52 protein-coding genes (1 of these 52 cut by a window edge) are annotated in these 57,157 nt (G+C 62.9%); 23 read left to right on the top strand and 29 right to left on the bottom strand.

The window, feature by feature from the left end:
* The 6 genes from LB536_RS07540 to LB536_RS07515 all read right to left on the bottom strand — a co-directional run.
* Positions 1–1,386, bottom strand: partial view of an ABC transporter ATP-binding protein gene (locus LB536_RS07540; RefSeq protein ID WP_224590722.1) — the 5' portion only. 459 nt of this gene lie to the left of the window's left edge; the window shows 1,386 of its 1,845 coding nt (coding positions 1–1,386); it begins with the start codon at positions 1,384–1,386; its stop codon lies off the left edge, out of view.
* The gene (locus tag LB536_RS07535; RefSeq protein ID WP_224590719.1) at positions 1,379–2,356 is read right to left on the bottom strand and encodes a serine kinase; all 978 of its coding nucleotides are present in this window, start codon (positions 2,354–2,356) and stop codon (positions 1,379–1,381) included. Before LB536_RS07535 ends, LB536_RS07540 begins: the two co-directional genes overlap by 8 nt.
* Positions 2,353–4,275: a lasso peptide isopeptide bond-forming cyclase gene (locus tag LB536_RS07530; protein ID WP_224590717.1), complete on the bottom strand. Its 1,923-nt coding sequence runs from the start codon at positions 4,273–4,275 to the stop codon at positions 2,353–2,355. The genes LB536_RS07535 and LB536_RS07530 overlap by 4 nt, the downstream gene beginning before the upstream one ends.
* Entirely contained in the window at positions 4,272–4,664 is a 393-nt protein-coding gene (locus tag LB536_RS07525; protein WP_224590715.1) for a lasso peptide biosynthesis B2 protein, read from the bottom strand. The genes LB536_RS07530 and LB536_RS07525 overlap by 4 nt, the downstream gene beginning before the upstream one ends.
* Before the next feature lie 109 nt (positions 4,665–4,773).
* Positions 4,774–5,073, bottom strand: a complete 300-nt coding sequence (locus LB536_RS07520) for a PqqD family protein (RefSeq protein WP_140812070.1) — start codon at positions 5,071–5,073, stop codon at positions 4,774–4,776.
* A 135-nt stretch (positions 5,074–5,208) separates the two neighbouring features.
* Entirely contained in the window at positions 5,209–5,415 is a 207-nt protein-coding gene (locus tag LB536_RS07515) for a lasso peptide (protein WP_224590713.1), read from the bottom strand.
* Between the two features lie 449 nt (positions 5,416–5,864).
* Between LB536_RS07515 and LB536_RS07510 the strand changes: the two genes are divergently transcribed.
* From LB536_RS07510 to LB536_RS07475, 8 genes are all read left to right on the top strand, one after another.
* The gene (locus LB536_RS07510) at positions 5,865–6,995 is read left to right on the top strand and encodes a nucleotidyltransferase family protein (protein ID WP_224590711.1); all 1,131 of its coding nucleotides are present in this window, start codon (positions 5,865–5,867) and stop codon (positions 6,993–6,995) included.
* Positions 6,996–7,060: 65 nt separating this feature from the next.
* Positions 7,061–8,083 (top strand): glycosyltransferase family 2 protein, encoded by a 1,023-nt coding sequence (locus LB536_RS07505; RefSeq protein WP_224590700.1) that lies wholly within the window; start codon positions 7,061–7,063, stop codon positions 8,081–8,083.
* 273 nt (positions 8,084–8,356) lie between these two features.
* Positions 8,357–8,758 (top strand): hypothetical protein, encoded by a 402-nt coding sequence (locus tag LB536_RS07500; RefSeq protein ID WP_140812073.1) that lies wholly within the window; start codon positions 8,357–8,359, stop codon positions 8,756–8,758.
* A 122-nt stretch (positions 8,759–8,880) separates the two neighbouring features.
* Positions 8,881–9,741, top strand: a complete 861-nt coding sequence (locus LB536_RS07495) for a family 16 glycosylhydrolase (RefSeq protein WP_224590698.1) — start codon at positions 8,881–8,883, stop codon at positions 9,739–9,741.
* Between the two features lie 49 nt (positions 9,742–9,790).
* Positions 9,791–11,122, top strand: a complete 1,332-nt coding sequence (locus tag LB536_RS07490; RefSeq protein WP_140762687.1) for a UDP-glucose dehydrogenase family protein — start codon at positions 9,791–9,793, stop codon at positions 11,120–11,122.
* A 170-nt stretch (positions 11,123–11,292) separates the two neighbouring features.
* Complete coding sequence (locus LB536_RS07485; RefSeq protein WP_224590696.1) at positions 11,293–12,372, top strand: glycosyltransferase; 1,080 nt, start codon at positions 11,293–11,295, stop codon at positions 12,370–12,372.
* 96 nt (positions 12,373–12,468) lie between these two features.
* Positions 12,469–13,581, top strand: coding sequence for an acyltransferase family protein (locus LB536_RS07480; protein WP_224590694.1), 1,113 nt, complete (start codon positions 12,469–12,471; stop codon positions 13,579–13,581).
* A gap of 97 nt (positions 13,582–13,678) precedes the next feature.
* Positions 13,679–14,617 (top strand): glycosyltransferase family 2 protein, encoded by a 939-nt coding sequence (locus LB536_RS07475; protein ID WP_140762678.1) that lies wholly within the window; start codon positions 13,679–13,681, stop codon positions 14,615–14,617.
* A gap of 224 nt (positions 14,618–14,841) precedes the next feature.
* On the opposite strand, the gene LB536_RS07470 is transcribed toward LB536_RS07475, so the two are convergent.
* The 4 genes from LB536_RS07470 to LB536_RS07455 form a co-directional block, all read right to left on the bottom strand.
* Complete coding sequence (locus tag LB536_RS07470) at positions 14,842–16,335, bottom strand: lipopolysaccharide biosynthesis protein (protein ID WP_140760808.1); 1,494 nt, start codon at positions 16,333–16,335, stop codon at positions 14,842–14,844.
* A 164-nt stretch (positions 16,336–16,499) separates the two neighbouring features.
* A complete protein-coding gene (locus tag LB536_RS07465; protein WP_224590693.1) occupies positions 16,500–17,609 on the bottom strand; it encodes an acyltransferase family protein in 1,110 nt (369 codons plus the stop codon).
* A 193-nt stretch (positions 17,610–17,802) separates the two neighbouring features.
* Positions 17,803–18,597 (bottom strand): family 16 glycosylhydrolase, encoded by a 795-nt coding sequence (locus LB536_RS07460; RefSeq protein WP_224590691.1) that lies wholly within the window; start codon positions 18,595–18,597, stop codon positions 17,803–17,805.
* A 244-nt stretch (positions 18,598–18,841) separates the two neighbouring features.
* Positions 18,842–20,158, bottom strand: a complete 1,317-nt coding sequence (locus LB536_RS07455) for a glycosyltransferase family 4 protein (RefSeq protein WP_224590689.1) — start codon at positions 20,156–20,158, stop codon at positions 18,842–18,844.
* A gap of 441 nt (positions 20,159–20,599) precedes the next feature.
* Here LB536_RS07455 and LB536_RS07450 point away from each other — a divergent pair, with 441 nt between their 5' ends.
* The 6 genes from LB536_RS07450 to LB536_RS07425 all read left to right on the top strand — a co-directional run bounded on the left by LB536_RS07450 (position 20,600) and on the right by LB536_RS07425 (position 28,183).
* Positions 20,600–21,772, top strand: a complete 1,173-nt coding sequence (locus LB536_RS07450; protein WP_224590687.1) for a glycosyl transferase family 1 — start codon at positions 20,600–20,602, stop codon at positions 21,770–21,772.
* Positions 21,773–21,787: 15 nt separating this feature from the next.
* Positions 21,788–22,777: a glycosyltransferase family 2 protein gene (locus LB536_RS07445; protein ID WP_224590686.1), complete on the top strand. Its 990-nt coding sequence runs from the start codon at positions 21,788–21,790 to the stop codon at positions 22,775–22,777.
* Positions 22,777–23,724: a glycosyltransferase gene (locus LB536_RS07440; RefSeq protein ID WP_224591250.1), complete on the top strand. Its 948-nt coding sequence runs from the start codon at positions 22,777–22,779 to the stop codon at positions 23,722–23,724. Before LB536_RS07445 ends, LB536_RS07440 begins: the two co-directional genes overlap by 1 nt.
* The gene (locus LB536_RS07435) at positions 23,714–24,682 is read left to right on the top strand and encodes a glycosyltransferase family 2 protein (protein WP_140760666.1); all 969 of its coding nucleotides are present in this window, start codon (positions 23,714–23,716) and stop codon (positions 24,680–24,682) included. The genes LB536_RS07440 and LB536_RS07435 overlap by 11 nt, the downstream gene beginning before the upstream one ends.
* Positions 24,683–24,756: 74 nt before the next feature.
* Positions 24,757–25,653 (top strand): UTP--glucose-1-phosphate uridylyltransferase, encoded by an 897-nt coding sequence (locus tag LB536_RS07430; RefSeq protein WP_224590684.1) that lies wholly within the window; start codon positions 24,757–24,759, stop codon positions 25,651–25,653.
* 148 nt (positions 25,654–25,801) lie between these two features.
* A complete protein-coding gene (locus LB536_RS07425) occupies positions 25,802–28,183 on the top strand; it encodes a polysaccharide biosynthesis tyrosine autokinase (RefSeq protein ID WP_140812086.1) in 2,382 nt (793 codons plus the stop codon).
* A 359-nt stretch (positions 28,184–28,542) separates the two neighbouring features.
* Here LB536_RS07425 and LB536_RS07420 read toward each other — a convergent pair whose 3' ends face one another.
* Together LB536_RS07420 and LB536_RS07415 are read right to left on the bottom strand one after the other, a co-directional pair.
* Positions 28,543–29,625 carry an acyltransferase family protein gene (locus LB536_RS07420; protein ID WP_224590682.1) on the bottom strand — a complete coding sequence of 361 codons (1,083 nt, stop codon included), beginning with the start codon at positions 29,623–29,625 and terminating at the stop codon, positions 28,543–28,545.
* A 146-nt stretch (positions 29,626–29,771) separates the two neighbouring features.
* On the bottom strand, positions 29,772–31,679 hold the full coding sequence (locus LB536_RS07415; RefSeq protein WP_224590680.1) for a propionyl-CoA synthetase: 1,908 nt from the start codon (positions 31,677–31,679) through the stop codon (positions 29,772–29,774).
* Between the two features lie 731 nt (positions 31,680–32,410).
* Between LB536_RS07415 and LB536_RS07410 the strand changes: the two genes are divergently transcribed.
* Genes LB536_RS07410 through LB536_RS07400 form a run of 3 tightly spaced genes read left to right on the top strand, consistent with a single transcriptional unit; the run spans position 32,411 to position 34,128 of the window.
* Positions 32,411–32,701 (top strand): PqqD family protein, encoded by a 291-nt coding sequence (locus LB536_RS07410; protein ID WP_224590678.1) that lies wholly within the window; start codon positions 32,411–32,413, stop codon positions 32,699–32,701.
* A 12-nt stretch (positions 32,702–32,713) separates the two neighbouring features.
* Entirely contained in the window at positions 32,714–33,148 is a 435-nt protein-coding gene (locus tag LB536_RS07405; RefSeq protein WP_140760677.1) for a lasso peptide biosynthesis B2 protein, read from the top strand.
* Positions 33,145–34,128, top strand: a complete 984-nt coding sequence (locus tag LB536_RS07400) for a serine kinase (RefSeq protein ID WP_224590677.1) — start codon at positions 33,145–33,147, stop codon at positions 34,126–34,128. The genes LB536_RS07405 and LB536_RS07400 overlap by 4 nt, the downstream gene beginning before the upstream one ends.
* Before the next feature lie 8 nt (positions 34,129–34,136).
* On the opposite strand, the gene LB536_RS07395 is transcribed toward LB536_RS07400, so the two are convergent.
* From LB536_RS07395 to LB536_RS07325, 15 genes are all read right to left on the bottom strand, one after another.
* A complete protein-coding gene (locus LB536_RS07395) occupies positions 34,137–35,159 on the bottom strand; it encodes a nucleotidyltransferase family protein (RefSeq protein WP_224590675.1) in 1,023 nt (340 codons plus the stop codon).
* Between the two features lie 70 nt (positions 35,160–35,229).
* Positions 35,230–36,216 carry a dihydroxyacetone kinase subunit DhaK gene (gene dhaK, locus LB536_RS07390; RefSeq protein ID WP_224590673.1) on the bottom strand — a complete coding sequence of 329 codons (987 nt, stop codon included), beginning with the start codon at positions 36,214–36,216 and terminating at the stop codon, positions 35,230–35,232.
* Positions 36,217–36,255: 39 nt separating this feature from the next.
* On the bottom strand, positions 36,256–36,678 hold the full coding sequence (locus LB536_RS07385; protein WP_140760686.1) for a hypothetical protein: 423 nt from the start codon (positions 36,676–36,678) through the stop codon (positions 36,256–36,258).
* 9 nt (positions 36,679–36,687) lie between these two features.
* Positions 36,688–38,262, bottom strand: a complete 1,575-nt coding sequence (gene ptsP / locus LB536_RS07380) for a phosphoenolpyruvate--protein phosphotransferase (RefSeq protein ID WP_224590671.1) — start codon at positions 38,260–38,262, stop codon at positions 36,688–36,690.
* A gap of 41 nt (positions 38,263–38,303) precedes the next feature.
* Positions 38,304–38,606, bottom strand: coding sequence for an HPr family phosphocarrier protein (locus LB536_RS07375; RefSeq protein WP_224590669.1), 303 nt, complete (start codon positions 38,604–38,606; stop codon positions 38,304–38,306).
* 21 nt (positions 38,607–38,627) lie between these two features.
* Positions 38,628–39,017, bottom strand: coding sequence for a dihydroxyacetone kinase phosphoryl donor subunit DhaM (gene dhaM, locus LB536_RS07370; protein WP_224590667.1), 390 nt, complete (start codon positions 39,015–39,017; stop codon positions 38,628–38,630).
* Entirely contained in the window at positions 39,014–39,616 is a 603-nt protein-coding gene (dhaL, locus tag LB536_RS07365) for a dihydroxyacetone kinase subunit DhaL (protein WP_224590665.1), read from the bottom strand. The genes dhaM and dhaL overlap by 4 nt, the downstream gene beginning before the upstream one ends.
* Before the next feature lie 72 nt (positions 39,617–39,688).
* Entirely contained in the window at positions 39,689–41,332 is a 1,644-nt protein-coding gene (locus LB536_RS07360; RefSeq protein ID WP_224590663.1) for a dihydroxyacetone kinase subunit DhaK, read from the bottom strand.
* Between the two features lie 70 nt (positions 41,333–41,402).
* Positions 41,403–42,416, bottom strand: a complete 1,014-nt coding sequence (locus LB536_RS07355) for an ABC transporter ATP-binding protein (RefSeq protein WP_224590661.1) — start codon at positions 42,414–42,416, stop codon at positions 41,403–41,405.
* Positions 42,409–43,521, bottom strand: a complete 1,113-nt coding sequence (locus tag LB536_RS07350) for an ABC transporter ATP-binding protein (protein WP_140760704.1) — start codon at positions 43,519–43,521, stop codon at positions 42,409–42,411. The genes LB536_RS07355 and LB536_RS07350 overlap by 8 nt, the downstream gene beginning before the upstream one ends.
* Positions 43,522–43,523: 2 nt before the next feature.
* Complete coding sequence (locus LB536_RS07345) at positions 43,524–43,727, bottom strand: hypothetical protein (protein ID WP_224590659.1); 204 nt, start codon at positions 43,725–43,727, stop codon at positions 43,524–43,526.
* Between the two features lie 217 nt (positions 43,728–43,944).
* Positions 43,945–44,895: a carbohydrate ABC transporter permease gene (locus tag LB536_RS07340; protein WP_140812096.1), complete on the bottom strand. Its 951-nt coding sequence runs from the start codon at positions 44,893–44,895 to the stop codon at positions 43,945–43,947.
* Positions 44,892–45,839, bottom strand: coding sequence for a carbohydrate ABC transporter permease (locus tag LB536_RS07335; RefSeq protein WP_140760709.1), 948 nt, complete (start codon positions 45,837–45,839; stop codon positions 44,892–44,894). The genes LB536_RS07340 and LB536_RS07335 overlap by 4 nt, the downstream gene beginning before the upstream one ends.
* A gap of 126 nt (positions 45,840–45,965) precedes the next feature.
* Entirely contained in the window at positions 45,966–47,297 is a 1,332-nt protein-coding gene (locus tag LB536_RS07330; protein WP_140812097.1) for an ABC transporter substrate-binding protein, read from the bottom strand.
* Positions 47,298–47,551: 254 nt separating this feature from the next.
* A complete protein-coding gene (locus LB536_RS07325) occupies positions 47,552–48,241 on the bottom strand; it encodes a PIG-L deacetylase family protein (RefSeq protein WP_224590657.1) in 690 nt (229 codons plus the stop codon).
* Positions 48,242–48,265: 24 nt separating this feature from the next.
* On the opposite strand from LB536_RS07325, the gene LB536_RS07320 reads away from it, so the two are divergent.
* The 5 genes from LB536_RS07320 to nhaA all read left to right on the top strand — a co-directional run bounded on the left by LB536_RS07320 (position 48,266) and on the right by nhaA (position 55,311).
* Positions 48,266–49,156 (top strand): DMT family transporter, encoded by an 891-nt coding sequence (locus tag LB536_RS07320; protein WP_224590655.1) that lies wholly within the window; start codon positions 48,266–48,268, stop codon positions 49,154–49,156.
* A gap of 55 nt (positions 49,157–49,211) precedes the next feature.
* Entirely contained in the window at positions 49,212–51,674 is a 2,463-nt protein-coding gene (hrpB, locus tag LB536_RS07315; RefSeq protein WP_224590653.1) for an ATP-dependent helicase HrpB, read from the top strand.
* 168 nt (positions 51,675–51,842) lie between these two features.
* On the top strand, positions 51,843–53,174 hold the full coding sequence (locus LB536_RS07310; RefSeq protein ID WP_140812101.1) for an ActS/PrrB/RegB family redox-sensitive histidine kinase: 1,332 nt from the start codon (positions 51,843–51,845) through the stop codon (positions 53,172–53,174).
* A 63-nt stretch (positions 53,175–53,237) separates the two neighbouring features.
* Positions 53,238–53,801, top strand: a complete 564-nt coding sequence (locus LB536_RS07305) for an ActR/PrrA/RegA family redox response regulator transcription factor (protein ID WP_015314185.1) — start codon at positions 53,238–53,240, stop codon at positions 53,799–53,801.
* Positions 53,802–54,114: 313 nt separating this feature from the next.
* Positions 54,115–55,311: a Na+/H+ antiporter NhaA gene (gene nhaA / locus LB536_RS07300; protein ID WP_224590651.1), complete on the top strand. Its 1,197-nt coding sequence runs from the start codon at positions 54,115–54,117 to the stop codon at positions 55,309–55,311.
* Between the two features lie 278 nt (positions 55,312–55,589).
* On the opposite strand, the gene LB536_RS07295 is transcribed toward nhaA, so the two are convergent.
* Complete coding sequence (locus tag LB536_RS07295) at positions 55,590–56,090, bottom strand: MmcB family DNA repair protein (protein WP_189591065.1); 501 nt, start codon at positions 56,088–56,090, stop codon at positions 55,590–55,592.
* Between the two features lie 170 nt (positions 56,091–56,260).
* On the opposite strand from LB536_RS07295, the gene LB536_RS07290 reads away from it, so the two are divergent.
* Entirely contained in the window at positions 56,261–56,455 is a 195-nt protein-coding gene (locus LB536_RS07290) for a hypothetical protein (protein WP_224590649.1), read from the top strand.
* Positions 56,456–56,766: 311 nt separating this feature from the next.
* Here LB536_RS07290 and LB536_RS07285 read toward each other — a convergent pair whose 3' ends face one another.
* The gene (locus LB536_RS07285) at positions 56,767–57,048 is read right to left on the bottom strand and encodes a DUF6894 family protein (protein ID WP_224590647.1); all 282 of its coding nucleotides are present in this window, start codon (positions 57,046–57,048) and stop codon (positions 56,767–56,769) included.
* Positions 57,049–57,157: the final 109 nt, after the last annotated feature.

Genomic DNA, 57,157 nt, shown 5'->3' with positions numbered 1-57,157 from the left:
CAGGTTCGCCGCGATCGTGTCATGCAGCAGGAACACGTCCTGCGGCACATAGGCCACCTGATCGCGCCACAGGCGGCGATTGCCGGCATCGATCTCGATGCCATCGACGAGGATCTTGCCTGCGGTCGGCTCGAGCAGCCCGAGCAGCATGTCGGCGATCGTGCTCTTGCCTGATCCGGACGGGCCGATCAGGGCGGTGACCTTGCCGGCCGGAAGGCCGAAGGTGATGTCGCTCACCACCGCCTTGCCGGCGCCGTCGTCATAGCCAAAGGAGACGTCACGAATGTTCAGCCCCGTATCGAGGGTCAGCTTGCGGGCATCCCTGGGTTCGACATGGCCTGGCTCCCGCTCGGCGTCGAAACGTGCCTGGAGGCTACGCATTGCCGTATAGGCGGGCAGATTTATCAGCACCTGCTGGGCCTGCGTCTGCATGTCCATGAAGCGCGGCGCGATTCGCATGAAGACCAGGAGCAGCACGACGATCTCGGCCAGCGACAGGTGGAAGCGGACCAGCGCCACATAGATGAACAGGCTCAACCCCACGACGCTCGCCACCTGGAAGACGGCGGTGCCGATCGAGCTGTTGCGCACATAAGCGATGTTGTCGGCCTTCATCTTTTCGAGCGTGGCTTGCAGCTGCGCGAAATAGCTGGCCTCGACATTGAGGCTCTTGGCCACCTTGATGCCACCGAGAAATTCCGAGACCGTGCGGTACTGGTCCTGGCGATTGGTCGTCAGAATCCGGCCGAAGGCGGTGGCCCGCGAGCGAAACGGCTGCAGCGCTATGAACATCACGATGCCGATGATGACGGCAAACGCCGTCATGACCGGCGAGATGAACATGGAAATCACGAGATAGCCCACCAGCAGCACGGTGATCTGCACCAGCATCAGCAGGGAAAAAGCCGCCCCCTGGACGCGGTCGATGTCACCGGTCAAAGCATGGTCGAGATCGGAGCCGCGCATGCGCGTGAACACGCCCCACCGCGCCTTGCCGATGCTCTCGAACAGGTTCATGCGCAAGCGGTTGATGAAATCGAAGAGCAGCCTTGCCATATAGACCGACTTGAAGCGGTTGAAGGCTGCCTGCACGGCAACGAGCCCGACCAGCGCGCAAAGCACGGTGGTCAACTGCAGCGTTCCGCCGGGCACCAGCCAGCGCACGAAATCAATGTTCGGCAGCCTGACCGCGAAATCCTGGTCGGCACGCCCGACCAGATGCAGCAGCGGCACCAGCAGCAGAATCGAGATGCCTTCCGTCAGGCTGCCGAGGATCAGGAACAGCAGCGCCGTCCAGGTTCGCCGCCCGCCGATCTGGGCAATGACGGCGCCGAACGCTACGACATCGCGAAACAGCGACAGGCTGAAGATCGATGACCTAGGCATCTCCAGCCAGTTCCTTTTCGATCAGCGCCACAGCCTCGCCGATCCTGTCGATGCCCGTCGGAACGTCCAGCCGGCACACGCCGACATGGTTAGCGATTGCTGAACAGTGGCGAAGATGCATCGCCGCGAAATCGCCGGAGAGTGCGGCGCGGCCGAAACGCGTCACGTAGGAGAATTTGATGATGGCCGGCAAGGCGGCGATGCGAGGCAATGGGGTGATCCCGGCCCTTTCGCCGCGCTCGAGGATATAAATCCTGATCGCCGGCACCCTGTTGCTGGCGAAGGCGCCGTGCAGGCGATGCTGCATCTTCTCGATCGCGGGATGCACCTGCGGCCGCACTTGCGCCTGCCCAAGCGAGATCGCCGCCGCGGCATCGGCCGCAAGCTTGATCTGCGGAAACCCCGGAACGATCATCGGTTGGTCCGAGTCTGCCAGGTCAAGCGCCACGACGTCGTCGGTGAGCAGATCGTGCCCGGCCCGGATCAGCGCGCTTGCCGTCGTCGATTTGCCGGCGCCCTTGTCGCCCATGAAGATGGCGCCCCTGCCGGTCACGGCTATGGCGCTGGCGTGCAGGACGAGCAGGCCGCGCTGGTGCAGAAGCAGCGCCAGCACTGGTCCCAGCAATGGGAAGGCAAGCAAGGCGTCGCCGACGCCGGGTGCCGGCTGGACATCGATGCGGCGGGCGTCGCTGATCAGGAATGCGCCGACGGCCTCCCAGGCCAGATACTGCCGGCCAGGCTCGAAGCGGAAGACGGTCGTTGCCTCCGCTGAGGGCTTGGGCATATCGATCGGGCCGATGGCGATCTCGATGTCGGCCGCCGCCGGCTCCGCCGGCTCCAGTTCGGGCAGGGAAACGTCGGACGCGATGGTCAGGCCGTAGGCGCGGTAGTAACTCCGTTCTCCGGCGATCCTGCCGCGCCGGAAAGGATGGTCGAGATCGCCGGCGAACGGCTCATGGCGGGACATCATGCGGGGCTCCCCCCATGCTGGACCTGCCGCAGCCACAGCGACAGTGACGCCGAGCGCCAGACGTATTGGACATCGAGCGGGGCCGCCTGGTCCGGCTGGTGCAGCAGCCGCGCATAGGCGGCGTTTACTTCCGGCAGGTTGACATAGGGCGCGATGCGACCCGCATCGCCAACCAGCAACTGCTCCAGCAGGCCGCGATGGTTGCGCACCATGCCGTTGACGAGATTGGCGGTGAAATCGATCTTGTCACGCCGCCACTGGACCGCCGCCGGCAGGATACCCTCCATGGCTCGGCGCAGCACGTAGCGGCCAAAGCCGTGACTGAGCTTCTGCTCGCCCGGCAGCCCCAGGCAGAATTCGACCAGCGGCTTGTCCCAGAACGGATAACGTGGTTCGACGCCGAAATTGGCGGCGACCTTGTCCAGAACCTCGAAAGAGTGCGGCACATAGCCGTTGGACAGGATCCAGCGGTGGCTGAGCGCATCGCTGGCCCGGACGCCGGTCGGCATATAGCCGGCTCGGTGGAACCGGTCGATGATCTCGGTTCGCCTGGCAAGGTCCGGATTGATCAGGTCGCGCCAACTCCGGCCACGCTGCGATCGGGCAGGCCCGCGTATCCTGCTCAGGGCCCGGTTCCCCAAACGCCGCAGCTTGGCGATGCGCCAGGCCGGCCCGTAAATGGTGAGGAACTGGAAATAGAGACCGAGCGTGCTGTCGCCATAGGTGTTGGAGGCGCTGCGCACCTCGCGCCAGAGGTCCAGCCATCTGCCGCCATTGGCAAGCTCGTGCAGATGGCCATGTCCCTGCGAAACGACTTCGTCGCCGCCATGGCCGTCGAGCAGCACCTTGATGCCCTTGGCGCCCGCCGTCCGGTAGATGCCGCGGGTCAGCGTCAGGCCCGGCGCCAGGAAAGTGCCTTCCTGCTCTTCCAGCACCCGTTCGAATTCAGCGAAGGGCGCATAATTGCCGACATGGATCAGCGTCGGGTCGGCCTTCTGCTGATCCAGCACGGCATCGATGAAGGAGCGCTCGTCCATCGATGAACCCTTCTCGAAAACCAGTGAGAAGGTCGGCAGCTTCGGCTTGCGCCCGGCCGCATTCTGCAGCCCCGCCACGCAGGCGATCGAGGAGGAATCGAGGCCGCCGCTCAGCATAGCGCCGACCGACGGACTCCCCCGCATGCGATTGCGGACCGATTGCGAGAACAGATGGGCGAATTCCTCCGCGGCGTCCGACCGCGGCGCCCGCTGCGACGGCTCTATCTGCCAGTACCGGCGCAGCACCAGACGTTGCGCGGTGACGGTGAGGCTGTGACGCGCCGGCAGGGCGAAGATGTCGCTGTAGGGCGTGGACTGCGGGTCGTCGGGCAGGCCGGCCAGGAATCCGGAAATCCGGTGCTCGCTGAGACGCGCATCGACCCCCTCGAGGCCGAGCATTGGCCCGATCTCGGAGGCAAAGGCGAAGCGTCGTTCCGCCGCGTGGTAGTAGAATGGCTTCACTCCGAAATGGTCTCGCGCGCAGAACAAGAGCCGCCGCTCGGCATCCCAGACGGCAAAGGCGAAATCGCCTTGCAGATGCACTGGGCAGGCTTCACCCCAGCGCAGATAGGCCCGCATCAGCAATGCCGCATCGGCGACTGAACTGTCCCTGATGCCGAGCCTGGCGAGCAGTTCGTCGCGGTTGTCGAGCCGGCAGTCGGCGGTGATGGCCAGCTTGCCGCCAGCCATGGTCAGTGGGCCGGGGCCGGCTTCGTCGGTCGTGTTGAACAAGGCGTGGCCAAGCGCGATGCCGCTGTCCAGCCACCACGAGCTTCCGTCGGGACCACGATGGCGCATGCGCGCCAGCATCTGCTGGATGCCGCTCGCCGCTTCAGCCGGCGCGGGGTCCTGTCGCAGCAGGATTCCGGCCACGCCGCTCATCGGCTGCCGTGGTCGATCAGGTGGGCGAAGCCATCGACGGATCCGCCGAGCACGATGTGGTCGTCGCTGACCAGCCAGGCATGCGCCTTCAATTGCTCGCCCGTGCCGCGCTCGATGCCGATGCGGATATTCGACGCATTGCCCTTGCGCGCGAGGAGGTATTGGCCCGAAAGCGCCTGGGTCAGGCATGTGGCGCCCGGCACGAACCGTGCGGCTGCTGCAACCCCCCAGGCGACGAGCCGCAACTCGCCCATGCTGGCACATTGGCGCGCGTTGAGCCGGGTCACCATCGCGCGGACGCGGTTGTAGGAGAACACTGTCAACCCGAGCCGTACGGTCGCGACCACCAGCAGGCAGCGGCACAGGAAAAGCGCTTCGGAGCCGCTCAAGGACAAAATCCCGGCCAGGCTCCGCCTGCCAGGCCGCTGCTTCATCGGCGTGGGGGTTCTCTGCGTCACAGGTCTTTGCCGCGCAACCATGGCCTCTTGCGACACCTGCTTAGACGAGTGCCTCATGCTCAAGCCTCGCAAGCCCGTTTTCCGCCAGTCCTTTCAGCAATGCGTCGACGTCGGCCTTGCAGCGCTCTGCGTCGACAGTGTAGCGCGCGAGGACGGCGCTGCGGATATCGGCGATCGGCTTGGGTTCCTGGATCAGTTCCCAGATGAAAGCGCCGACACCGTTGAGGCTGTAATAAATATTGGATCTCAGGTTGAGAAGCGCGAGACCATCGCCGAATTCGCAAGCAACGGCGTCCTTGGTGGCCTTCACGCAATCGTGCTCGGTTGGGTTCCAGTTCATCCTAAAACCTCATTTGCAACACACCGTCCACGCGTCATCAGTTGACGGGGAAAGTCGGGGATTTTCGTCCCCGGCTCCATTTCATTGTCTTCGATCCTGGAGGCCCAACGTCATTCCTCCAGAAACAGGCTAGTCTCAGGAGAACGTCAGGTCGCCGATCGGGGTGTGTGCGGGAAACGACGCATCGGTCGCCGTGCTGCCGCCGCCGCCTTGGGTGATGGTCTCGATCGAACCATGTACCGTCAGGTTTGGCGTTTCATACTCATGCTTTTCAACATTCTGTTCCATTTTACTCTCCATAAGGACTTGAAACGGCCTGTCGATTGCCGTCAGCACTTTCATGCTGCATTGCAATAGCTGCACGGCAACATTTATGAGTCAAGTCTCATTTACCTGGCGTTAATCAATTGTGGGTTGCGACGTCACTTGGTGTAAAAGAACCGTCTCTTTTGAGGTAAAGCCGGATACAATCGGCCCCTGCTGTTGAAAATCCCATAAGCCGTTGATTTTGCTGTCCTAAAGCAGATTCACGCAGGCGATTGATTTTAGATGGCGCTAAACTATATCTATCTTACAGCTGACCATCGCCGATAGCTCGGCCGACGCGCCGCGACAGGGTTGGAATTCAGTCCATGCGTCTCGCCACTTCGGGAAGTCGGCAAACGCTATGGTTGCAAAATCTTGCACTGCGAAAGGAAAAAGCTTTACGGCGCCGCGGTTTTTAAGGATGCTTTGCTTCGCACTTGCAGCATACGCGACGCGCAAACCGTTTTTTGGAGACTGTGCGCTCAATGGCCTTGCCGGAAAGCTCTTATGAACGACTGCGCGCAACCGACTGCGCCGACGAGATCGCCTATGTGCAGGCCTGCTTACGGTTGTATTTTGCTGCGCCGGTCGCCTCGGTCGGCGAGATGTCGCCGCCGGGCCTTTCAGTCGCTGCCGTCACCGACATCGCCAGGCTGAACAAGGTCGGAACCTTCGTTCTGAAGGCGCTGTCGCGTGCGCCGGCGCATGAGAGGCCGGCCGAGCTCTTCCAGTGGCTCGAAACCTATCGCAGAAGGACGGTTTCGATGAACGCCGCCTGCCTGATGGATTCGATGGCCATCAACGAGGCGCTGCTCGACAGGCGGATCGATTTCGTCTTCCTGAAAGGGCCGTTCCAGCAGCATCTGCTTTACGACGATCACTTCATGAAGCCTGCCGGCGATGTCGACATCCTGGTCTCGCCGGCCGGGTTCTTGAAGGCACGCGAAGCGTTGCGCGCGATCGGCTACGAGGTGTCGGGCAAGTCGCGTTCGGTCTGGTGGGTCCGCTTCCTCGGCGAACAGCACATGGTTCGCGGCCATGGGCCGAAATCATCCACGGTCGATCTTCATTACCGGCTCCAGCAGCCCGGCTCGCCCAGCCCGCGCGATGCCGACGGGTTCCTGCGGCGAAAACGGCTGGTCGAGATCACCGGCGCCGAAGTCCCCTTCACTTCGGCGGCCGACACTTTGATGCTGTCCTGCATCAGCGTCGCCAAGGCCCTGTTCAACCGCGAACCCTGCGCCGGCTATGTCTGCGATATTAGGGCCAGCTCCAGCCGCCTCGACGAGGCCGATCAGCAGCGTGTGCTCGATGCCGCGGTGAGCCAGGGACTGGACGACACCTTGCTGCTCGGCCTGCGCGCCGCCGATGTGCTGCTGGGCGGCACCGGCACGCTTCTATCGGAGCGGGCCAAGCCGATCCTGTCGCGCATCGGCAATGAGGACCTGCTCAACATGGTCATCGCGCCATGGCTGTCGTCGCTGCGCTGGCCGCAGCGGCGGACAGTGTTGTGGGAATTGTGCGGCCGGGCTCCCGTCCGCTACCTGGCCGAGGCTGGCTGGGCCGCCTCGGCGGACATCAGCCGCCGCATCTTCGAACGGCCGGCCAGTCCGTGAGGGCGATGGATATCGAAAGTGTACAGGGCGAGGGCAGAACGAAACCTGTGCAAGAGGCAAATTCCATGTCGATGACGAAATCCGAGGTTTGCGTGATCATCGCGGCCAAAAACGCGGCGCGCACGATCGCGGTTGCCATCGCATCCGCGCTGCGCGAACCGGAAGTGACGGAGGTCGTCGTCGTCGATGATGGCTCTACAGACACTACCGCTGAGGCCGCCCGCTCCGCAAACGATGGCAGCGGCCGGCTTACAGTCATGCGCCTCGACGTCAATCGCGGCCCATCCTTTGCCCGCAATGCCGCGATCGCCGGCTCACGAGCGCCGTTCGTCAGCATTCTGGACGCCGACGATTTCTTCCTCAAGGGCCGGTTTCGCAACCTGTTTGCCGGCGCCGATTGGGATTTCGCCGCCGACAACATCATGCTCATCAGGGATGACGCGACCGGCGACGCGACAAAAATCGTCGCCCCGGATTTTGCCGCCGATCCGGAATTCCTCGATCTCGAACGGTTCGTGGAAGGCAACATCTCCAGGCGCCGCGTGCAAAGAGGCGAACTCGGCTTCCTGAAGCCCGTGATCAGCCGCGCCTTCCTCGACCGCCACGGATTGCGCTACGACGAAAGCCTGCGACTGGGTGAGGACTATGAACTTTACGCGCGGGCGGTTGCCCACGGGGCACGGTTCAAGGTCATCCGTTCCTGCGGTTACGGCGCCATCGTGCGTGCCGATTCGCTCAGCGGCCGCCACAAGACGCAGGACCTGAAGCGGCTGGCCGATGCAGATCTGGCGCTGCTGGCCATCGACAGCCTGCCGGAAGGGTCCAAGGCGGTGCTGCGGCGGCACGAGAGGCATGTGCGCGACAAATACCGGCTGCGCAATTTCCTCGATGTGAAGGCCGAGCGGGGCCTCGCTTCCGCAGCGGCCTACGCCTTCGCAAGCCAATCCAACCTCGTTCCCATCGTCCAGGGCGTGGCATCCGACAAGCTCGAGGCGTTGTTTCGCAATATTGGCCTCGTGTCCAGGAACAAGCGCGTGCCACCGCTGCGTTTCCTGATGGCCGGAACCAGCGCGGGCAAGGCACGGTAAGGCACGGGAACGTTCCGTCTTGCCTGCCGGCCGCGGGCCTAGCACGCAACCATTTCGATCGGATTTATGAGTTTACGAATTGGGTGGTTGCCTCGCGGCTCCGGGGATGGCAATCTATGTTGCGGTGCAGCAAATTGAACGACCAGCCGAACTAGCCCCCGATCGGACTGGTCCGAAGTCTCACTTCGTCAGAGGAGTGGACGACGCGGTATGAGTTTCAGGCCCGGCCAGAAAGCCGACCCAGAAAGCCGACGATGACGGGAGTTTAAGTTCATGGCTTCGATATTCGGCTTCAGATCAAGGGATCCGGCCCGCGACATGCAGACAGACGTTGCGCGTCTGGACCGGCTGGCGAAGCTGTTCGAGCAGATCGCGGCCGAAATCGATGCCGAGAAAACCGGCCTGGAAAGCCGCTACCGCAAGGAGGCGACCAACGCGGCCTTCCTCGTCGAAGCCATGGAAAACGGTTCGGCCTCCGACCGTCGCTCGTCCGAGGTCAGCGCATTGACGCAGTCCATCTTGAACAGCGAGCGTCGCATCGCGGCACTGTCGCGCCAGGACGGCATGATGCGCGAGCTTCGACATTCGCTGGATGTGGTCTTCCACGAGAATGGGGCCGCCGATTCACCGGCCACGGTCGAATCGGCCAGGCAGACAGGAGCCGGCCGAGGGTGAAGGTGGCGGCGCGGGACCGTTACGACGGAGGTGATGCAAGGGGTGGTCAAGATTGGCCCGTTTGGAAGCGGTTCAAACGTCGACTTTGGGTTGGGAACGCACAGCGCAAAGGTGAGTTTGTCATGAATTCGGATCCCAAAATCATGTCCACGACAGCAATCGACGCCGCCCTGCATTTCGGCTGGCGGTCCGGCCTGGCGGTCGCCTTGCTGCTTGCCGTTTTTGGCAGCCTGCCGGCAACCCCGTCTCATGCGCAGGATATCCAGTCCCCGCCCTCCTTCGTCGACGATTTCAAGAGTTTCGACCGCGAGCGCTGGTACGTTTCGGACGGCTGGACAAACGGCAGCCATCAGAATTGCACCTGGTCGAAAGGCCTGGTCGAGCTTTCCGATGGCGTTCTTTCGCTCGGTTTCGCGAAGCAGAAGACCAAGGATCGTGAGTTCGCCTGCGGCGAGATCCAGACCAAGCAGCGCTTCGGCTATGGGACCTATGAGGCGCGGATGAAAACCGATACGGGCCCCGGCCTCAACGCGGCTTTCTTTTCCTATATCGGCCCGTCCGACAAGCAGCCCTGGGACGAGATCGATTTCGAGATCCTCACCAAGGACACGTCCAAGGTCCAGGTCAACGCCTACATCGCCGGCAAGGGCAAGAACGAGAAGCTGGTCGACGTGCCCGGAGGCACCGACAGTGCCTTCAACGACTACGCCTTCGTCTGGGAGAAGGATAGTCTGCGCTGGTACCTCAACGGTCAGCTGGTGAACACCATCACCGATCCTGCGAAGCTGCCCAGCCATGCTCAGAAGATTTTCTTCAGCCTTTGGGGCAGCGACACGATGAAGAGCTGGATGGGAGCGTTCGCCGATCCGGGCCGCAAGCTTTCGCTGCAGGTCGAGCGTGTCGCCTTCACCGCGCTCGGTCAGCCCTGCCAGTTTCCGGAATCGCTGGTATGCAGCGTAAAAGAGTTGGGAAAGACGAATTGAACCGGCCGGACCGAAAGCGGCTCCAGGCCCTGGATGGGAATGAAACCGAATGAACTTGACGGTGTTTGGAATTGGCTATGTCGGCCTCGTGCAGGCGGCGGTGCTTGCCGAAGTTGGCCACCAGGTTGTCTGCGTCGATATCGACGCAAGCAAGGTGGAGCGGCTCAACCAGGGCTTTGTCCCGATCTTCGAGCCAGGCCTTGAAAGCATCGTCAGGGAGAATCACGCCGCTGGCCGCATCAAGTTCACCACCGATGCGGCGGCTGCCGTCAGGCATGGCGAAATCCAGATGATCGCGGTCGGCACGCCGCCCGGCGAGGACGGTTCGGCGGACCTCAAATATGTGCTGGCGGTCGCCGAGACCATCGGCCGCGAGATGGATACCGCCAAGATCGTCGTCGGCAAATCGACAGTGCCGGTCGGCACCTGCGAAAAGGTGAAGGCCAGGATCGCCGAGACGCTGAAGAAGCGCGGGCGCGAGGATTTGAGCTTCGACGTCGCCTCCAATCCAGAATTCCTCAAGGAGGGCTCTGCCGTCGCCGACTGCATGAAGCCGGATCGCATCATCGTCGGCACCGACAGCGAGGACACCGAGGCGGTGATGCGCGAACTCTACGCGCCCTTCAACCGCAACCACGAGAAGATGATCGTGATGGACGTGCGCAGCGCCGAATTCACGAAATACGCCGCCAATTGCATGCTGGCGACCAAGATCAGCTTCATGAACGAGATGGCGAACCTTGCCGAGCAGCTCGGCGCGGACATCGAGGAGGTGCGCAAAGGCATCGGTAGCGATCCGCGCATCGGCTACCATTTCATCTATCCGGGTCTCGGCTATGGCGGCTCGTGCTTTCCCAAGGATGTCCGTGCCCTGATCAAGACCGCCGAGGGCGTCAAATTCGATGCCAAGCTGCTGCGCGCCGTCGAGGAACGCAACAATGACCAGAAATCCGTCCTGTTCGACAAGGTGCATCGCTATTTCAAGGGCAACCTCGAGGGCAAGACCTTCGCGCTGTGGGGCCTGGCCTTCAAGCCCAACACCGACGACATGCGCGAGGCGCCCGCGCGTGTGCTGATGGAAGCGCTCTGGAACGCCGGCGCGACCGTGCAGGCCTATGACCCCGAGGCCATGCAGGAATGCCAGGCCGTCTACGGGCTGCGCGACGACCTGATGCTGTGCGGCACCAAGGAAGCGGCATTGCGCGGCGCCGACGCGCTGCTGATCGCCACCGAATGGAAGAGTTTCCGCGCACCGTCCTTCGATGCGCTGAAGGATGCACTGACCACGCCGGTCATCTTCGATGGCCGCAACCTCTACGATCCCAAGGTCGTGGCGCGCCACGGCATCGAATATCACTCGATCGGCAGAATGGCGGCATGAGATCGGGTGCGGAGACAAGCTCGAAATAGGGCGGATGGGGCAACCAAGACAAGCGCGCCAGGCGCGGAAAGAATTGCGGCTGATGATGCTGTGAAGTCCGGGAAAATCACCAGGGACGATTTCGAAAGCGAGGCGGCGGCTTTGGCCTGTTGCGTCGGAAAGGAGACCCCATGAAAGTTCTTTTTGCAGGCGGCAATGGCTACACGCCTGAATTCAGCGGCGGCGTTCAGTCGAGCACCCATCATCTGGCCGAACAACTGATCGAGCACGGGCATGAGGCCGCCGTGCTTGCCGCCCTCTTCGGAGATGGTGTCTTCGGTTTCAAGGCGCGCGCCAAAATGAAGCTCTTGCGCCAGCCCGCGGTCGTCGACAGTTTTCCCGGCTATCCGGTGGTGCGGGCATGGTTTCCCTGGGAAGTCGCCAGTTTTGCGGTTAACCGGATGAGGCCGGACGTAGCGGTTGTCCAGTGTCATAAATCGGTTCCGCTCGGCAAGGCGCTGCAGACCGAGGGCGTGCCGCTCGTCGTCTATCTCAGGAATGTCGAATTTCATGAGTTGGGCGGTGACCTGCGCGACCTGGACTCGGCGCTCTACATCGCCAATTCGGAGTTTACCGCGCGCACCTACGCCAAGGAGTTCGGTATTGAGGCGGCGGTAATTCCGCCGACCATCAACCCGATGCACTACAGCACGCCGACCACGGGCCAGTTCGTCACGCTAATCAATCCCTACGAGGAAAAGGGCTTTGAGCTCGCGGTACGCATAGCGGGCGCTTGCCCCGAAATCCCGTTCCTGTTCGTCGAGAGTTGGAAGCTGGAAGAGGATCATCGGGCGCGCATCGAGGAAACGATCGCACCGCTTGGCAATGTCACGCTGGAGAGCCGGACCACCAACATGAAGACTGTCTATGGCCGCACCAGAATCCTGCTGGCACCCAGCAAATGGGAAGAAGCCTGGGGGCGAGTGGCATCGGAGGCCCATTGCTGCGGCATTCCTGTCGTTGGCTCGCGGCGTGGCGGCCTGCCCGAAGCGATCGGGCCTGGCGGCGCGGTGCTGGACTATGACGCCCCGCTCGCCGACTGGGTCGCGGCTGTCAGGCTTCTGTGGAACGACAACCAGGAATATGATCGGATCTCAGGCCTCGCGCGCAGCTTCGCAGCGCGTCCGGAACTCGATCCGGACCGTCAGTTCGTTACTTTCTTCTCGATATTGGACAGGGCAGTGCGGCAGGGCGCACGGCAAGCTGCTTAGACTTGAGCGCCAGCTGGTCGCTCACTTACTGGGCATTTGCCCCGACTGCGGCTTTGGCGCTCGACCGGATCTCGACGTAGCGCCCGAAGGGTAAGAATGGCAGAAAAACACAAGTTTGTAATGTTGGATGGCCTCAGAGGCATCGCGGCGATCGCTGTCGTTCTGTTCCATCGGCGCTGGTGGTTCGCGGACGATGGTGGCTTTCTGCAACACGCACCTTTGGCGGTGGATTTCTTTTTTCTCCTGAGCGGGTTTGTGATCGCCTACGCCTATGAGCCCAAACTGATCGCTGGAATGAGCCTCCGCCGGTTTTTGATAAAACGCCTGATAAGGCTGTATCCTCTGATAATCCTCGGGGCGTTCCTCGGTGGTGCGTTCATTTTGTTGAAGGAAATAAGAAATGAAGGCAGAATAGCGGACGCGATAGAGATCACATTGTTCGGCATAGCAGCAATTCCGATGCCGTTTCCAAACTCCATAGCCAACCAGCCATTTTATGCCGATCAGCCTCTGTGGTCGATATTCTTTGAGCTTCTGGTGAATATAGGGTTCGCTGCTTTTCTATATAGGCTCACAAACAGTTCATTGAAACTAATTGTAGTTTTTACTGCAGTGGTCTACCTGATCGCGGTTGCTGTAAAAGGGGATTTCGGTCTCATCGGAAACCAATATGGTCCGTACGGATGGATGCTTCTGGCCGGTTTACCCCGCACCGCATGTTCGTTTTTTCTCGGCGTCATCATCTTTCGGCGCTTGGGGGACAGCTGGATAAGTCGCGTAAGGGCGCCAGCATGGACCCTTCCAGTGATCTTGATAGCGATTTTTGCCGTGCCGGATTTGGGAAATATTGGAAATACAATCATGGCTGCTTTGTCTGTCCTGATTGTTTTCCCGCTAATTGTGATTACAGGAGCCAACGCGCAGTTGGATGGGGTTGGGGCGAAAATCGCCGCGATTTCAGGCGCGGTATCTTTCCCTATATACGTACTGCATGAGCCAATGTATGCTTGGTCGGAGCCGCTTATGTACAGGCTTGGCCTGTTTGATCAAGTAGTTCCCTCCGTGTTGGCTTGCGCGCTTGTATTTGGAATTGCGTTTTTTTCTCTGATAGTGTACAAGATTTACGATATCCCGATACGCCGTTTCCTTACGAGTACTTTCGATACCTCCAAACAAGCTACTCCCGCCCTGCGATGGGAGTCTGCATGATCGTGCGTGATGATGCATGGTGCGGCGCACAAATCGATGTTGCGCCTGCGAACAATTCCCTTTACGTTTTGGAATGGTCGATGGTCTAGGATCGGACTTGGATATGATGGCCGGGCGCCAAGCGGAACGCGGCACAGAAGGCCGTCTTGAACGAGCAACAAGGCGTCTGCGCCATGCTGCCGGCTGGCGACTTGCGATGCTTCGCCGGACCACGTCGAGTCTTTCCTCGCAGGCGACGGCACGCTCCGCGCTTTTCCTCAGGTGGAAACTGTCGCGGCCAGGCCGAACGCATCAACTCCCGGGAGAATTGATCGTCTCCCTGACGTCCTATCCAGCACGATTTTCGACACTCCCGTTGACGCTGAAGTGCCTCTTGTCTCAATCGGTCCAGGCGGACAGGACGATCCTATGGATCGCCGAGGAGGATATCGTGTCACTGCCAAAATCAGTCACGGAACTCCAAGCTCACGGACTGGAAATACGCTCCTGCAAAAACAGTAGATCGTATAAGAAAATTGTTCCGGCGCTGGCTGCCTTTCCGAATGCCTTCATCGTGACTGCCGACGACGACGTCTACTATTCCGGTCGTTGGCTGGAGCGGATGGTTATGCTAGCGGCTGAAAGGACGATCGTCTGCCATCGGGCCCATACGGTCAGGTTCGACGAAGCCGGCAATCTCGCACCTTACCACAAATGGTATTTTGACCCCAGGGCCGCCTCTCCGATCCTGTTTCCGACCGGTGTGGGTGGCGTGCTCTACCCGCCCGGTTCACTAGCGCCGGAAGTTCTGGATGAAGCAGAATTTATGCGGCTCTGTCCAAGCGCCGACGATGTCTGGCTGTTCTGGATGGGACGCAGGGCAGGAAGTTCGTACGTGATGGCTGGAAACGGATGGTTCCCCATCCCATGGCAGGGGACGCAGACCTCGGCTCTCCATCTCACGAATGTGGGGCAGAGCGCCAATGACGAGCAGATCAGGAGCATGATCAAGCGGTACGGCAGTCCATTCGAGCATTCTAGAGCAATTGGTGCGTAGCGCTTTTTCGTCGGGAATTGCGTAAAGTCGGCGAATCTAGCAATCGCTGAGTCGCCGACGGGTGTGCGCTAATGCATGTCGCCCGGAAGCGTCCTCGGTTCTGGGATAACGACATGCATGAAATCAGAAGCTTACAGCAGGTCGGGCGAATCCTATTCGCCGCGACATGCTATAGCCGTGCGGGTGCAATGGCCCAGAACCCGGTCCGGAGGAATGCGCAGATGTCACGCCTCGCGCGGTGCAGCCACAGCCGTCCTTGTGTGGAGGATTTGCATGGCCTCGCGTAAGGCTTCGCGGCCCGCCGTGAATGCCAGCGCGACCACAATAGTAATCAGGTAGGCAAGGACGGCGCCGCTTGCCAAGGCGAAGATATGCTGCTGTGGCAGCAGCGGCTTGATGAACCAGACTGCGGCCAGCGCCGTATGGGCGCCAAGAACGAACGGAGTAGCCGTCCGGAACATGTGACGGGCTTGCAGCGGCCCGCTCCTGCCGACATAAAGCCACAGGAACGGTGTTCTCAGATACTCGCTGATTGCATAGGCGCTCGCCACACCCAAGGCGCCATAGGGCAAGCCAAGCAGGAAGGCGATGATCGACGTCACCGCTGTGACGACGCCCCAGCGCATGAGGTCGCCAGAGCGACCTTGGCTGACGAACAGCCATCCTGACGGGTTGTTGAGAGGCTGCAGGAGCCCGGCAAATCCAAGAGCGAAGAAGATGCTGGCGCTTGCGCGCCACTGCTCACCGAGCACGAACGGAATGAGAGTGTCCGACATCGCCGCGGCAAACGCGACGCCTGGAAGCGCCACAATCAGGATCAGCGGGATCACGCGAAGAAATGCGCTGCGGTAACGGTCCGGTTCGTCTTTCAGCCTTGAGAGCGCCGGCACCATCACCTTCGACAACGGATTGGTGATCTGGCTGAGCGGAAACAGGAGCAGCTTGTAGGCACGGTCATAAAGGCCGAGCTGAGCCTCTCCCCAGTATTTTCCGATCAGTACATTGTCCAGGTTGCGGGCAAAAAAATTGGCGAAGTTGAAGCCGGTGACGCCAGCGCCGAAGTTCATCAACTCGCTGATCCCTGCGACATTGCGCGGCCGGCCGGGCCGCCAGCGCGAGCTGGCCCAATAACAGAGGGTCGGTAGCACGGCGCCCGTCAATGTGCCGGCAAACAGCGCCCAGTATGAGCGGTCGATGTACGTCCAGGCAATGGATACTGCCAGCCCCGCGATAGCGCTGGCAACGTCGATCAGGGCGAGCCGGTCGAACTGCATCCGGCGTGTCAGCAACGCCAGATGCTGCGCACCCAGTCCGTAGGCCATGATCTGCAGGCCGAACGCGGCCACCAGGCCCGTGACGCGGGGTTCCCCGTAGAAACCGGCAACCAGCGGTGCTGCTCCGGCGAGAACGCAGGCCAGGACAGCGCTGACGGCAACATTGATCCAGAATAGATAATTGACCTCCTCATGCCGGATTGCCGACTTCTGGATCGTCGCTTGGGTTAGGCCGAAATCCTGAAACAGCGCGATGAAGGCCAGCACCGGCGCGCACATCGCAACGACGCCGAAATCTTGGGGCGACAAGAGCCGCGACAAGACAATGACAGAGATGATTTGCGTCGCGACTCGCACGGATTGCGACAGGGCGGTCACAACTGCGCCACGTCCAACTGATTTGCGCAACGAGCCTTCCGGCGGATCGAATGGACTGGTTTCCAAAGCGGAATCCTTGATTTGCACGGATCCCTGGATCCACGAACACCGCCCGGAACAACCCTAAGGCAATAATTTTGCAGTGCAACAAAAAACGCCGTTCTTTTTCGCTCTGTACAAGAAATGCTGCAGTGCCGTTCGTGGTGCGGCAAGCCGCGCTCCCTGGTGGCTCAGGCGGCGTTTGCCAATTTATTCCCGGGGATCGGTTTCCGTGCCTTGCCCAAAAACATCCAGCGCGAAAACCAGAACCGGTCCATCACCAGACACAGGGCAAACGGAACGATCACAGCCGCCAGGATCAGTTCCAAATCCCGCGATACACCCAGGTCCCGCAACGTGAAATGCACGAACTGATGCACGAACATGATCACCAGAGACGCTCTGCCCACAGGGATAAGCCACTCTGCTGGAGGCCAATTGCTCAGCTTCATTGTGGTCAGCATAACCGCAACCGAAAGCGCCGTCGCGAGCAGAATGCCAAGCAAAGGCGGGCCGAAATTTGTATCCTTCATGCTAAAGCTAAAATGCACGCCGGCGATTGCCGCCACGGTACAAATGACGAAAGCGCCGGACAGGAAAGTGATCGAAAACTGGCCAAGTGAAGGCCTCTGAGCCAGCATGTGGCCAAACCAAAAGGCAACCATCGCGATTGGAATGCAAGATATTGCCCATGGTGTTCTTGCCGCCGGGAACTCGTGCATCACCAGGTAGCCTAAGGCGCATGAGCAAGCGACCAGAGTCAGCACCGCAGGCGACAGGGCTGATTGCGACCTCGCGCCGACGAAGTTGTATGCCAGTTGCGTGAGGAACAGACACGTCACGAACCAGAAAGTGCCGAACTTCCCGTCGAGAAACTGGCCGCCCAGTACGCTATGGATCGCGATTTCGCGGAACTGCCATGGTGCGAGTGTCTGGCCTCGCGCATAGGTCCATATGACGTCGAGAACAACGAGTGTCGCCAGAAACCCGACATAGGGAAGAAGGAGGGACTGGCTCCGTTTCCTGGCAAGCTCTGAGGTGGAGGAAGGCGAGTAGAAATAGCCGGAGAGGATGAAAAAAAGCGGCATATGAAAAAGGAATATGCCCCAGGCCATGTACTGCTTAACTGGATCGTGGCTCACGATGAAAATGTGCGCAACGACCACGAGTATGATGCCAAATCCCCGACAGATATCCACCCATACTATGCGTTGATCTGGTGCAGGCGTGCGCCCGACATGTCCGGGTACGACCGGCTCTCGCAGCGCTCTCTCTGTTTGATCGAATGGATTGGCTTCCAAATTCAGGATTCCTGATCTTTGCGCGGATTCCGCATCCCGAAATCCACAACCGCCGCCGACCACAAACTACGGCAATAATTTTGCAGTGCAACAGAAAACGTGGAGCGCCGCGCCAATATTGTTGCGATGCAGCATACCCGGCGCCCATGCCTTGATGCTCGACAAAGCAGCCTTGGCGCCGTGAAGGTTCAGCTCATTGGCCGACGTCACTGCGCCTATATCCGTGGAGTGTCATGACCAGTCTCTCCGAGGCGGCCATTGGCTCCCATTTGCCGGCCCAGCGCGGATCCATGGTCGCGCCTGCCGCCACCCACAGGTCGAAATACGGCTGCATGGGCTTGTTCGGAAACGCTCCGCCGGGGGTGTCGGCCGGCGTTACGACGGCCACTTCCTTGCCGTCGATGAAGAAGGCAACTCTTTTCCCCGCCTCATATTGCATGCCGAGGCGATATCGTTTGCCCGAGAGGTCGCCAGGCTGGATCAATTTAACCCAAACGGTCTTGTGCTTGTTGTCGACGTTCGCCCAGACAGTAATCTGCATCCCCTTGGTGCCGACGATCTCAAAGTCGACTTCCTCATGGGCCTTGTCGTTGAAAATCCAAAGCGGCGCCGCGATTAGCCCTGGCTTCATCGTGGGAAGCGTTACGTCCACTTCCCATTTTGCCGACGAGGAAGCGGAGTTGGCGCCGGACATTACCTCTGCGGATGCCTTCTCGCTGACGGTAAGCTGTAGCGCGCCGTCGACGATTTTGACGTTAGCGGCTTTCCAGTCGTAGCCTCCAAGCTTGGGTTCGCTCCACTGCGACGGCACGAACGGATTGTTGTATTTCCAAAGTTGCAGCTTGACACCCGACCAGTCGGGAAGCGTGTCGAGGGCAACGTTCCCGCTTCGCTCCGTGGCGCTCTCGGCCAATGCATGGCCGGCGACCCATTGCACGGCGGTGGAGGCCGCCAGAAGCGTGAGGAATTGTCTGCGTGTGGAATTCATCGCTAGCCTCCATTGGGTCGCCTTGACCTTGTCAGCGGCGACGATGCCAAAGCCGGCCGTTCGACGCGGCCGTGGCGTTCCAGTGGCATGGGCGCCACTTCGGTGATTGAGCCATACACCAATGATAAGGCGATTTTTTGCTGCATTGCATCAAAAATATTGCAATGCAGAAAAAGGCCTTTCGTGTCAGGAGATTGCCGGCGGGCGCAGGCCAAGAGCAGCGCTGCAACTCCTGGAGAGGCGCTCAAGCCGCGGAGGCAATCGGGGGGTGGGTCCGTCCCACTGTATTTTGCCCGCCAGGTTCAAACTGCGATGGACCGAGTCGAACGCTTTCAAGCTGCAAGCACTGGGGAGACGCAACATCGAGGGCAGGATCGAGTTGCACGGGCTCGCGCACTCTTTCCAATGCGACACGATCGTAAAGCGCATCGAGAAACGCGCCTGCGGGTTCGGCCCCGAACATGGTCTCCGCGGTCCTGCGGGCGTCGCGCCGGAGCGGTGCCATCAAGGCGGGTTGCCCTATGTATAGCTTCAATCGGTCGACGGCCAAACTGGCGAGCCGTTCGACCTCATCACGGAAATATTCGGCATATTTCGCCTCCCCCCGCGAGTCGTATCCCGGACTCCACCAATCGCCGATGTCGTCGAGCCTGACAGGCAAGGCAATCCCGTTGATGCCGTCCTCGAGGAATTCCGGCAAGGCGCAGACCTTTGTTCCAAGAACAGGGGTGTGCTCTGACATCGATTCCAGCGCTGAATAGCCGAAAGTGTCGCCAAACGTGGCGAGGATGCCGAAATGCGAGTTGCGCAGCAATTGTCGGACCGATTGGTTAGGCAACACCCCGTAATGCTGGACGTTTCTCAGTTCGAGCAGCTTGATATAGGGGTTGAAGAATCCCGGACCTGTCGGATCCGTCCATATATGGCCGCCAACCTGGAGACTTGAGACAACGTTCACCCGAATTGGCAATTTCTGCTGGATGGCTTTTTCGGCGATCTTGACCGCAACGCATCCGCCCTTGCGGCCAAAGTGAGCGCCGACAAATGTCAGCACCAGTTCCTCGGCGCTGTTTTCGGACATCGCGTCTTCCGTCGCCGGCACCACGACGTTCGGGTGGCGGACCAACAGCTTCTCCATCAGGAGGCCGACTTCCGGATTGTCGCTGTGCTGGGCCAGAAAACTTCTGCGGGCAAAATGCGACAGTGCGATGATGCGACGGCAGCTTGTGCTGGCAATTCGCGACCTGAGATAGCGGGCCATCAACCCGCGTTTGCGAAGGGCGAACTGTCGCGGCAAATGGGATTCAAACGACATGATGTACTTGGAGGAATTGATCGGTATCCGGTTAAATGCATGCACCATGTCGACAGACAAGGCAGGCTCGATCAGCGTCACGCCTTCCAGCTTGGACGAGACCAGATTCAATGGCAGAAATCGCTGTCGCAGGATCGTATGCCTGGACGCTCGCGGCGTAACGAAGCTGGTCGGATACTTGTCGTCATAGACGGCGATGCGAAGAGATTTGCCCATACGGAACCACTCGTCTTCAAGCAGCGGCATCGGGGATATTCGCAAGCTATTCCAAAGATGCAGAAAAGCATGCTGCCGCGCTGCAACAGAATGCAGCCAGCGGATCCCTGGCCAAACTCGAGGCCCAACTTCCCTGACAAGAATTCAACACCATTTTTTGTTGCGGTGCAATATGATTTTAGCAATTGATTAACTGTTAGCTCTTTTGCCGGGTGGGGAGCGATTTGGCCTGACGTGGCCGTCATGTTGCGGGCTTTGCAAGCGAAACGCCCCGATTTCCTGGCGCGGCAGGCCATGTCGCCTCCGATGGTTCGATTGTACGGTCGCCCCAGCGCTGTCAAAAAATTGGATCATGTGTTTTGTGCGGTGCGGTAGAGATGGCTATTTTGCTACGGCGCACCAAAAATGTTGCGATGCAGCAAGAGCTGTACTAGGCTTCCCTTCGGGTGGGCCAACAGCGATCGAGTTTTCATGCTGCATGTCTTGTACCTGGTGCACGATGTTTCCGACCCGGCGGTTCGCCGGCGGACCACGATGCTCAGGGCAGGTGGCGCCAGGGTCACCCTGGCGGGCTTCCGCCGCACCGTGAATCCGATTGCCGACGTTGAAGGATCGCGGCCGATCGACCTTGGCGCGACGCGCGACGGCCGATTCCCCCACCGCCTGGCGGCGGTGGCGAAGGCGGCGGTTTCGCTTCGCACGAAGCTGAGGGGCACGCCGAGGCCCGATCTCATCATCGCGCGCAATCTGGAAATGCTGGCGCTGGCCCGCCGTGCAAGGTCGGCTTTCGGCGCCGCTGTCCCGATCGTCTATGAATGCCTGGACATTCACCGCCTGGTGCTCCGCGACGATGCCCTGGGCAAGACGCTGCGCGCCACCGAGCGCCATCTGGCGCGGGATGTGAAGCTGCTGGTGACCAGTTCGCCGGCCTTCATCGCCAATTATTTCAAACCGTTCCGCCAGGTCGCGGCACCGGTGGAACTGGTCGAGAACAAGTATTTCGAGGCAGCGGCTGTTCTGCCTGGTGAACGCGAGGCGGTGGAAGGACCTGTCGCCCCGCCATGGCGGATCGGGTGGTTCGGGGCGCTTCGGTGCCGCCGCTCGCTCGAACTGCTGGCCGGTTTCACGCGCCGCATGGAGGGTCGATTCGAGATCGTGCTGCGCGGCCGTCCGGCACTTTCCGAATTTCCGGATTTCCATGCTTTCGTCGATGCCGAACCTTACCTGTCGTTTTGCGGGCCGTATCGCAACCCGGAGGACATGGCGGCGATCTATCAGGACGTCCATTTCTCCTGGGCGATCGATTTCTTCGAGGAGGGACAGAACTCCGAATGGCTGCTGCCCAACCGCCTTTATGAAGGCTGCCGCTTCGGCGCGGTGCCGATCTCGATGGACAACACCGAGACCGGACGGTTCCTGCGGCAGCGGGATATCGGCGTTTTGTTGCCGCAGGCCACGCCCGAGGCGCTCGAAACCGCGCTTGGCAGGATGGAACAGCACCGCTTCGGCAGGCTGAAGGCGCGCGTGCTGGCGCACAATCCGCGGATGTGGAGCTACGATCGCAGCGACTGCAGCGCCCTGGTCGAAAAACTGCGCCGGCTGACCACCGTGCGCGAACCCGTCGCGACTGAGGCCCTGGCATAGGATGGACATCGCCCGATGACGCAAGCGCTTGCCCCCAGCCTGATCGTGATCCCATGTCTCAACGAGGCAACCCATATCGGTGCGCTGCTCGACCGGCTCTGCCCGGCGGCGGAACGGCTTGGCGCGCGGATCGTCGTTGCCGACGGCGGCAGCACCGACGGTACGCTGGCCATCGTCGGCGAGCGCCAGAGGAACGATCCGCGCATCATCCTGCTTCACAATGAAAAGCGCATCCAGAGTGCCGCGATCAACCTGGCGGTGGCTGAATTCGGCGAAGGCGCGCAATATCTGATCCGCATCGATGCCCATGGCGGTTATCCCGATGACTATTGCGACCGGCTGGTCGAGGAGGCGTCGGCCACCGGCGCCGATTCGGTCGTGGTTTCGATGCTGACCAGCGGCAGCGGCACCGTGCAGAAAGCGGTGGCGGCGGCGCAGAACTCCAAGCTCGGCACCGGCGGCTCCAAGCATCGCCACCTCTCCGCCGGGGGATGGGTCGACCACGGCCATCACGCGCTGATGCGGATATCGGCCTTCCAGGCTGTCGGCGGCTATGACGAGACGTTCAGCCACAACGAGGATGCCGAACTCGACTATCGGCTGAGGCAGGCCGGCTACAGGATCTGGATGAGCGGCAGGACGCAGATGATCTACTATCCGCGTACCTCGCTGCGCGGCCTCTATTTCCAGTATCTCGGCTATGGCCGTGGCCGGGCCAAGAATGTGCTGAAACACCGCGTGATCCCGAAGGTTAGGCAGATGGTGCCGCTGGCGGTCTTCCCGGTGGTTCTGCTGGCCGCCTTCTCCTTCGTGCACTGGATCGCGGCGCTGCCGCTGTTGCTGTGGGCGGCGGTGTGCCTGGGCTATGGCCTGGTGACGGCCATCGGCCAGCGCAATGCCGACATCGCGCTTGCCGGCGTCTCGGCAATGGTGATGCATTTCGGCTGGTCCGTCGGTTTCTGGCTGCAGCTTCTCGGCCTCGGCGCGCGGCGGAGGGCGGCGTGATGGCGGTCGAGGCCAGGAGCCGAAGCATCGACATCGGCGTGTGCACGTTCCGGCGACCGGAACTGGCCGATACGCTCCGCTCGCTCGCCGCTCTTGCCGTGCCTGACGGCTTCGAGGTCGGCGTCATCGTCGCCGACAATGACGACATGCCAAGCGCCAGGGAGTTGGTGACGGTGCTGTCGCAGGAATTGAACCTGCCGGTCCGCTACCGGCATTGCCCGGCGCGTAACATCTCGATTGCCCGCAACGCTTGCCTCGACGCCAGCGAGGCGGATTTCCTGGCCTTTATCGACGACGACGAGACCGCCACCGCCCACTGGCTCGCCGAACTGGTGGCGACGGCCGAGACGAGCGGCGCCGCCGCGGTTCTCGGCCCGGTGCGCGCGCTCTATCGCCCGGATGCGCCGGACTGGATGCGCCGCGGCGATTTCCATTCCACCTTGCCGGTCCGCGTGCGCGGCGAAATCCGCACCGGTTACACCTGCAACGTCCTGCTGCGCATGGGATCGGACAGCCTGCGCGGCCGTCGCTTCAGCCTGGCGCGCGGCCAGACTGGCGGCGAGGACACCGAATTCTTCGACCAGATGCACAAGGCAGGCGGCCGGATCGCCTTTGCCCCGGAGGCATGGGTGGACGAGGCGGTGCCGCGGGCCAGGGCCGCGTTCGACTGGCTCAGCCGTCGCCGTTTCCGGGTCGGCCAGACGCACGGCCACCTCCTGGGCCGCAACGCCAGCGGCATCGCGCGGGCGAAGCAGGCCGGCCTTGCGGCGGCAAAGGCCGCTTATTGCTTCGCCGCCGCACTTCCGGTTGCCGCCAGCCCGATACGCAGGAACCGCAGCGTACTGCGCGGCATCATGCATGTCGGCGTCGTCAGCGGCCTTGTCGGTGTCCGCGAACTGCGCCTCTACGGCCAGCCAGCAGGGGAAGGAGGCAAGCGTGCAGCCTGATATTGCCTTCGTCCCCGATGTTTCTTTTGTGATTGCCGCCTTCAACGCCGAGGCAACCCTCGATCGGGCGATCACCAGCGCCATCGCCCAGAAGGGTGTCAGCCTCGAGATCATCGTCGTCGACGACAAGTCGCGTGACGGCACACTCGATGTGGCGCGGGCCTATCCCGAGCACATCGTGCGCGTCGTGGCGCTGGAAAAGAACAGGGGTCCCGGAGGGGCCAGGAATGCCGGGCTCGACGCCGCCCGCGGCAGGTGGATCGCGGTTCTCGATTCCGACGACGCCGTCTTTCCCGGCCGCATCGCCGCCATGATCGGCCGCGCCGAAAAGGCGAAGGCCCAGATCGCTGTCGACAATCTCCAGGTCGTCCGCGAGGACGGCGTGGTCGAGGACGCGATGTTCCCGCGCCAGTATCTGGAAGACCTGCGCGAGATTTCGCTGGCCACCTACATCGCCGGCAATGTCGTCTTCGAATCGAAATTCAATCTCGGCTACCTCAAGCCGATCTTCCTGCGCAGTTTCCTCGACGAAAACCGGCTGCGCTATGACGAGAAACTGAGGATCGGCGAGGACTACATCCTGTTTGCCGAAGCCCTGGCCGTTGGTGGCAGATGCGTGGTCGAGCCCGATATCGGCTATGCCTATCATATCCGCGGCGGTTCCATCTCGCGCGTGCTCGAGCCTCATCATGTCGAGGCGATGCGCAAGGCGGATGCCGAATTCGCTCAAACCCATCGGATGGACGAGGCGGCCCAGGCAGCCTTCGCCCGGCGCGGCCGCAGCCTGCGCAAGGCGGCCTCGTTCCTGGCGATGGTCCAGCACATCAAGGCGCGGTCCCCGTTCAAGGCGATCCGGACGGCGCTCAGCGACCCGGCGGCGGTCAGGCATATGGGCATGCCGATCGCCGTGCGGTTGCGAAGAGTAGCGGCACAGTTTGCCGTGGGGGTGGGGAGGTGAAGATGCAGGCACATGGAGGGATTTTTCGTGGCCTGTGAATGGACTGAAGTCGATCTCCTCAGAAGGAATTTGCGATGAAGAAAATCAGGAAGGCCGTGATACCGGTGGCGGGGCTTGGAACACGGTTCCTGCCGGCGACCAAGTCGATGCCGAAGGAAATGCTTCCCGTCGTCGACAGGCCCGTCGTGCAATATGCGGTGGACGAGGCCTTCGAGGCCGGCATCGAGCACATCGTCTTCGTCACCGGCCGCAACAAGGCGGTCATCGAGGACTATTTCGACCTCCATCCCGAACTGATCGGAACCCTGGAGCAGACTGGCAAGAAGGCGCAATTGCAGTCGCTGGAAAGCCTGCTTCCGGTGGCCGGCGCCACCTCCTTCATCCGCCAGCAATCGCCGCAAGGCCTCGGCCATGCCGTCTGGTGCGCGCGCGAGGTCATCGGCAACGAGCCCTTCGCCCTGCTTTTGCCCGACATGGTCTCCTTCGGCGGGCGCGGATGCCTGGCCGAGATCACCGACCTGTATGCCGAGACCGGCGGCAACGTCATCGCCGTCGAGCGCTGCGACGCAAGCGAGACCAACAAATACGGCATCGTCGGCCGTGGCGCCGACATTGGCGGCGGCTTCGAGGTGACGGCCATGGTCGAAAAGCCTGCGCCGGCCAACGCGCCGTCGAACTTCTACATCAACGGCCGCTACATCCTGCAGCCCGAGATTTTCCAGCTTCTGGGCAACCAGCAACGCGGCGCCGGCAATGAGATCCAGCTGACCGACGCCATGGTCCGCCTGTCGCAGGAGCAGCCATTCTTTGCCCAGCCTTTCAAGGGCCGCATGTTCGACTGCGGTTCCAAGGAAGGGTTCATCCAGGCCAATGTCGCCTTCGCGCTGGCGCGCGACGACATGAAGGGCCCGGTCTTCGAGATGCTCCGGGAGTGCGTCCGGACGCATGAACGCCAGGAAGAAGCCGCATAATGCCCATCTTTCGGGAGCATTGTCGGGCGGCTGACGGCGGAGGGGCCGGCCGGCTCCGCGCCATCCGGCACCAAGTGTGTGTCGCGCCCGCCAATGCTCCCGATCTTCCCGGGGCCTGCGAGCGAGACAAGCCAGAATTGGACCGAAGATGAATTATGCCAACTTTCCTCTCGACAAGAGGATGCCATTGCCGAATCCGGACGCAGGAAACGGCGAAGACTTCATCGACGTGGAGCGGCTGCTTGGCATGGCCGCGCGGCAGGCCAAGGTGGTTGGCGTGTGCGCCATCATCGGTCTTTTCCTGGGCTTGCTCTATCTGCAGACGACGCCGCCCAAATACCAGTCGGTCGCCAGCGTGCTGATCGACGAGGGGCTGAACAAGATCGTCGACGACATCTCGGCGGCGTCGACAACCATGCAGACCGATTCCGCCATCCTCAGCCAGATCGAAATTCTGACCTCGACTCGGCTTGCCGCCGTGGTCGTCGACAAGCTGAAACTCGACCAGAACGACGCGTTCATGAACCCGCCGCAGTCGGCCCTTGCCCAGGGCGTCGGCTTGGTCCGCGGTCTGATCCAGTATGTCCGTCCGAGCCCGGTCATGCCAGGCGTCGGCGATATCTCCAAGCTCGACCCCGCCACGCGCGATGCGCTGATCGCCACGTCGCGACGCGACTATGCCATCCTCAAGCTGCAGAACGAGATCCGGGCCGATCGCGTCGGGCGAAGCTACGTCATCGCGCTTGGCTACCAGGCGACGGATCCGGGTTTGGCGAAAGCCATCACCAAGGCCTATGCCGACGCCTATCTCGCCGACCAGCTCGATGCCAGCTTTGATGCCACCGAGCGCGCGGCGGTCTGGCTGCAGGGCCGGCTGACCGAACTGCGCGAAAGCTCGCGGCAGGCATCGCTCGCGGTCGAGAAGTTCAGGGCCGAGCATGGTCTTTCCGCCAACAGCGATGGCCAGCTGATGAGCGACAAGCAGCTTGCCGACCTGAACGCGCAGCTCATCGTGGCGCAGGCCGACACGGCACGTGCCAGCGCCCGCTACCAGCAGTACAAGTCGATCGTCGACAGCGGCTCGGACAACGCTTTCAAGGACGCCGCAATATCGAGCGACCAGCCAAGCAGCTCGGTCATCGCGGCGCTGAAGACGCGCTATCTCGCGGTCGCCAAACGGCAGCAGGATGTCGAGGCGAATTTCGGCGCCCAGCATCCGCAAGCCGTGGCGCTCGCCAAGGAAAAGGCAGACATTTCGGCCCAGATATTCGGCGAGCTGAAGCAACTCACCGAAAGCTACCGCAACGAGTATGAGGTGGCTCTGGCGCGCGAGACAGCGCTCAGGGCCAATGTCGCTGCCGCACAAGGCAAGAGCTCCATCGACAACCAGTCGCAAGTCAAGCTGCGTGAACTCGACCAGAAGGCGACGGCGCTGACGACGCTCTACCAGACTTTCCTCGGCCGTTATGAGGAAGCCGCGCAGCAGCAATCCTTCCCTGTCGGCAAGATCCGCATCATCTCGGATGCGTCGACGCCGCTTGCCGCCTCGAGCCCCCGCACCATGGTCGTGCTCGGTCTTTCGCTGGTGCTCGGCGTTCTGATGGGCGCCGGCTTCGGCGGCCTCAACGAGTTCAACGAACGGTTCTTCAGGACCGGCGAGGAGGTGCGCGACCGCGTCGGCCTCAAATTCCTCGGTTACCTGCCCACCATCGGCGGCAAACCGACGAAGGAAGACAAGCCGGGCGAGCCAGATCTCAAGGTTGCCAGAACGCCGGCTGCCATCGAAAGGCGCGCGCGAATGCGGGTGAGCGTCGACGCTCCGGCATCGATGTTCTCCGAAACGCTGCGCAGCGCCAAGATCGCCTTCGACGTGGTATTGGAAGGGCAAGCCAGTCGCGTCATCGGCGTGATCTCGGTCCTGCCCGGCGAAGGCAAGTCGACGGTCGCGGCCAATCTCGCCGGGCTGCTGGCCGCCAACGGCGCCAGGACGCTGCTCATCGACGGCGACCTGCGCAATCCGGGCCTTAGCCGCAGCCTCGGCATGGAAGCCGAGCAAGGGTTGATGGAAGCGGTGGTGAGCGGCCAGACCTGGCAGTCCGTCGGCAAGATCGACAGGCAGACCAAGCTGGCGATCATCCCGGCCGTGTCGCGCGGGCACTTCTCGCACACCAGCGAGCTTCTCTCTTCGGCCGGCATGCGCCGCTTCATCGAGAACGCCAAGGAGACGTTCGAATACATCGTCGTCGATCTGCCGCCGCTCGGGCCGGTGGTCGACGCCAAGGCCTTCGCGCCGCTCGTCGACGGCTTCGTGCTGGTCACCGAATGGGGCCGCACGCCGCGCGCCATGGTGCGCTCGATGCTGGAATCCGAACCCTATGTCGCCAACAAGATCGTCGGCGCGGTGCTGAACAAGGTCGACCTGAAGAAGCTCGCCAAATACGGATCGATCGGGGCCTCGGAGAAATTCTTCGACAAGTACTCGACCTACTATCTCGACAAGTCGGAAGTGCGTAGCAAGGCAACGGTCTGAGGCAGGTCGTCGCCCACTATTCTCTTACAGCATGTCGCATGTCGCGGCGAATAGGATTCGCCCGACCTGCTGTAAGCTTTCTCATTTTATGCATGTCGTTGTCCCGGAACCGAGGACACTTCCGGGCGACATGCATTAGAGCAATTCCAGGAAAAGTGCGCAGCGGTTTTCCCGGGAAAAGCGCGTAGCGCTTTCCCTAGGGAATTGCGTGAAAACAAAGAGTTAGAGCGGTTCGGCGATTCCAACAAACACTGAACCGCTCTAGGAGTGGGCTGCGGTTTTCATTTCGAAATTGCGCAAAGCGTCGGCCGTCCCGCCACCGTTCATGCGGCCGGACATGAAGCGGAGCGTCGCATCGCCTACGCCGTCTTGAGCCGGTAGCGGAAGAGCGTGTAGTCGAGCAGCAGCCGGATGCGCGGTTCGGCCTCGGTTGCCACCAGCCAGCTTGCCGCGATCATGGTCGCGCCGACGATTGCCATCGACGGGAGATATGGCAGCCCGGCGCGCACCATGGCGCCGAGCATCGACGCGCCGATGACGTCGTGGATCAGATAGAGCGGATAGGTCATCAGCCCGATCCGGCGCCAGCCGCTCCAACTGAGATCGAGCCGCAGCGACCATGCCATCAGGGCGATGGCTGCGAGGAACATCAGGATCGGCGGCGCGTAGGGCATGGCGGCTGCGACCTTGATGCTGTGGACGTCGACGGAACTCGCGATCTGCAGCACGCCGCCGCCGAGGAACAGCAGGCAGAAAGCAAGGCGGGGAGGCGTCATCGCCTTGAACCGCATCAGCCAGATGAGCACGCCGACGGCGAAGAAGCTGCCATGATGCACCAGGATGAGTTGCAGCCAGCGCGTCTCGGCGAAGTCCGACCAGCCGAGCGGATAATAGAGGCACCAGAACGACGTGCTGACCAGACCGATGACGATGGCAACCCTCTCCATCAGATGGAAGCGGCCGAGCCGCAGCAGGATCCAGACGATGGCATAGAAGGCGATTTCGATGCCGAGCGTCCAGTAGACGCTGTCCACCCAGGGACCATAGGGTGCGAACAAGGCCGTTCGGGCGAGCCTGACCACCGCGTCGGTCGGCCAGTTCGAGCCAATGAGCAGCAGCAGTGCCGCGGTGATCGGCGCGCAGATCCAGACCGCCGGCGCCAGTCTTTTGACCCTTGCCTCGAAGAACCGCAGCGGTGTCGAATTCTCGGCGCTGAAGGCAATGACGAAACCGCTGATGACGAAGAAGATCTCAACGCCGACCCAGCCGGACTCGACCCAGGCGCCTATACCGGGCTGCGCCGGAACGCCGCCCGTGGCTTGCGCCGAGATGCCGTCGGGATAGGCCCACACCCAGAAACCGTAGTGGTAGACCATGACCAGCACGGCGGCGAGAAACCGCAGGATATCAATACCGCCAAACGTTGTCTTTTGCTGAGCCATGCGATCCCGTCGAATGGCCCCCCGCGGGAACTTTAAGGTGGAATATTGCATTGCACAATCAACGATTGCTCCCTGCGGTCATCACAAAGTTCGCCGTGCCGCAACATCGCGGAACGTTGGCTCCACTCAGGTGCCGGCAGTGCTGCCTACACTCCAATCCCACGCGCCTTCAGCGCCGCCGTGATTTCCTCTAGGATGGCGGGGTCGTCGATGGTCGCCGGCATCGTCCACGCTTCGTTGTCGGCGATCTTCTGCATGGTGCCGCGCAGGATCTTGCCGGACCGCGTCTTGGGCAGGCGCTTGATCGTCACCACGGTCTTGAAGGCGGCGACCGGGCCGATGCGCTCGCGCACCAGCGCGACCACCTCCTTCTCGATGGCGCCACCGTCCCGTGCGACACCGGCGTTCAGCACCACGAAGCCCAGCGGAATTTGGCCCTTCATCGCATCGGCGATGCCGACGACGGCGCACTCGGCGACGTCGGGATGGGCGGCCAGCACCTCTTCCATGGCGCCGGTCGACAGCCGATGCCCGGCGACGTTGATGATGTCGTCGGTGCGTGCCATCACATAGAGATAGCCGTCCTCGTCGATCATGCCGGCATCGGCCGTCTTGTAGAAGCCGGGGAACTCATCGAGATAGGCTTGGCGGAAGCGGGCGTCGGCGTTCCATAGCGTTGGCAGGCAGCCCGCCGGCAGCGGCAGCTTGACCACGACATTGCCCAGCGTGCCGCGCGGGACCTCGTGGCCGGCATCGTCGAGCACGCGGATGTCGTAGCCCGGCATCGGCACCCCGGGCGAGCCGTATTTCACCGGCAGCAGGCCGAGCCCGGCGGGGTTGATCGTCATCGGCGAGCCGGTCTCGGTCTGCCACCAATGGTCGACCACCGGCACGTTGAGCTTCTGCTCCGCCCATTTGATGGTTTCGGGGTCGGCGCGCTCGCCGGCGAGGAACAGCGTGCGGAATTTCGACAGATCGTATTTCGGCACGAACTCGCCCTTGGGGTCTTGCCCCTTGATGGCGCGGAAGGCGGTCGGCGCGGTGAACAGGGCGACCACGCCGTGCTCCGCGATCACCCGCCAGTAGGTGCCCGCATCGGGCGTGCCGATCGGCTTGCCTTCGAACAGCACGCTGGTGCAGCCATGCAGCAGCGGTCCGTAGACGATATAGGAATGGCCGACCACCCAGCCGACGTCGGACGCCGCCCAGAACACTTCGCCCGGCGCGACGCCGAACTCGTTGTCCATTGTCCATTTCAGCGCGACCATGTGGCCGCCATTGTCGCGCACGATGCCCTTGGGCTGGCCGGTCGTGCCCGAGGTGTAGATGATGTAGAGCGGGTCTGTGGCCAGCACCGGCACGCAGTCGACATTGGCGCCGGCCGCCCGCTCGCGGGCGACCGCGTCGGCATAGTCGATGTCGAAATGATCCTTCAGATCGCAGCGCAACTGGTCGCGCTGCAGGATCAGGCAGGCGTCCGGCTTGTGCCGGGACATCTCGATGGCCTTGTCGAGCAGCGGCTTGTAGGCGACGACCCGGCCCGGCTCCAGGCCGCAGGAGGCCGAGATGATCAGTTTCGGCCTCGCATCGTCGATGCGGGTGGCAAGCTCATGCGAGGCAAAGCCGCCGAACACGACCGAATGCACGGCGCCGATGCGGGCGCAGGCGAGCATGGCGATGGCCGCTTCCGCCACCATCGGCATGTAGATGATGACGCGGTCGCCCTTGCCGATGCCGCGATTCTTCAGGACCGAGGTCAGCGCCACCACTTCGCGTTTGAGTTCGGCATAGGTGAACTTCTTCACCGTTCCGGTGATGGCGCTGTCATGGATCAGTGCGATCTGGTCGGCCCGCCCGCCAGCAACATGCCGGTCAAGGGCATTGTAGCAGGTGTTGCAGGTCGCTCCGGTGAACCAGCGGCCATAGACGCCGGCGGCGGCATCGAACACCTTGTCCCACGGCGAATACCAGTCGATGCCGCCGGCCGCGTCGGCCCAGAATTTCTCCGGGTCGCGCTTCCAGCCGTCATAGACCTCATGATAGCGTGAAGCCATCCACATCCTCCCCAGGATCGATTTGCCGTCTTGCCAACAGCCTATGCTGTTTTTTCCGGCGCTGTCTTCCCTGATTTTCGTCTGAGATGCCCTATCGTGACCTACGTATCGAGGGGGAGGACGTGAGCGCATGCGCCATAGATGATCGATCGAGTCGAGGAACTGCCCGAACTCCTACAGCCTGCCGGAAGCCCACCAATTCAAGCCGGCGGTGATCGTCGTGCTGGTACAGCGCTTCAGCCGGGGCTTTGAAGGGCGCGGTCGTCGCGTCACCGCGGTGACAGGAAACCTCGCTGAGCAACCCGTCGATAGCCGTCTAACGAATCGGATTCGCTGGACAGATGTTGATTGCGCTAGATCGGCAAGGCCACCAGCATGAGGCCGATGCCGCCAAAGATCAAAATGGCTGTCGCAAGAGCTTTTCGATGACGCTCGAAAGGCGTCGGAGCCCTCTCCCAGTTGTAACGCATACGCTTATCTCCCCAAGACCCGGGGGAGTTCTTACCTTACCTTAGGGAAGAAAAGCAACGGTCCTACCGGTCAACGCACCTGCCTGGCGCGTCGTGCTGACGACTATTTCTGGGACGATTTCTGCCGTGGATGGATGTTGCGGCCTGGCGACAGCCTGCCGCAAACACGGGCTGCGGTGCTGTCCCCCAGCCGGCCGGATAGACAGCGCCCCACCACCGCGCTATCTCATTTCGGGGTTTTGCTTGGCTTTGGGGTTCGTGATGGAAATAGCCGCTGGAACGGTTCTGCGATTAACGGACGATGCCTCGGTTCAGCATGTCGGCGACGGCGCGGTCGTGCTGTTGGCGCGCAGCGGCCAGCTTTATACCTGCAACGGCACGACCGAAGCTTTTCTCGACAAGGTGGATGGCGCGCGCAGCCTCGGCCAGATCGTCGGCCTGCTTTGCGAGGAGTTCGAGGTCGACAAGGGCACGCTTGACGAGGACATGGCGGCGCTGGCCGCCGATCTGGTCTCGGAAGGCATCCTCGCCGCTCCAGGGCATGATGGCTGAAGGGACTGCTCGATGGCGGACAGTCCTCTCCTGCGCGCCTTGTTCCGCTGCCATCTCTGGGCAAGCGCGCGGCTGATGCCGGTCCTCATCGCCAACCGCAGTTTCGAGGAGGTGCTGAAATGGGCGCCGCTCGCCTCGCCGACGCCCTATCGCGGTCTGCCAGCCCCCTACATTGTCGCCTGCGTCAACCGTGCCGTGCGCCGTCCCTGGCTGATGCGCGATCGCAGATGCCTGCGGGAAGGACTGCTCGGCCATCGTTTCCTGCGCCTCGCCGGCTTCGATCCGGAGTTGCGCTTCGGCGTCGATCCGAAGTCGCTGCAAGCGTCGCGGCTGTCGGCGCATTGCTGGGTCTGCCTCGACGGCATGCCGGTGGTCAGCGACAGCCTTCCCGGCATGGTCGAGATCTATCGCCATCATGACCGTGCCTCGAAAGTGCGCCCCGCTTGACCAGACCTTGCGCCTTCTATGATCTCAACGGCCAGGTCCTCGGCATTTCGGCCGACCGCGCCGAGCTATGGCGGGACTTCGACAGGATGCTCGCCAGCCTGCGCGTCGAAGGTTCGACCGAAGCGGATTTCCATCTCGACATCGTCGAGGCGGAAGCGCTGGACGAGATCCCCGCCGGATCCCTTGTCTTCGACGGCGAGATACCGGACGACGGCTATTGCCGGATGATCACGGACGGCGCCAGCGTCCATCTGGTCTTGCCGGGACGTCAGACCGTCGAGATCAACGAGAAGGGCTGGGCTCGACTCCGCATCGTGCCCGACAGCAAGGCCGCCTGGACGCCGTCAATGCTGATGCTGGACGCGGCACTCGACGCCGGCGGCCAACATATGCTGCACACCGCTGGCCTGACGCTGCCGGGCAGCGACGCCGTCGTGCTGGTCCATGCCCCGAGCGGCACCGGCAAGACCACCATATCGCTGGCCTTGGCAACGCAAGGATTCGGCCTGTGCTCCGACGATGCCATGATCCTGAATGTCGCGTCCGCCACGCCCGTTGCCTGGGGTTTGCCCCGCCACGTCAAGATCCATGAGAAGACCGCGCGGATGATCCCGCTTGTGGCGCCATGCCTCGGGCCATCCTGGGATCGCAACGGCGAACAGGCTGTTTCGCTGGAAAAGCTGGGCGGGATCGTGAAAATCGAAAGCCCGACCGCCCGTCCGGTAGCCGCGCTCCTGCACCTTGCGCGATCGGCCGATGAACAAACCCGGCTCGCGCCCATGGCCCGGACCGACGCGATGGTGGCGCTGGCGATGGACAATGTCCGAACCGGCATGACCGGCCTGCTGCCGCTGCAGAAGCGCCGGCTGGCGACGATCGGCAGACTGGTCGCCTCGGTGCCGACCTTCACCTTGGAAGTGGGGGCGCGTCCGGCCGATGCGGCGACGCTGATAAGCGCCACATTGACATCACGAGGCTGACGGCCACTTCAAGCGGGGTATGGCCTGGCCTTGGCCAACCGCTGGATCCAGCGGAACGCATCGCGACGTAGACGCGAGCCGATCTTCTCCCGGGAATTGACCCTGAGCAGGGTGTTCACCGTGATCAGCTTTTTGGCCAGCCGTATCGACAGATCGGGCTTGATCCGCCCGGCGAGTTCGAGCGCATGCGGTTCGTCGAACAACTGGCCGGTCACGTTGAGCACGATCGCGAGCTCGAGCTCGATGCCGGCCATGCGGGCGGCGTCGAGCAGGCATTCCTCGGCTTTCGGCGACTGCAGCGCCCGTACGCCTTGCAGCACGTCGACGCAAAGCTGCAGCCGGTGGAATTTATGCCCTCCGGCCGCATGCACGATGGCGATCGTCAAAAGGGCTGCCGGCGTGTCCGCCGCCTCGCCGTCGATGATGCCCAGCTCGCGAAAACCCAGCGACAGGCGCCGCCGCATGCCGGTGTCGTGCACGAGGTCGCCATGCAGCTCGACCAGCAGGCTGGAGTTCTCCTTTTCCAGCCATTTGAACTCCTGCAGCTGGTAGGATTCGGCTTCGTTGCTGCCAAGCTCGAAGCCTGATGCCGCGATCACCTGGTTTGCCCGCACGAGGTTGGCGGGCTCGACGAGGATGTCGATGTCGGTGAACGGCCGGTCGGAAACGTTGCGGTAGAGTTTTCGCGCGAAGACCGGTCCCTTGACGATCCGCGCCGGAATGCCTTCGGCCGCCATCCCCTTCATGATGCGGTCGCCATGATACTGCAGCAGCATCGATTGGCCGGTGGCGATCGTCGCCTTCTGGCGCAGGTCGTCGAGTTTGTCCAGCAAGCCAGCGTCCGACGGCAGGTGCGCGTCGCCGCGCTGCCTGAGCTTGCGCAGCATGATCGGCAGGATGCCGTGGAATTCGGCATTGTCGAGCAGCGCCGACAGGGCCTTCGCCGACAAATCGTCCTCGACCGCCGCGGCCTCGGGATCGGCGAAGCGCAGCAGCAGTCTTTCTTCGGCGCAGGTGAGGGATGGCAGCATCAATCCGGGCAAACCCATCGCTAAGTGGATAGTCCAGAATGGTTGCAGAAAAGCGCGGACGAAGCGAGCCTTATAGGCCCCAGCGCAGCGCGGCCGTGTGGACAGGTGCGTCCCACCAGCCCGTCAATTCGTCGTCGAGCAGGGTCAGCGTGATCGAGCAGCCGGCCATGTCGAGAGAGGTGACATAGGTGCCGACCAGCGAGCGGGTTATCGTCACGCCATGTTGCTCGAATATCCGGCGGGCGCTGTTGTACATCAGATAGAGCTCCATCAGCGGGGTGCCGCCGAAGCCGTTGACGAACAGCAGCGCGGGTCCCTTCGCCCTGTCACCGAGATCCCCAAGGATCGCGGCGCAGATCTCCTGCGCGATCGCATCGGCGCTCTTCAAGGTGTCGCGGCGGCGGCCGGGCTCGCCATGGATGCCGACGCCGAATTCCATCTCGCCGTCGCCGATGTCGAAGGTCGGCTTGCCGGCCGCCGGCACGGTGCCACTGGTCAGCGCTACACCCATCGAGCGGGTCGCGTCGTTGACGCGGTCGCCCAGCGCCTTCAACGCCCGCAATGCCAGGCCGTGCTCGGCGGCGGCACCGACGATCTTTTCAACCACCAGCGTGCCGGCGACGCCGCGCCGGCCGGTCGTGTAGGAAGAATTCTCGACGGCGACGTCGTCATTCGTCACCACCTGAAGCACGCCTTCCGACATCTCAGCCGCCATGTCGAAGTTCATCACGTCACCTTCATAGTTCTTGACGATGAACAGGCAGCCGGCGCCGGTGTCGACAGCTTGCGCGGCCGCCAGCATCTGGTCCGGCGTCGGCGAGGTGAACACCTGGCCGGGGCAGGCGGCGTCCAGCATGCCATGGCCGACAAAGCCGCCATGCAGCGGCTCGTGGCCGGAGCCGCCGCCGGAGATCAGCGCCACTTTGCCCGGCTTGAGCACCTTGCGGCGGATGAATTTGTGCTCCTCGCCAAGCACCAGGATGCCGGCATGGGCGGCCACGAAACCGTCGAGGCTCTCGGTCAGCACCGTATCCACCGAGTTCATGAATTTCTTCACGGCCGTCTCCTCCCGAAATAGCCTGACATCAAGGGTCAATCAGCCACTCTTGCCGGTGATGATGGTGACCTTCTGGATGAATTCGTTGATCGCGCGGTCGAGCGCCGCATTCTGCTTGTCGTCGCCGAAATCCGGCACGATGAGCGAAACGTGCCTTGTCTTGCGCGCGCCCGCGGCGACCGAGATCTTGCCTGGATGTGCCTGATGATAGGCGGCGAGAAACTGGTCGCGCTCGGCCTGGCTGAAATGGCAGACGGAAAAGATGGCGGGCAGATGCTTTGACGGTATCGGGATCGAATAGGCGGGGCTCGAAATCTGCGTGACGAAACTGCGGTGCTTGCCGAGCGCGTCGGCAAGGCGCTGGCGCATACCGGACGGGCGCTGGTCGATGACCTGTGACAGGATCGTCTTGTAGGCGCGGATCGCCTCTTCGGAGCCGGGCTCGGGTTTGATGTCGATCATGCCAGCCACCTAGACCGGGACGCTCGCGATGGCCGCCTTGGCCATGGCGAGTTGCGCCGGCGCGACGGAGAGATCGCGCAGGCCAGCCTCCAGCAGCGAGGGGATCGCGGCGGGGTCGCCGCCGGCATCCCCGCACAGGCTGACGGGAATCCCGTTTTCCCGTCCGAAGGCCGCGACCGAGCCGATCAGCCTCAGCACTGCGGGATGACGAACAGAATTCAGCTTGGCCACAGCGGCATTGTCGCGCGCGGCCGCCATCACATATTGCGTCAAATCGTTGGAACCGATCGACAGGAAGGCGACGCCGGCGAACGCCTCCGGCGCGATGGCCACCGAAGGCACTTCGACCATGATGCCGAGCGGCGGCATTTCGTGCGCGATGCCGCGCGTGGCAAGGGCTACCCGTTCCTCGGCGAACAGGGCGGCGGCGCGTTCATACTCTTCCGGTGTGGCGATCATCGGAAACATGACTTTGAGATTGCCGTGTGGTGCGGCGCGCAGCAATGCCCTTATTTGAACACGGAATATGTCGAGCCTGGCCAGCGACAGCCTGATGCCGCGCAGGCCGAGGAACGGATTGCCTTCCTCGACGGTGAAGCCCGGCACCGGCTTGTCGCCGCCGGCATCGACGGTACGGATCGTCACCGGTTTTGTGCTGGCCCATTCCAGCACCTTGCGATAGGCGCGATACTGCGTCTCTTCATCCGGCAGCGTCTTGCCGAACAGGAATTCCGTGCGCATCAGGCCGACACCGTCGCAAGTGGCGATGTCGATGGCATCGACATCCCTGGGGTCGGCGATATTGACCTGCACGCGCACCGCGGTGCCGCGCTTCGTCGCCGCCGGCCGCGCCAGAAAGGTCTGTGCATCGCCTTGGCGGGCCACGAAGGCTGAGGACGACTGCCGGAACGAGCCGATCTCCGTGGGCGAGGGCGCCAGAACGATATTGCCGTGCTCAGCGTCGAGCAGCGCGATGCCGGCAACAGCGGTGAGCGGCTCGCGCAGACCCACGACCATCGGCACGCCACGCGAGCGCGCCAGCATGGCGACGTGACTTGCGGTGCTGCCCGCCTTCAGCGCGATGCCGCCGCCATGGCTCCAGTCGGTTTCGAGAAAGCGCGTCGGCGCGATATCCTCGCCGTAGAGGATGGCGCCGGCCGGTGCCGCGCTGTCACCGTCCTCGGTCAGGACGCGCAGCACCTGGTCCCTGATATCGCGCAGGTCCGTGGCGCGGGCGCGGAAATAATCCTGGTCCGAGGCCTCGTAGCCGGCGATCTCGGCATCGAGTGCCTGCCGCCAGGCCGCGTCGGCGGTTTTTCCGGAAGCAATCGATGCGAAAGCCGGCCCGCTCAGCGCGTCGTCTTCGAGCATCGCGATGTGGAATTCGAGTATGTCGGCGGCATCGCTGTCGGCGGTCCCGACCATGGCCGCGAGCCGGTTCACCGCCTTGCCGATCGCGGCCTCCAGTGACGTCTTCTCCTCGGCGGGGCTTGCCTTGCTCGCGTAGATGCCCGCTGGCCGGCCGAGGTCGAACAAAGGCCCCTCGGCGTAGCCGGCCGAGGCCGGAACACCCTCAATGCGCATGGCCCGCATTCCCCGCGGGCCGGCCAAGGCATGCGTCAGCCTCAAGCCGAGCGGACATGGCCGGCATCCTCGTCGAAATCGCGCTGCACCAGTTCGATCAGCGCGCGGATAGCATCATCGGCACCATCGCCGTTGGCCCTGATGTGCAGCACCGTGCCCTTCGGCGCCTTGGCTGCCATCACCTTGACGATGCTCTTGGCATCGAACCATGGGCCCTTGGCGGCAAGCGCGATTTCCACGTCTGCGGGAAAGCGCTTGGCCAGCTTGGTGAACTTCACCGAAGGACGCGCATGCAGGCCCACATCGTGGGTGATCAGGACAGTCGCTTCGGCGGTTGCGGACATATGCTCAACGTTCCTGTTCACTCACGACGGCGACAATTCATGCGCCGTCGCCACCACTTCTTTCAGCGAGGCGCCGCCGGACGCCTCGGTCGCCGCCATCACCGCGCCCTCGACGATCGGTGCGTTACAGACGATGATTTTGTGCGCCCGTGGCTCGCCGATCATTTCCACCGCCATCTCACTGTTGGTCTCGGCGCCGCCGAGATCGACAAGGACGGCAACGCCAGCTTCCGACCAAGCCTTGTCGATGGCGCCCATGATCGCCTCGACATTGGTGCCGAGCCCGCCATGGCCGTTTCCACCGCACCACGCAAGCGGCACTTCGTCGCCCACCATCTGGCGCACCATGTCGGCCGTGCCTTCCGCGACCAGCGGCGAATGCGACACGATCACGATCCCGACATTGCTCATGCTTTGTCCCCGATGATCTGCGCCAGAGTGCGCACCAGCAGCGCGGTCGAGCGCGCGCCGGCATCCATATGGCCGATGGAGCGGTCGCCGAGGAACGAGGCACGGCCGCGCAGCGCCTTCATCGGCACGGTCGCTTTGGCGGCGGCGTCGGCGATGTCGGCTATTTCAGCCGCCGTCTTTTCCCCGGCCAACGCGTCACGCACCGGCTGCAGCACATCGAGAATGGTTTTCTGCCCGACTTGTGACTTGCCGCGCGCGGCCACGGCTTCGATCGCCTTGCCGAAGGCAGCCGTCAAATTGGCATTGTCGGGGTCCGCCGATATCTCCTTGCCGAGCGCGATGAACAATGTGCCGAACAGCGGACCGGAAGCGCCGCCCACGGTCATCACCAGCTTTGTGCCGATCGCCTTCAGGGCGTCGGGCAGCGGCTTTGCGGCGAACACATTGGCGTCGGACCGCAGGGCTTCGAAGCCGCGTTTCATGTTTAGCCCGTGGTCGCCATCGCCGATCGCCTGATCGAGCGCCGTCAATTCCTCGGCGTGGTCGGCAATCGTGTCAGCGGCAGCCGTGATCAGTCTCGAAAGGTCCAGCGCTCTCATGTCGCCCGAATTCCCGATTTCCACCTTGCCCGCAGTAGCGAAAGAACGGTCGTTCGACAACTGGAGCATGCGTCAGGCCATGACAAGAAGCGTGGCGGCGGCCGCGAATACCTCGGCCACGGCATGGGCGCCGGGGTCGACCACACCCTGCAATTTGGCGCCGACATACGCGGACCGTCCGGCCTTCGCCTTCTCCATCGCGGCCGTTGCCTCGGCGCCGCGCCGGGCCGCTATCGCGGCTTCCTCCAAGCCTTTGCCGTCGAGCGCCTTCAAGGCCGGCTCCAGCGCGTCGACCATGGTGCGATCGCCTGGATTGGCGCCACCGTAGAAGGTCATTCGTTCAAGCCCGGCTAGCAGCGCCTTGGATAGCTTCGCGCCGCTGCCCATAGCCTGCGCCGCTGCTGTGAAGAAGATCGACAGCAGCACCCCGCTAGAACCGCCCATGGATGAACTCAAAATATCGCCCACCGCGCCAAGCGTCGCTGGGGGCTCGGCAAGCGGCAGCGTCTCGAGCCGTTCGAGGATGCTGCGCGCGCCGGTCGCCACGGTCGAGCCGGTGTCGCCGTCGCCCGCCTTGGCGTCGAGCCCGTTCAATGTCGCTTCGAGCGAAATCAACCTTTCGCAGACAGTGGCGATCAAGCGCCTGTTGCCTGCATCCTGGCTGGCCTTGCGCGCCGCGCCTTGTCCGGCTGCCTTGGTCATCGATACGACAGCAGGCGCAACGACCGGCTTTGCCGGCATCCAGGCGTGTGGGCCGACCGGTTCCAGCAAGGCAGCTTCGCGCGCCGCGTCGAGCTTGATCAGCGACAGCGAAAAGCCATTCATGTTGAGCGCCGTCATCAGCGGCCCGGGGCCTATCGCCAGCTTGACGGTCTTGGCAAGCGGCGACACAAGCACCGCATTGGCGATAACAGACATTTCAAGCGGTGGCACGGAGCCCAGATTGTTGATCAGCAAGGCATAGGTGGCCTTCGGGTCGAGCCGCACCGCCAGGCGCTCCGCCATGACAGCCACCAGCCGGTCGGCGCTCTGCACCGCGATGCGTTCGACGCCGGGCTCGCCGTGGATGCCAAGGCCAAGCTCACCGTCATCGGCGCCGAACCGGTCCTCGTGCGGCTGGCCGGGGATGGAGCAAGATGACAGCGACATGCCGAGCGAGACGATGTCCTTCGCCGCCGCTCGCGCGGCTGTCGCAACGGATGCCAGGTCCTGGCCGGCTTCCGACAGATGTCCTGATATCTTGTGCACGAACAACGTGCCGGCTACACCGCGCGGCTGGGCGATGTCGGGGAGCGCGATGTCGTCGGCGACGATCACCATCTCGACGGCAAAACCTTCGGCGCGCGCTTTCTCGGCCGCCAGGCCGAAATTGAGCCGGTCACCGGTGTAATTCTTGACGATCAGCAGGCAGCCGGCCGGTCCGGTAACCGCGCGGATGGCCGCCAGCACCGCCTCGACGCTCGGTGAGGCAAAGATCTCGCCCGAGACCGCCGCCGTCAGCATGCCCTTGCCGACGAAGCCGGCATGCGACGGCTCGTGCCCGGCGCCGCCGCCGGAGACGACGGCAACCTTGGACTTGTCCCAATCGGCGCGCAGCACGACCTTGATCTCGGGATAGCCGTCGAGGCGTGCGAGGTCGCCTGAGCCAGTGGTGCGCAGCAATCCGTCCAGCGCCTCGGTGACGATCGTTTCCCTGCGGTTGAAAAAGTGCTTCATCGAATTCGTCCCGTATTTCGCAATCGTCAATCAGAAGCCGGCAAACCTTGGTGGGGATGCCGAAAACCATTCACATCAGTCGTTGCCCGTCGGCGCCGAAATAGAGCGGCGAGCGGTAGCGGATCATCACTCTGTCGCCCTGCGCCAGATCGGTGTCGGGATCGGTCAGTGTAACGAGTTTCTTCGGCCCCACCGTCACATGCAGATGGTTCTGGTCGCCGAGATGCTCGACCCAGTCGACGACGCCGTCGGCATGGCCATTTGGCGCCTTCTCGATCGCCAGGTGCTCGGTGCGTGCGCCGATGGTCTTGGTGCCGGCCGGCGCGCCGCCGTCAGGCAGCAACCCCGTCGGCAGAAGATTGATGGCCGGCTGGCCGAGCCTTGCCGCAACGTGCAGGTTTGCCGGCTCGGAATAGATCGTCCGCGGTGAGCCGATCTGCACCAGCACGCCGTCGGCGAGGATGCCGATGCGGTCTGCCATGGTCATGGCCTCGATCTGGTCGTGGGTGACGTAAAGCATGGTGGCACCGAGTTCGGACTGGATGCGCTTCAGCTCCAGGCGCAGATCCGCGCGCAGCTTGGCGTCGAGCGACGACAGCGGTTCATCCATCAGATAGATGGACGGCTTGCGCACCAATGCGCGGCCGATGGCGACGCGCTGCATCTCGCCGCCCGACAATTTCGTCGACCGGTTGGCGAGCTTGTGATGGATGCGCACCATCTTCGCCACCTCCTCGACCCGGCGGCGGATCCGGTCTTCCGGTATTTTCCGCGCCGGCGAGCGCAGCGGGAAGGCGAGGTTGTCGAACACCGACAGGTGCGGATAGAGCGAATATTGCTGGAAGACGAAAGCGGTGTCGCGCTCGGCCGGCGACAGGGTCGTGGCATCGTGGCCGCCGATCTCGATCGTGCCGGCATCGGGCCGCTCCAGCCCGGCGATCAGCCGCAGCGTCGTCGTCTTGCCGGCCCCGGTCGGTCCGAGCAGCACGACGAATTCGCCGTCAGCTATATGGAGATTGAGACCGTTGACGGCGACATGCTCGCCAAAACTCTTGGTCACGCCCTTGATGTGCACGTCAGCCATGTTGCACTCTCCGCTCCGAGGCAGTGTCGTGGATCGCCGTTCTCACCGCGCGCCCGGAGCCTTTTTCGAACAGCGACAGCCGCGCGCTGTTCAGCGTCAGGCCGACATGGTCGCCGGTGTTGAGCCGGATTTCTGCCGGCACCCGCGCCTTGATGATGCCGTCCGCCGTCTCCACCGCAACGATCTGCGTCGTGCCGAGATATTCGGTGCCGTAGATGGCGCCGCGCAGCTTGGAGGCATCGTCGAAGCGGATGTGTTCGGGGCGGATGCCGAGTGCCATGTCGGCGGGCGCGATGTCCTCGCGCACCTCCGGTACCGCGACCTTGGCACCCTGCACGACGATCTCCTTCGCGCCTTTTGGAAGCCCGCCGCCGAAGCCCAGAAAATTCATCGGCGGCGAGCCGATGAAGTCGGCGACGAACATGGTAGCGGGGCGGTCGTAGATCTCGCGCGGTGTGCCGAACTGCTCGATGACGCCGTGGTTCATGACGGCGATCTTGTCGGCCATCGACATCGCTTCCATCTGGTCGTGCGTGACATAGACCGTCGTGGCGTGGATGCGGTTGTGCAGCTCGCGCAACTCATGGACCATCAGGTCACGGAATTCGGTGTCGAGCGTCCCCAGCGGTTCGTCCATCAGGAAGCATTTCGGCCGCCGCACGATGGCGCGGCCGAGCGCGACGCGCTGGCGGTCGCCGCCGGCAAGACCGGAAACGGACTTGTTGAGCAGATGGTCGATACGCAGAAGCTTCGCGGTTTCCTCGACGCGGGTGCGGATCTCGGACGAGGGCATGCCTTGCGCCAGCAACGGGAAGCCGATGTTCTTGCGCACATTCATATGCGGGTAGAGCGCGAACAGCTGGAAGACGAAAGCGATGTCGCGCTCGCGTGCCCTGAGCATGGTGACGTCGTCGCCGCCGAGCAGGATTTGGCCGCCCGTTGGCAGCTCGAGCCCGGCGATCATGCGCAAGGTGGTGGTCTTGCCGCAGCCCGATGGCCCTAGCATGACGAAGAACTCACCGTCCTCGACGACGAAATTGGAATCCTGCACCGCGACGAAATCGCCGAAGGCCTTTCTCAGATGTTGGACGCGGATCTCGGCCATGATTATTCCGGGAACTTAGAGACGATGATGAACATCACCGTGCCGGCAAGCATGGTGATGAAGGAATAGGTGTAGAGCGACAGCGCGAAAGGCTGGAACAGCATCAGGAAGCCGATGGCGATCAATGCCGTTGCGATGTTTTCCATCAGCCCGCGCCGGGCCCAACCCGGCCATGATGATTTCCTAGAGATGGCGGGGCGCGTCATGCGTAGCTCCCTTCCCTTTCCCCGTTCAAGGGGAGAGATGACTGCCAGGTGGTTCCCCCACTCCGTCGCTGCTTCGCAGCGACACCTCTCCCCCCTCCGGAGGGAGAGGAAGGGAGCCTTGCTGAATGAAGTTCGCGCCCTTCCTCTCCCCCGTCGATCGGGGGAGAGGTGTCGAGCGAAGCTCGACGGAGTGGGGGTCGACTTATTCCCAGATCAATCATTTGCGCACCGCGCCGAAGGTGATGCCGCGCAGCAATTGCTTGCGGAGCAGGATGGTGAAGACAAGGATCGGAACCAGGAAGATCGTCGTGCCGGCCGCGACCGCCGGCCAGTCCTGCCCGCCTTCGCCGATGATGGTCGGGATGAAGGGCGGTGCGGTCTGTGCCGTGCCCGAGGTCAGAAGTGCTGCGAACGCATATTCGTTCCAGGCGAAGATCAGGCAGAAGATGGCGGTCGCGGCAATACCGGTGGTCGCTTGCGGTAGCACCGTGCGCCAGAAGGCCTGCAGTCGCGTATAGCCGTCGATCATCGCCGCCTCCTCATATTCGCGCGGGATCTCGTCGATGAAGCCTTTGAGCAGCCATACCGCGAGTGACACGTTGACCGCCGTGTAAAGCAGGATCATGCCGAGTGCTGTGTCCGACAGGCCGAGCTCGCGGTACATCAGGTAGATAGGAATCGCGACCGCGATCGGCGGCATGAAGCGTGTCGACAGGATGAAGAACAGAAGGTCGTCGGCAAGCGGGACCTTGAAGCGCGAAAACCCGTACGCCGACAACGTGCCGAGAAACACCGCGCAGAAGGTCGAGCCGAAGGCGATGATCAGCGAATTGATGAAGCGCGGCAGGAAGTTGGACGGCCCGGCGATCACCATGTTGCGCTTGCGCACCGTCTCGTCGCAGAAGCCGGTCGCCGGTCCGAGCGAGTTGATGTATTCCGGCGTCTGCCTGGTCCGCGTCGTGAACAGGTTGCAGTAGCCCTCGATGCTCGGCTGGAACACGACCTTGGGCGGGTAGGCGATCGAATCCGGCGGCGTCTTGAAGCTGGTGGCGAAGATCCACAGCAGCGGCACGATTGAGATCAGCGCATAGGCGATGATGATCGCGCCGGCGATGCGCTTCGAACCAGCCGAGGGGGCGACGACCGAATGGGCTGTGGTCAGGCTCATCTCTGCTTCACCTTGTTGAGCGCCTTGACGTAGATGTTGGCCAGACCGAACACCGCGACGAACAGGATAATGGCGAAGGCCGAGGAATAGCCGGTGCGCCAGCTTTCGAAGGCTTGCCGCTTCAGCGTGATCGAGGCCACCTCGGTGGTGGAGCCCGGTCCGCCGCCGGTCAGCAGATTGACCATGTCGAACATCTTGAAGTTCTCGATGCCGCGAAACAGCACCGCCAGCATGATGAAGGGTAGCGCCATCGGCAGCGTGATCGACCAGAACTGCCGCCAGTTGGAGGCACGGTCGACCTCGGCCGCCTCATAGATGTATTCGGGGATGGAACGCAGGCCCGCCAGGCAGATCAGCATCACGTAGGGCGTCCACATCCAGGTGTCGACGATGATGATCGACCACGGCGCCAGCGAGACGTTGGAAAGCATCTGGATGCTTGTCGGCGGAATGCCCGACACGAACGAGATGACATAGGAGAACAGCCCGATCTGCGGCTCGTAGAGGAAGCGCCAGAAATTGCCGACCACCGCCGGCGACAGCATCATCGGCACCAGGATCAGCGTCGTCCAGAAGGCGTGGCCGCGGAACTTCCTGTCGATCAGCCAGGCCAGCGTGAAGCCGATCAGCGTCTGCAAGAGGATGGTCCAGAACACGAAATGCGCCGTCGTCTGCATGGCGATCCAGATGTCCTGGTCGCCGAGGATGCGCCGGTAATTGGCGAAACCGAGGTTCTTCACCACTTCGTTGGGGCGGTTGGCGCGGAAATTGGTGAACGACAGATAGATCGCCCAGAACAGCGGGAAGATGTTGATGGCGAGCAGCAACAGGATCGTCGGCGAGATGAACAGCCAGGCGAGGCCCTTGTCGCTGATGCCACGGACCTTGCGCGCCAACGGTTCCGGGGTCGCCCGGGCAACGTTGTCCGCAGTCCGATTGAGCATGGTTAGTCCTGCTTCGGTCACGGGTCAGACTCGATGATGGAACTTATCTGAACTGCGTCCCGTGCCAAGGGCGGCACGGGACGCGGCGGTCACGGCTCGGGAGGAGCCTTGGATATTGCCTCGCGGCTACATCTTGCCGTCGTCCTGGAAGACCTGTGTCCAGTCCTTGACCAGCCCGTCGAGCGCGTCCTTGGCCGAGCCCTGGCCGGCGACGACATAGTCATGGAAGCGCTTCTGCGAGGCCTGCAGCAGCGGTGCGTAGCTGGGTTCGGCCCAGAAGTCCTTCACGATGGCCATGGAGTCGAGGAAGGCCTGCGCATAGGGCTGGCTGGACGGGAACTTCGGATCCTTCACCACCGCGTTCAGGCAGGAATAGCCGCCGAGCGACCACCACTTGGCCTGCACGTCCTTGTTGGCGAACCACTTGATGTATTTCAGCGCCGATTCCTGCTTGTCGGAATAGGACACCACCGAAATGCCCTGGCCGCCGAGTTGGGCGAACTGGTCGCCGTCGGGACCCTTCGGGTTGACGAAATAGCCGATCTTGTCGCCGCCGACATTCTCGTCCTTCTGCAGGCCCGGCCATGTGAAGGCGAAGTTCATGTGCATCGCCACTTGGCCGGATTTGAAGGCATCGACGCCTTCACCCATGTAGCTGTTGGAGGCGCCGGGTGGGGTGCAGCAATCATAGAGAGCCTTGTAGAATTCCAGCCCCTTCGCCGATTTCTCGGAGTTGACGAAACCTTCCATCTCGTAGGGCTTCTTCGGATTCTCGTACTGGAAGCCGTAGCTGTAGAGCACGTCCATGGCGCCCATGGTGATGCCTTCGGAACCGCGCTCGGTATAGATCGAGGCGCCGTAGACGGTCTTGCCGTCGATCTGCCGCTTCTGGAAGAATTCGGCGATCTGCTTCAACTGGTCGAAGGTAGTCGGCGGGCCGAGATCCCAGCCGTACTTCTCCTTGAATTCCTTCTGCAGTTCGGGCTTGGAGAACCAGTCCTTGCGATAGGTCCAGCCGACGACGTCGCCCATGGCCGGTAGCGCCCAGTAGTTGGGCGTGTTCTTCGGCCATTCCGAATAGCCGACGACCGTCGCCGGCACGAAGTCGTCCATGCTGATCTTCTCCTTGTCGAAGAAGTCGTTCAGCTTGACGTAGTGGCCGTTCTCGGCCGCGCCGCCGATCCACTGGCTGTCGCCGATGATCAGGTCGCAGAGCTTGCCGTGCGAGTTCAGTTCGTTGAGGAACCGGTCGGCATAGTTGGTCCACGGCACGAACTCGAATTTCATGCCGATGCCGGTTTCCTTGGTGAAATCCTTGGACAGTTCGACAAGTGCATTGGCCGGGTCCCAGGCGGCCCAGCACAGCGTCAGGTCTTCGGCGTGCGCGGCGTTCGAGGCGGCTGTCGACGCTGTGATCGCCGAGGTCAGTCCCAACGCCAGTTTCAAACTCGATTTCATGCCTTCCTCCCATTTGTGAAACACGCCCGGATGGCGGTCTCGAGAACCCTTAACCTCTCTCCTCAGAGGCCCAAACATGGCGGCTGCGTCACGCTGCCGGATGTTTAGTAATTTGTTTAGTAATGCAATTTCTACTAAACAAGGCAAGCGAATTCGTTGCTGCGCCGCAACATGCTTGCACCGGTCTCTGAAAACGTTGGGAAAAGTGCCGAGCGCCGGTTGGACGATCGCGGAGTGTGGACGCGGTCCGGGGTTCAGTCGACCCGCCTGGTGCTCACCATCACCGTCCTGATCGGCGGCGCCGGCGGCAGCAGCGCGCGGATGTCGCCGAAGGGAAACGTCGGCTCGAAGCGGAAGGCTTCGGCCAGCGACCCTTGCGCGCCATTGCATTGGCCCGAGCGGAAAAGGTTTTGCGTCAGCGCGATATCGACGAAGCGATCCGGGTCCTGCGACTGGTGCATGCGGATCGCCTTGGCCTTGATGTCGGCATGAGCGGAAATATCGACATAGTGCGTCGGCGAGAACCCGGTGCCGCCCATCGTATCGGCATGCAGCACGGGGACGCCGAACGACGCGGCGATGCGCACGCCGTCCGACAGCGCGCGATGGTCGGCGTGATAGTCGTTGGGCGCGTGCGTGATCACGAGATCCGGCCCGATTTCGTCGATCAGCGTTTTCAGCGCGTCGATCAGTGCGGCGTCGGCCACCAGGCCGCCATCGGGAAAGTCGAGGAAGCGCGGCGCCGCCCCGAGCAGCGCGGCCGCGGCCGTCGCTTCCTCGCGGCGGACACGAGCCAGAACGGCGGGATCGCTCTTGCCGCCCCTGGCACCATCGGTGGCCACGGCAAAACTGAGTTCTGCGCCTTGCGCGGCATAGGCGGCCATCGTACCGAACATGAAGATCTCGATGTCGTCCGCATGCGCACCGAGCGCCAGTATTTTCAACTTTATCTCCCCGGAAATGAAAACGTGCCGAACGGAATCCTGCTCGCCCTGATCGCCTATGCAAGCTATTCGGGCAGCGATGCCGTTATCAAGAGCCTGGGCGGCCAATTCACGGTGTTCGAGATCGGCTTCTTCTCGACATTGTTCGCCGGCTGCTTTCTCTTCTTCAGTCGGCCGGCCAACGAGCGCTGGCGTGATTTCTGGCGCACCAAACGTCCCTGGGCGGTGCAGGCGCGGGCCTGGGCCGGCATCGCGTCGGGCGTGCTCAGCGTCTATGCTTTCACCACCATTCCACTGGCCGAGGCCTATGCGCTTATCTTTCTGGCGCCGCTCTGCGTCACCATTCTGTCCACCGTGATCCTCAAGGAAAAGGTCGGCCCTTGGCGCTGGCTGGCGGTGGTCGCCGGCTTTGCCGGCGTCATGCTGGTTGTCAGGCCGGGCTTTCGCGAACTGCACCTCGGCCACCTAGCCGCCTTCACCATCGCCTTCCTCGCGGCCACCAACGTCATCCTGATGCGTTCGCTGGCGCAGCAGGAAAAACGCACGACCATACTCGGCGTGCTGATCGGTTACGGACTGCTGTTCAACGGCATCGGCGCCGCCGCGACCTCCTTCACCGTTCCTGACGGAAGACAGCTGGCCTGGCTGGCGATGGCGGGCGCATTCACCGCCTGTGGACAATTGCTGCAGTTGCTGGCCGTCAAATACGCGCCCGCCAACCGGATCGCGCCGACGCATTATTCGCAGATTGTCTGGGCGGTCATCCTCGGCGCGCTGTTCTTCCAGGAATACCCGGACTGGCTGTCGCTTGTCGGTCTCGCGGTCGTCGGCGGATCCGGCCTGCTGACCATGGTGCGCGAGGAAGCGCGGCTGGGTACGGTGCGCTGGAATCCGTTTTCGCGAGCCCGGCTTTGAGCCGCCGCAGTCCGACAAGTTGCACGGCCCCCGTGACGGCTGATATGCGGGCGCAATGACGACCAAACCCTTGCCGGAGCTTCCGGTATCCGCCGTGCTGCCGGCGCTGAGCGCGGCGCTCGGCTCTGGCAACAGCGCCGTGCTGGTGGCGCCGCCCGGCGCCGGCAAGACCACGCTGGTGCCGCTAGCGCTGCTCGATGCGCCCTGGCTGGGCACGGGCAAGATCGTATTGCTCGAACCGCGCCGGCTGGCCGCCCGCGCCGCGGCGCGCCGCATGGCCGAACTGCTGGGGGAAGAGCCGGGCGCCACCGTCGGCTACGCCATGCGGATGGAAAACCGCAGCTCGGCGCGGACGAAAATCCTGGTCGTCACCGAGGGCGTTCTGTCGCGCATGGTCCTCGAGGACCCTGAACTGCCTGGCGTTTGCGCCGTCATTTTCGACGAATTCCACGAGCGTTCGCTCGACGGCGATTTCGGTCTCGCTCTCGCCCTCGATGTGCAGGGCGCGCTGCGGCCGGATTTGCGGCTGCTGGTGATGTCGGCAACGCTCGACGGCGCACGGGTCGCGAAACTCCTGTCGGGCGCGCCGGTGATCGAAAGCGAGGGCCGCGCCTTCCCCGTCGATATCAGGTACGACGAACGGCCGGCCGGCGTGCCGATCGAGGACGCCATGGCCAAGGCGATCCGCTCCGCCCTTGCCGGCGAGAGCGGTAGCGTGCTTGCCTTCCTGCCCGGCCAACGCGAGATCGAGCGCACCGCCGAACGGCTGGCCGGCAAGGTCGGCGCCGACACCGATATCGTCCCGCTCTATGGCCAGCTCGACGGCAAGGCGCAGGACGCGGCGATCAAGCCGGCGCCGCCAAGCCGCCGCAAGGTGGTGCTGGCGACCTCGATCGCCGAGACCTCCATCACCATCGACGGCGTGCGCGTCGTCATCGATTCCGGTCTGTCGCGGCTGCCACTCTATGAGCCGGCCAGCGGCCTGACACGGCTGGAGACAGTTCGCGTCAGCAAGGCTTCCGCCGACCAGCGCGCCGGCCGCGCCGGGCGCACGCAGGCTGGCGTCGCCATCCGGCTGTGGCGGGCCGAGCAGACGGCGGCGCTTCCCGCCTTCACGCCGCCGGAAATCCTCGAGGCGGACCTGTCCGGCCTGCTGCTGGACTGCGCCGCCTTCGGTGTCGCCGATCCCGGGACGCTCGCTTTCCTCGATCCGCCGCCGGCTCCCGCGCTCAACGAGGCAAGGGCGCTGTTGCGCGCGCTCGATGCCATCGACGAGGCAGGCCGCTTGACGGACGCGGGCACGTCGATGCGCAAGCTCGCTTTGCCGGTGCGGCTGGCGCATATGGTCGCCGAGGCGGCCGGCAGCGGCCATGGCGGCGAAGCAGCCATGATCGCCGTGCTGCTCACCGAGCGTGGCCTTGGCGGCGACGGTGCCGACCTCGAACGGCGGCTGATGCGCTTTCACGGCGAGAAATCGCCGCGTGCCACGTCGGCGCGCCAGCTTGCCGAGCGCCTGGCCAAGCAGGTAGGCGCTGCGAAGACCAGCGGAGTTGCTCCAGCCGGTGCCCTGCTCATCCATGCCTGGCCGGACCGCGTCGCCAAGGCGCGCGGCGAGCGCGGCCGTTTCGTGCTGGCCAACGGCTCCGGCGCCATGCTCAACGCCGCCGATCCGCTGGCGGGCGAACCCTTTCTGGTCGTCGCCGACCTGCAGGGCAAGGCGCAGAATGCCCGCATCACGGCAGCGGCGGCAATCAGCGAGGAGGACATTCGGTCAGCACTTGTAGGCAAGATCGAAACGCGCAGGCAGACGAGCTTCGACCGCGAGCGCCGCGCCGTGCGGGTGCGCGAAACCGTGCGTCTCGGCGCCATCACGCTCGCCGAACGCATGCTGCCGCCGCCGGCCGGCGCCGATGCCGACCGCGCCATCATCGAGGCCGTGCGCGAGCATGGGCTTTCCCTTTTGACCTGGAGCAAGGAGGCCCAGACGCTGCGCCACAGGCTATCCTGGCTGCACAAAGGCCTGGGCGCGCCCTGGCCCGACATGTCGGATGAAGCGCTCGCCGAGCGCCTCGACGACTGGCTGCTGCCGTTTCTGTCCGGTGCGGCATCCCTGGCCGCCATTGATCCCGGCGTGATCTCGGCAGGGCTGGAGTCGCTCGTGCCGCACGACCTGCAGCGTAAGGTCGATGCGCTGGCGCCGACCCATTTCGACGCGCCGTCGGGCAGCCATGTTCCCATCCGCTATGACGGCGAACGGCCGGTTCTGGCGGTCCGCGTCCAGGAACTGTTTGGCCTCGACCGCCATCCTTCGATCGCCAGCGGCACCGTGCCCCTGACGCTCGAGCTGTTGTCGCCGGCGCACCGGCCGATCCAGACGACGCGCGACCTGCCCGGCTTCTGGCGCGGCTCCTGGGCTGACGTGCGCGCCGAGATGCGCGGCCGCTATCCCAGGCATGTCTGGCCGGAAAACCCGCTGCTCGCCGCCGCCACCGCCCGCGCCAAGCCGCGCGGGACCTAGCCTTGGGCATAACGCACGCGTTGGCGATTGGCCTAAGCGCTCATCACTTCGTCATCCACGGGCGAGGCAAGGAGCGTAGCGACGCAGCGTAGACCCAGGGATGACGAAGTTGGGGAGGCCTTGGGCTGTACAGCGCTACTGGCGCTCGCCGCCCCACGGCTGTAATCCATGGCCATGATCAACATTCTGAACACGCCCGATTTCCAGCAGAGCCAGCGACTGCGCCTCAACACGCTGATCCGGCTGCGCTGGCTGGCCATCGTCGGTCAAAGCGTGGCGGTGCTCGTCGTCGCCTACGGGCTGAAATTCCCGCTGCCGGTCAGCCTGTGTTTCGCCCTGATCGCCGGTTCGGCCTGGATGAACCTGTTTCTGGCCTTCCGCTTTCCGGCCGCGCACCGGCTCACCCCGTTCGCCGCCTTCGGCATTCTGATCTTCGACAGCCTGCAGCTTGCCGGCCTGCTCTACATGACCGGCGGCCTGACCAATCCGTTCTCGCTGCTGATGACCGTGCCCGTCGTCATTTCGGCGACCTCGCTGCCCCTTCGGCTCACCGCCATCCTCGGCGGGCTGGTGATGATAGCGGCGACCTTGCTGGTCTTCCGACATCTGCCGCTGCCCTGGCATGAAGGCGCGCCGCTGGTGATGCCCTTCATCTACGTCGCCGGCATGTGGATGGCGGTGCTGTCGTCCATCGCCTTCACTGCCATCTATGCCTTCCGGGTGGCCGCCGAGGCCCGGCTTCTGGCCAACGCGCTGGCCGCCACCGAACTGGTGTTGCAGCGCGAGCAGCATCTTTCGGCACTCGACGGCCTGGCCGCCGCCGCCGCGCACGAACTCGGCACGCCGCTCGCCACCATCACGCTGGTCGCCAAGGAAATGGAAAAGGCGCTCGGCAGCGATCCGAAATACGGGGAAGACGTGAAGCTGCTGCGCTCGCAGAGCGAGCGCTGCCGCGAAATCCTCAAGCGCCTGACCAGCCTGTCGTCTGAGGGCGAGGCACATCTGTCCCGTCTGCCGCTGACCTCGCTGGTCGAGGAGGTCACCGCGCCGCATCGCGACTTCGGCATCTCGATCAAGCTTCGCCCCGGAGAGCGGACCGGACCGGAGCCGGTCGGTCGGCGCAATCCGGGTGTCATCTATGGCCTCGGCAACCTGGTCGAGAACGCCGTCGATTTCGCCCGCAAGAGCGTCACCATACGCTGGAGCTGGGACGAGGCGACGGTCTCCTTCTCGATCACCGATGACGGCCCGGGTTTTCCGCCCGAGATCATCGACCGCATTGGCGAGCCCTATATGTCGACACGCCAAGGCAATGAAGCCGGAGGCGGCCTCGGGCTCGGCCTGTTCATCGCCAAGACATTGCTCGAACGTTCGGGCGCCACGCTCGATTTCCGCAACTCGAGCGGCCTCGGCGAAGGGGCCGTGGTGCGGATTTCATGGCCGAGAAGCGTCTTCCTGAACCCGGAATCCGCCCCGGCGACCATGTTTGACACTGCGTAATTGGACAATAGCCCCGCAAAACTATATCTGCGTAAAAATAAGGCAGCAGGAATTTTCGAGACGATGACAGGCGATGAAAACAGTGGGCCCATGGTCGAAGGCGAGGACACCTCGCTTCTGATCGTCGATGACGACAAGCCGTTCCTGACCCGTCTGGCCCGCGCCATGGAAACCAGGGGCTTCGTGGTCGAGACCGCCGAGAGCGTCGAGGAGGCCGTGGGCAAGGCCCGCGCCAATCCGCCCGCTTATGCGGTGGTCGACATGCGGCTGGGCGACGGCAACGGCCTCGACGTGGTCGCCGCCATCCGCGAGAAGCGCGAGGATTCCCGCACCATCATCCTGACCGGCTACGGCAACATCGCCACCGCGGTGACAGCCGTAAAGCTCGGCGCTGTCGACTATCTGTCGAAGCCCGCCGATGCCGACGATGTTTTTGCGGCACTGACCCGCACCACCGGCGAGCGCGCAGCGCCTCCGGAAAACCCGATGTCGGCCGATCGCGTGCGCTGGGAACATATCCAGCGCGTCTACGAAATGTGCGAGCGCAACGTCTCCGAGACCGCGCGCCGGCTCAACATGCATCGCCGCACGCTGCAGCGGATCCTGGCCAAGCGCGCGCCGCGCTAGGATCGACGGATCGGTTCGGACCATGCCAATTTCGAACTCAGCGCCGCCCCTCATTGCCCTGCCGGGCATTTCTCCCCGTATAGTGACGGGGAGAAAGAGGCTGGCTGCGATGACGGCGCCCTTCTTGCGACGCAGGTGATTGGCCAAGCCGACGGTGACAGCGTCCCTCTCCCCGTCACTATACGGGGAGAGGAAGCCGGTCCACCCTCCGCAGCTGCAGCGCAGCTGCTGCGGAGGACGGGCAGGCAGGTGAGGGGCGGCGCCGGAGCTTGGATAGGGGCGCCCGCCGAGCAGGCTAGGTAACGGAGGCAAAATGCAGGATTTGAAGCAACGGCCGGTTTCCGTCTTTCGCGAATTCCTGGACAGCGAGGCGGCCGGCGGGATCATCCTGATGGCGGCGGCCGCCCTTGCCCTGATCGTCGCCAATTCGCCGCTTGCCGAAACCTATTTCTCCGTCCTCCACGCCTATCTCGGCCCGCTCAGCGTCTCGCACTGGGTCAATGACGGACTGATGGCGGTGTTCTTCCTGCTCGTCGGGCTGGAGATCAAGCGCGAGATGCTGGACGGCCAGCTCTCGACCTGGCCGCGCCGGGTGCTGCCCGGCATCGCCGCGGCCGGCGGCATGGTGGTGCCGGCGCTGGTCTATGTCGCCGTCAACAGCAACAACCCGGCCGCATTGTCCGGCTGGGCGATCCCGACCGCCACCGATATCGCCTTCGCCCTCGGCGTGCTGTCGCTGCTCGGCAGCCGCGTGCCGGCCTCGCTGAAGGTCTTCCTGACGGCGCTTGCCATCATCGACGACCTGGGCGCCGTCATCATCATCGCCATATTCTACACCAGCGGCCTATCGCTGGCCTACCTCGGCGCGGCCTTCGCCGTCATTGCCGCGCTTGTCGTGCTCAACCGCATGCGGGTGATGACGCTGGTGCCTTATCTCGTGCTTGGCGCCATCCTGTGGGTGCTGGTGCTGAAGTCGGGCGTCCATGCCACACTCGCCGGCGTGGCGCTGGCGCTCACCATTCCGCTCGAACGCTCCGCCGGGATCGGCCACGATCTCGACCATTCGCCGCTGCACCGGCTCGAGCATAGTCTGCACAAGCTGGTGGCGTTCATCGTCGTGCCGATCTTCGGCTTCGCGAATGCCGGCGTTTCGCTTGCCGGCCTGAGCGTCAGTGCCTTGATCGAGCCTCTGACGCTGGGCGTCGCGGCCGGTCTCGTCGTCGGCAAGCTGGTCGGCGTGTTCGGCTCCTCCGCGCTCGCCATCCGCCTCGGCCTCGCCGACCTGCCGGCCCATGCTGGCTGGTCGCACATGATCGGCATTTCGCTGCTGTGCGGCATCGGCTTCACCATGAGCCTGTTCATCGGCCTGCTCGCCTTCGCCAGCGACGTGGCGCTGCAGGACGCGGTCAAGGTCGGCATTCTCGCGGGTTCCTTCGTAGCCGCGCTGCTTGGCGCCACGGTGCTGCTGATGGCGCCGGCTGCGAGTGGAGTAGAAGAAGCGGAAGAGTAGGATGGCCTGCCCTAAAACGTGACCGCTGTTTCGACGCGAATCCACTTTTCGGCGAATGTCGCGCCGCCCCTCATCTGCCTGCCGGCATCTTCTCCCCGTAAACGGGGCGAAGGGGCTGGCCGCAACCCCGCCACCTTTCTCTGCAATGTCGGCGATCGGCGAAATCCGCGACGAGAGCGTCCTTCTCCCCGTCGCTATACGGGGAGAAGATGCCGGCAGGCAGATGAGGGGCGGCGCCAGCACCCTGACAGTTGCGGGCGTCAATTTCAGGGCCGCGTTTACTCGCTCTCCCCCTCCAGCGCCGGAACTGCCACGCCCGCAAGCTCTGCCGCGAGAAGCCGCGCCGCGCCCGCGCGCGCAATCCTCAGCATCAATGCCTTGCGCGTTGCCGCCGCCATGCGATGCTCCGGCGCGTCGCGCAGGATTTCGGCGCCATAGCCGTCGGAGAGGATGAAGCCGCATTCTTCGGGAAAGATTTCGGCTGGCACGCCGGGATGGGTAGCAAAGAAGAAACGGTCGGAATGCAGCCGGTAATCAGGCCATTTGCGGTCGACGCGAAAATCCTCGATCGAGGATTTGATCTCGATGATCCAGATATCGCCTTGCCGGGTCAGCGCCACGAGGTCGGCGCGGCGGCCGGTGGCCAGCGACAGTTCGGGCAGCACATGCGCGCCCATTTGCATCAGCAGCCGCTGCACGCCCCGCCGCACCAGCATGGCGCGCTCGGACTGGCGACCGTCGATCAGAGGGTTCAGGGGAATCGGGGAGATGATTGGCATGGCAGGCACCATGCCAGATTTTGTTCACGGTTTGAACCCGTTTTCCGTTGGCGATTATATATTTGACAAACCCAAAGTGAAATAGGAATGTATGCCTGACAGGACGGCACTCTCTCATCACGCTATCCAGCCGTTGGCGAGTTCTATGCGCGCTGATATGGTGCGCGCCCATGGATCGGAAGATTTTAAGCTATGGACGCGGAGGGGCGATTGGCGTTTTTCTCGGCCATATCTTGTATATGATTTTCCACGGTGACGTCCTGCGCAGCATCTTAGAAAGCGCCGCAATATATGCCGTGATCGGGATATCCATCGTTCTGCTTATCGAACGCGGTTTTAAGCGGTGGGGCACCAAGCAGCCTTAGCTTGCACATCGTATCCCGGCGCTATCTACCCCTAGGCCCGCTAGGGAAAAGCCCCGGCGCTTGGGCCAGCACCAGGGCTTTTGACATGTACGAGCCACACCAGCATGTCCGCTTATGAGCATGTGCTGATATCGTGAAGGCTGTATCGGCTCGCCAACCGGCAATGCTGCACGTGCTAAGACAACGATATTGACCTATCTTTGCCTAGCGCAAGCCTCCCTTTCATGCCAGTGAACCAAGGGACAGGTCGCAGGGTTTTGTAAACCCTAGTAATGGCGCGATATAGGCGAGCGCTAATATTGAAGTAGTCGTCAGGTTCCCACGGTTCCATGACCTGGCGAGGGTGGTGATGCCGACAGACGCCCCGTTTCAACCTCAAAAAGAATGCTGGCTCGAAAAACCAAATCTCCGCCGCCATCTTTGACTACGATCACCAGCTTGTGGTCATCGCCATCCGGAAGCGCGTTTCTCGTCATCTCTGCCAGGAAATTGATTGCTTCATACCTGACAACGGCAACGTCCTGGCACTCTGTGCCCCCATCGTCAGGGAAGCTCGTTCCGTTGTTGTCGAGGTGGAAATAATAGAGCGCCATTCCGCCCCACCTAGAGCGGCGCCATGGATTTCCTAGCAGGCTGTTGAAGAAGGATCACGTTTGGCCTTGAGGATAGCCTCGTCACCGTTGTGGTAGGCGAATGTGATGT

It is taken from the genome of Mesorhizobium sp. ES1-3 (genome assembly GCF_020164795.1).
In the GTDB taxonomy this organism is placed as follows: domain Bacteria; phylum Pseudomonadota; class Alphaproteobacteria; order Rhizobiales; family Rhizobiaceae; genus Mesorhizobium.
The sequence above is the reverse complement of the archived record's forward strand: the minus strand, read 5'-3'. Positions and strand labels throughout refer to the sequence as shown.

What these genes read in the sequence shown, in the direction of transcription:
- LB536_RS07520 (WP_140812070.1), bottom strand. Translation starts at nt 5,073, where the DNA reads ATGAACTGGAACCCAACCGAGCACGATTGCGTGAAGGCCACCAAGGAC.
- LB536_RS07350 (WP_140760704.1), bottom strand. Translation starts at nt 43,521, where the DNA reads ATGGCCGAGATCCGCGTCCAACATCTGAGAAAGGCCTTCGGCGATTTC.
- LB536_RS07405 (WP_140760677.1), top strand. Translation starts at nt 32,714, where the DNA reads ATGGCGGACAGTCCTCTCCTGCGCGCCTTGTTCCGCTGCCATCTCTGG.
- LB536_RS07495 (WP_224590698.1), top strand. Translation starts at nt 8,881, where the DNA reads ATGAATTCGGATCCCAAAATCATGTCCACGACAGCAATCGACGCCGCC.
- LB536_RS07310 (WP_140812101.1), top strand. Translation starts at nt 51,843, where the DNA reads ATGGCCATGATCAACATTCTGAACACGCCCGATTTCCAGCAGAGCCAG.
- LB536_RS07450 (WP_224590687.1), top strand. Translation starts at nt 20,600, where the DNA reads ATGCTGCATGTCTTGTACCTGGTGCACGATGTTTCCGACCCGGCGGTT.
- LB536_RS07460 (WP_224590691.1), bottom strand. Translation starts at nt 18,597, where the DNA reads ATGAATTCCACACGCAGACAATTCCTCACGCTTCTGGCGGCCTCCACC.
- LB536_RS07375 (WP_224590669.1), bottom strand. Translation starts at nt 38,606, where the DNA reads ATGTCCGCAACCGCCGAAGCGACTGTCCTGATCACCCACGATGTGGGC.
- LB536_RS07430 (WP_224590684.1), top strand. Translation starts at nt 24,757, where the DNA reads ATGAAGAAAATCAGGAAGGCCGTGATACCGGTGGCGGGGCTTGGAACA.
- hrpB (WP_224590653.1), top strand. Translation starts at nt 49,212, where the DNA reads ATGACGACCAAACCCTTGCCGGAGCTTCCGGTATCCGCCGTGCTGCCG.
- LB536_RS07295 (WP_189591065.1), bottom strand. Translation starts at nt 56,090, where the DNA reads ATGCCAATCATCTCCCCGATTCCCCTGAACCCTCTGATCGACGGTCGC.
- LB536_RS07530 (WP_224590717.1), bottom strand. Translation starts at nt 4,275, where the DNA reads ATGAGCGGCGTGGCCGGAATCCTGCTGCGACAGGACCCCGCGCCGGCT.
- dhaL (WP_224590665.1), bottom strand. Translation starts at nt 39,616, where the DNA reads ATGAGAGCGCTGGACCTTTCGAGACTGATCACGGCTGCCGCTGACACG.
- LB536_RS07535 (WP_224590719.1), bottom strand. Translation starts at nt 2,356, where the DNA reads ATGATGTCCCGCCATGAGCCGTTCGCCGGCGATCTCGACCATCCTTTC.
- LB536_RS07420 (WP_224590682.1), bottom strand. Translation starts at nt 29,625, where the DNA reads ATGGCTCAGCAAAAGACAACGTTTGGCGGTATTGATATCCTGCGGTTT.
- LB536_RS07340 (WP_140812096.1), bottom strand. Translation starts at nt 44,895, where the DNA reads ATGAGCCTGACCACAGCCCATTCGGTCGTCGCCCCCTCGGCTGGTTCG.
- ptsP (WP_224590671.1), bottom strand. Translation starts at nt 38,262, where the DNA reads ATGCGCATTGAGGGTGTTCCGGCCTCGGCCGGCTACGCCGAGGGGCCT.
- LB536_RS07480 (WP_224590694.1), top strand. Translation starts at nt 12,469, where the DNA reads ATGGCAGAAAAACACAAGTTTGTAATGTTGGATGGCCTCAGAGGCATC.
- LB536_RS07505 (WP_224590700.1), top strand. Translation starts at nt 7,061, where the DNA reads ATGTCGATGACGAAATCCGAGGTTTGCGTGATCATCGCGGCCAAAAAC.
- LB536_RS07345 (WP_224590659.1), bottom strand. Translation starts at nt 43,727, where the DNA reads ATGACGCGCCCCGCCATCTCTAGGAAATCATCATGGCCGGGTTGGGCC.
- LB536_RS07355 (WP_224590661.1), bottom strand. Translation starts at nt 42,416, where the DNA reads ATGGCTGACGTGCACATCAAGGGCGTGACCAAGAGTTTTGGCGAGCAT.
- LB536_RS07485 (WP_224590696.1), top strand. Translation starts at nt 11,293, where the DNA reads ATGAAAGTTCTTTTTGCAGGCGGCAATGGCTACACGCCTGAATTCAGC.
- LB536_RS07510 (WP_224590711.1), top strand. Translation starts at nt 5,865, where the DNA reads ATGGCCTTGCCGGAAAGCTCTTATGAACGACTGCGCGCAACCGACTGC.
- dhaM (WP_224590667.1), bottom strand. Translation starts at nt 39,017, where the DNA reads ATGAGCAATGTCGGGATCGTGATCGTGTCGCATTCGCCGCTGGTCGCG.
- LB536_RS07335 (WP_140760709.1), bottom strand. Translation starts at nt 45,839, where the DNA reads ATGCTCAATCGGACTGCGGACAACGTTGCCCGGGCGACCCCGGAACCG.
- LB536_RS07305 (WP_015314185.1), top strand. Translation starts at nt 53,238, where the DNA reads ATGACAGGCGATGAAAACAGTGGGCCCATGGTCGAAGGCGAGGACACC.
- LB536_RS07440 (WP_224591250.1), top strand. Translation starts at nt 22,777, where the DNA reads ATGGCGGTCGAGGCCAGGAGCCGAAGCATCGACATCGGCGTGTGCACG.
- LB536_RS07445 (WP_224590686.1), top strand. Translation starts at nt 21,788, where the DNA reads ATGACGCAAGCGCTTGCCCCCAGCCTGATCGTGATCCCATGTCTCAAC.
- LB536_RS07490 (WP_140762687.1), top strand. Translation starts at nt 9,791, where the DNA reads ATGAACTTGACGGTGTTTGGAATTGGCTATGTCGGCCTCGTGCAGGCG.
- LB536_RS07455 (WP_224590689.1), bottom strand. Translation starts at nt 20,158, where the DNA reads ATGCCGCTGCTTGAAGACGAGTGGTTCCGTATGGGCAAATCTCTTCGC.
- LB536_RS07415 (WP_224590680.1), bottom strand. Translation starts at nt 31,679, where the DNA reads ATGGCTTCACGCTATCATGAGGTCTATGACGGCTGGAAGCGCGACCCG.
- nhaA (WP_224590651.1), top strand. Translation starts at nt 54,115, where the DNA reads ATGCAGGATTTGAAGCAACGGCCGGTTTCCGTCTTTCGCGAATTCCTG.
- LB536_RS07410 (WP_224590678.1), top strand. Translation starts at nt 32,411, where the DNA reads ATGGAAATAGCCGCTGGAACGGTTCTGCGATTAACGGACGATGCCTCG.
- LB536_RS07360 (WP_224590663.1), bottom strand. Translation starts at nt 41,332, where the DNA reads ATGAAGCACTTTTTCAACCGCAGGGAAACGATCGTCACCGAGGCGCTG.
- LB536_RS07515 (WP_224590713.1), bottom strand. Translation starts at nt 5,415, where the DNA reads ATGAAAGTGCTGACGGCAATCGACAGGCCGTTTCAAGTCCTTATGGAG.
- LB536_RS07425 (WP_140812086.1), top strand. Translation starts at nt 25,802, where the DNA reads ATGAATTATGCCAACTTTCCTCTCGACAAGAGGATGCCATTGCCGAAT.
- LB536_RS07290 (WP_224590649.1), top strand. Translation starts at nt 56,261, where the DNA reads ATGGATCGGAAGATTTTAAGCTATGGACGCGGAGGGGCGATTGGCGTT.
- LB536_RS07285 (WP_224590647.1), bottom strand. Translation starts at nt 57,048, where the DNA reads ATGGCGCTCTATTATTTCCACCTCGACAACAACGGAACGAGCTTCCCT.
- LB536_RS07395 (WP_224590675.1), bottom strand. Translation starts at nt 35,159, where the DNA reads ATGCTGCCATCCCTCACCTGCGCCGAAGAAAGACTGCTGCTGCGCTTC.
- LB536_RS07385 (WP_140760686.1), bottom strand. Translation starts at nt 36,678, where the DNA reads ATGATCGACATCAAACCCGAGCCCGGCTCCGAAGAGGCGATCCGCGCC.
- LB536_RS07330 (WP_140812097.1), bottom strand. Translation starts at nt 47,297, where the DNA reads ATGAAATCGAGTTTGAAACTGGCGTTGGGACTGACCTCGGCGATCACA.
- LB536_RS07500 (WP_140812073.1), top strand. Translation starts at nt 8,357, where the DNA reads ATGGCTTCGATATTCGGCTTCAGATCAAGGGATCCGGCCCGCGACATG.